This is a genomic window from Paenibacillus sp. Y301, assembly GCF_059445505.1.
In genome coordinates, this window is the sequence record NZ_JCAIUL010000011.1 from 57,672 (window position 1) to 115,342 (window position 57,671).

The 57,671-nt window shown below is 41.3% G+C and carries 50 protein-coding genes and 1 pseudogene (1 of these 51 only partly in view); 40 read left to right on the forward strand and 11 right to left on the reverse strand.

What is annotated here, in order from left to right:
- Nucleotides 1-59: 59 nt before the first annotated feature.
- Together AC1D69_RS18220 and AC1D69_RS18225 are read left to right on the forward strand one after the other, a co-directional pair.
- Entirely contained in the window at nt 60-884 is an 825-nt protein-coding gene (locus AC1D69_RS18220) for a Cof-type HAD-IIB family hydrolase (RefSeq protein WP_495457664.1), read from the forward strand.
- 107 nt (nt 885-991) lie between these two features.
- Nucleotides 992-1,321: pseudogene (locus tag AC1D69_RS18225) on the forward strand (GNAT family N-acetyltransferase); the annotation flags it as partial.
- 146 nt (nt 1,322-1,467) lie between these two features.
- Here the strand turns inward: AC1D69_RS18225 and AC1D69_RS18230 are convergent.
- Nucleotides 1,468-2,232: a class I SAM-dependent methyltransferase gene (locus tag AC1D69_RS18230; RefSeq protein ID WP_495457573.1), complete on the reverse strand. Its 765-nt coding sequence runs from the start codon at nt 2,230-2,232 to the stop codon at nt 1,468-1,470.
- Nucleotides 2,233-2,453: 221 nt separating this feature from the next.
- Complete coding sequence (locus tag AC1D69_RS18235; protein WP_495457574.1) at nt 2,454-2,984, reverse strand: dihydrofolate reductase family protein; 531 nt, start codon at nt 2,982-2,984, stop codon at nt 2,454-2,456.
- Between the two features lie 77 nt (nt 2,985-3,061).
- Between AC1D69_RS18235 and AC1D69_RS18240 the strand changes: the two genes are divergently transcribed.
- From AC1D69_RS18240 to AC1D69_RS18280, 9 genes are all read left to right on the forward strand, one after another.
- Nucleotides 3,062-4,012 carry a helix-turn-helix transcriptional regulator gene (locus AC1D69_RS18240; RefSeq protein WP_495457575.1) on the forward strand — a complete coding sequence of 317 codons (951 nt, stop codon included), beginning with the start codon at nt 3,062-3,064 and terminating at the stop codon, nt 4,010-4,012.
- Nucleotides 4,013-4,042: 30 nt separating this feature from the next.
- Complete coding sequence (locus AC1D69_RS18245) at nt 4,043-4,861, forward strand: amino acid ABC transporter substrate-binding protein (RefSeq protein ID WP_495457576.1); 819 nt, start codon at nt 4,043-4,045, stop codon at nt 4,859-4,861.
- A gap of 52 nt (nt 4,862-4,913) precedes the next feature.
- Nucleotides 4,914-5,582, forward strand: a complete 669-nt coding sequence (locus AC1D69_RS18250; protein ID WP_495457577.1) for an amino acid ABC transporter permease — start codon at nt 4,914-4,916, stop codon at nt 5,580-5,582.
- Between the two features lie 13 nt (nt 5,583-5,595).
- The gene (locus AC1D69_RS18255) at nt 5,596-6,348 is read left to right on the forward strand and encodes an amino acid ABC transporter ATP-binding protein (RefSeq protein WP_495457578.1); all 753 of its coding nucleotides are present in this window, start codon (nt 5,596-5,598) and stop codon (nt 6,346-6,348) included.
- A 273-nt stretch (nt 6,349-6,621) separates the two neighbouring features.
- Complete coding sequence (locus tag AC1D69_RS18260; protein WP_495457579.1) at nt 6,622-8,457, forward strand: glycosyltransferase; 1,836 nt, start codon at nt 6,622-6,624, stop codon at nt 8,455-8,457.
- Between the two features lie 25 nt (nt 8,458-8,482).
- Nucleotides 8,483-10,579, forward strand: a complete 2,097-nt coding sequence (locus AC1D69_RS18265) for an exosporium glycoprotein BclB-related protein (RefSeq protein ID WP_495457580.1) — start codon at nt 8,483-8,485, stop codon at nt 10,577-10,579.
- Between the two features lie 44 nt (nt 10,580-10,623).
- Entirely contained in the window at nt 10,624-12,213 is a 1,590-nt protein-coding gene (locus tag AC1D69_RS18270; protein WP_495457581.1) for an RCC1 domain-containing protein, read from the forward strand.
- 187 nt (nt 12,214-12,400) lie between these two features.
- On the forward strand, nt 12,401-12,793 hold the full coding sequence (locus AC1D69_RS18275) for a hypothetical protein (protein ID WP_495457582.1): 393 nt from the start codon (nt 12,401-12,403) through the stop codon (nt 12,791-12,793).
- 321 nt (nt 12,794-13,114) lie between these two features.
- A complete protein-coding gene (locus tag AC1D69_RS18280) occupies nt 13,115-13,741 on the forward strand; it encodes a hypothetical protein (protein ID WP_495457583.1) in 627 nt (208 codons plus the stop codon).
- Between the two features lie 54 nt (nt 13,742-13,795).
- Here AC1D69_RS18280 and AC1D69_RS18285 read toward each other — a convergent pair whose 3' ends face one another.
- Both AC1D69_RS18285 and AC1D69_RS18290 read right to left on the reverse strand, forming a co-directional pair.
- Entirely contained in the window at nt 13,796-14,461 is a 666-nt protein-coding gene (locus AC1D69_RS18285; RefSeq protein WP_495457584.1) for a hypothetical protein, read from the reverse strand.
- Between the two features lie 5 nt (nt 14,462-14,466).
- Nucleotides 14,467-15,849, reverse strand: a complete 1,383-nt coding sequence (locus AC1D69_RS18290; RefSeq protein ID WP_495457585.1) for a cryptochrome/photolyase family protein — start codon at nt 15,847-15,849, stop codon at nt 14,467-14,469.
- Nucleotides 15,850-16,088: 239 nt separating this feature from the next.
- Here AC1D69_RS18290 and AC1D69_RS18295 point away from each other — a divergent pair, with 239 nt between their 5' ends.
- The 6 genes from AC1D69_RS18295 to AC1D69_RS18320 all read left to right on the forward strand — a co-directional run bounded on the left by AC1D69_RS18295 (nt 16,089) and on the right by AC1D69_RS18320 (nt 22,548).
- Nucleotides 16,089-16,688 carry a TetR/AcrR family transcriptional regulator gene (locus AC1D69_RS18295; RefSeq protein WP_495457665.1) on the forward strand — a complete coding sequence of 200 codons (600 nt, stop codon included), beginning with the start codon at nt 16,089-16,091 and terminating at the stop codon, nt 16,686-16,688.
- A gap of 108 nt (nt 16,689-16,796) precedes the next feature.
- Entirely contained in the window at nt 16,797-17,993 is a 1,197-nt protein-coding gene (locus AC1D69_RS18300; RefSeq protein WP_495457586.1) for an MFS transporter, read from the forward strand.
- Nucleotides 17,994-18,039: 46 nt separating this feature from the next.
- The gene (locus AC1D69_RS18305; RefSeq protein ID WP_495457587.1) at nt 18,040-19,119 is read left to right on the forward strand and encodes an AI-2E family transporter; all 1,080 of its coding nucleotides are present in this window, start codon (nt 18,040-18,042) and stop codon (nt 19,117-19,119) included.
- A 295-nt stretch (nt 19,120-19,414) separates the two neighbouring features.
- Nucleotides 19,415-19,603, forward strand: coding sequence for a hypothetical protein (locus tag AC1D69_RS18310; protein WP_495457588.1), 189 nt, complete (start codon nt 19,415-19,417; stop codon nt 19,601-19,603).
- 430 nt (nt 19,604-20,033) lie between these two features.
- Complete coding sequence (locus AC1D69_RS18315; RefSeq protein WP_495457589.1) at nt 20,034-21,188, forward strand: winged helix-turn-helix domain-containing protein; 1,155 nt, start codon at nt 20,034-20,036, stop codon at nt 21,186-21,188.
- Between the two features lie 76 nt (nt 21,189-21,264).
- Nucleotides 21,265-22,548 (forward strand): MFS transporter, encoded by a 1,284-nt coding sequence (locus AC1D69_RS18320; protein WP_495457590.1) that lies wholly within the window; start codon nt 21,265-21,267, stop codon nt 22,546-22,548.
- A gap of 79 nt (nt 22,549-22,627) precedes the next feature.
- Here AC1D69_RS18320 and AC1D69_RS18325 read toward each other — a convergent pair whose 3' ends face one another.
- Nucleotides 22,628-23,743: a copper amine oxidase N-terminal domain-containing protein gene (locus AC1D69_RS18325; RefSeq protein ID WP_495457591.1), complete on the reverse strand. Its 1,116-nt coding sequence runs from the start codon at nt 23,741-23,743 to the stop codon at nt 22,628-22,630.
- 207 nt (nt 23,744-23,950) lie between these two features.
- On the opposite strand from AC1D69_RS18325, the gene AC1D69_RS18330 reads away from it, so the two are divergent.
- Nucleotides 23,951-24,142 (forward strand): hypothetical protein, encoded by a 192-nt coding sequence (locus AC1D69_RS18330; protein WP_495457592.1) that lies wholly within the window; start codon nt 23,951-23,953, stop codon nt 24,140-24,142.
- Between the two features lie 348 nt (nt 24,143-24,490).
- Here the strand turns inward: AC1D69_RS18330 and AC1D69_RS18335 are convergent, their stop codons facing one another.
- Nucleotides 24,491-25,453, reverse strand: a complete 963-nt coding sequence (locus tag AC1D69_RS18335) for an SDR family NAD(P)-dependent oxidoreductase (RefSeq protein ID WP_495457593.1) — start codon at nt 25,451-25,453, stop codon at nt 24,491-24,493.
- A 164-nt stretch (nt 25,454-25,617) separates the two neighbouring features.
- Here AC1D69_RS18335 and AC1D69_RS18340 point away from each other — a divergent pair, with 164 nt between their 5' ends.
- The 3 genes from AC1D69_RS18340 (at nt 25,618) to hemG (ending at nt 29,352) form a co-directional block, all read left to right on the forward strand.
- Nucleotides 25,618-26,187 carry a TetR/AcrR family transcriptional regulator gene (locus tag AC1D69_RS18340; RefSeq protein WP_495457594.1) on the forward strand — a complete coding sequence of 190 codons (570 nt, stop codon included), beginning with the start codon at nt 25,618-25,620 and terminating at the stop codon, nt 26,185-26,187.
- Nucleotides 26,188-26,548: 361 nt separating this feature from the next.
- Nucleotides 26,549-27,691, forward strand: coding sequence for a TIGR04053 family radical SAM/SPASM domain-containing protein (locus AC1D69_RS18345; RefSeq protein ID WP_495457595.1), 1,143 nt, complete (start codon nt 26,549-26,551; stop codon nt 27,689-27,691).
- Between the two features lie 221 nt (nt 27,692-27,912).
- Complete coding sequence (hemG, locus tag AC1D69_RS18350; RefSeq protein ID WP_495457596.1) at nt 27,913-29,352, forward strand: protoporphyrinogen oxidase; 1,440 nt, start codon at nt 27,913-27,915, stop codon at nt 29,350-29,352.
- A 791-nt stretch (nt 29,353-30,143) separates the two neighbouring features.
- On the opposite strand, the gene AC1D69_RS18355 is transcribed toward hemG, so the two are convergent.
- On the reverse strand, nt 30,144-30,557 hold the full coding sequence (locus AC1D69_RS18355; protein ID WP_495457597.1) for a VOC family protein: 414 nt from the start codon (nt 30,555-30,557) through the stop codon (nt 30,144-30,146).
- Nucleotides 30,558-31,044: 487 nt separating this feature from the next.
- The gene (locus AC1D69_RS18360) at nt 31,045-33,513 is read right to left on the reverse strand and encodes an S-layer homology domain-containing protein (RefSeq protein ID WP_495457598.1); all 2,469 of its coding nucleotides are present in this window, start codon (nt 33,511-33,513) and stop codon (nt 31,045-31,047) included.
- 997 nt (nt 33,514-34,510) lie between these two features.
- Between AC1D69_RS18360 and AC1D69_RS18365 the strand changes: the two genes are divergently transcribed.
- From AC1D69_RS18365 to AC1D69_RS18390, 6 genes are all read left to right on the forward strand, one after another.
- On the forward strand, nt 34,511-34,696 hold the full coding sequence (locus AC1D69_RS18365) for a hypothetical protein (protein WP_495457599.1): 186 nt from the start codon (nt 34,511-34,513) through the stop codon (nt 34,694-34,696).
- A gap of 365 nt (nt 34,697-35,061) precedes the next feature.
- Complete coding sequence (locus tag AC1D69_RS18370; RefSeq protein ID WP_495457600.1) at nt 35,062-35,745, forward strand: hypothetical protein; 684 nt, start codon at nt 35,062-35,064, stop codon at nt 35,743-35,745.
- A 1,007-nt stretch (nt 35,746-36,752) separates the two neighbouring features.
- Nucleotides 36,753-37,703 (forward strand): iron-hydroxamate ABC transporter substrate-binding protein, encoded by a 951-nt coding sequence (locus tag AC1D69_RS18375; protein WP_495457601.1) that lies wholly within the window; start codon nt 36,753-36,755, stop codon nt 37,701-37,703.
- A gap of 98 nt (nt 37,704-37,801) precedes the next feature.
- Nucleotides 37,802-38,830 (forward strand): FecCD family ABC transporter permease, encoded by a 1,029-nt coding sequence (locus tag AC1D69_RS18380; RefSeq protein ID WP_495457602.1) that lies wholly within the window; start codon nt 37,802-37,804, stop codon nt 38,828-38,830.
- Nucleotides 38,830-39,840 (forward strand): FecCD family ABC transporter permease, encoded by a 1,011-nt coding sequence (locus AC1D69_RS18385; RefSeq protein WP_495457666.1) that lies wholly within the window; start codon nt 38,830-38,832, stop codon nt 39,838-39,840. The genes AC1D69_RS18380 and AC1D69_RS18385 overlap by 1 nt, the downstream gene beginning before the upstream one ends.
- Before the next feature lie 167 nt (nt 39,841-40,007).
- Nucleotides 40,008-41,144: a serine hydrolase domain-containing protein gene (locus tag AC1D69_RS18390; protein ID WP_495457603.1), complete on the forward strand. Its 1,137-nt coding sequence runs from the start codon at nt 40,008-40,010 to the stop codon at nt 41,142-41,144.
- A gap of 668 nt (nt 41,145-41,812) precedes the next feature.
- On the opposite strand, the gene AC1D69_RS18395 is transcribed toward AC1D69_RS18390, so the two are convergent.
- Both AC1D69_RS18395 and AC1D69_RS18400 read right to left on the reverse strand, forming a co-directional pair.
- Nucleotides 41,813-42,568 carry a DUF975 family protein gene (locus AC1D69_RS18395; RefSeq protein WP_495457604.1) on the reverse strand — a complete coding sequence of 252 codons (756 nt, stop codon included), beginning with the start codon at nt 42,566-42,568 and terminating at the stop codon, nt 41,813-41,815.
- Nucleotides 42,569-43,256: 688 nt separating this feature from the next.
- Nucleotides 43,257-44,099, reverse strand: coding sequence for a sulfurtransferase (locus tag AC1D69_RS18400; RefSeq protein WP_495457605.1), 843 nt, complete (start codon nt 44,097-44,099; stop codon nt 43,257-43,259).
- 293 nt (nt 44,100-44,392) lie between these two features.
- Between AC1D69_RS18400 and pgoN the strand changes: the two genes are divergently transcribed.
- The 5 genes from pgoN to AC1D69_RS18425 all read left to right on the forward strand — a co-directional run bounded on the left by pgoN (nt 44,393) and on the right by AC1D69_RS18425 (nt 47,632).
- Nucleotides 44,393-45,235: a glyoxal/methylglyoxal reductase gene (gene pgoN, locus AC1D69_RS18405; protein WP_495457667.1), complete on the forward strand. Its 843-nt coding sequence runs from the start codon at nt 44,393-44,395 to the stop codon at nt 45,233-45,235.
- A gap of 471 nt (nt 45,236-45,706) precedes the next feature.
- Entirely contained in the window at nt 45,707-45,925 is a 219-nt protein-coding gene (locus tag AC1D69_RS18410) for a hypothetical protein (RefSeq protein WP_495457606.1), read from the forward strand.
- Between the two features lie 69 nt (nt 45,926-45,994).
- Nucleotides 45,995-46,156: a LuxR C-terminal-related transcriptional regulator gene (locus AC1D69_RS18415; RefSeq protein WP_495457607.1), complete on the forward strand. Its 162-nt coding sequence runs from the start codon at nt 45,995-45,997 to the stop codon at nt 46,154-46,156.
- Between the two features lie 154 nt (nt 46,157-46,310).
- Nucleotides 46,311-47,144 carry a DUF2785 domain-containing protein gene (locus AC1D69_RS18420; RefSeq protein WP_495457608.1) on the forward strand — a complete coding sequence of 278 codons (834 nt, stop codon included), beginning with the start codon at nt 46,311-46,313 and terminating at the stop codon, nt 47,142-47,144.
- A 14-nt stretch (nt 47,145-47,158) separates the two neighbouring features.
- Entirely contained in the window at nt 47,159-47,632 is a 474-nt protein-coding gene (locus tag AC1D69_RS18425; RefSeq protein WP_495457609.1) for a DinB family protein, read from the forward strand.
- Between the two features lie 2 nt (nt 47,633-47,634).
- Here AC1D69_RS18425 and AC1D69_RS18430 read toward each other — a convergent pair whose 3' ends face one another.
- On the reverse strand, nt 47,635-48,453 hold the full coding sequence (locus AC1D69_RS18430) for an AraC family transcriptional regulator (protein ID WP_495457610.1): 819 nt from the start codon (nt 48,451-48,453) through the stop codon (nt 47,635-47,637).
- Nucleotides 48,454-48,629: 176 nt separating this feature from the next.
- Here AC1D69_RS18430 and AC1D69_RS18435 point away from each other — a divergent pair, with 176 nt between their 5' ends.
- From AC1D69_RS18435 to AC1D69_RS18470, 8 genes are all read left to right on the forward strand, one after another.
- Complete coding sequence (locus tag AC1D69_RS18435) at nt 48,630-50,780, forward strand: alpha-galactosidase (protein ID WP_495457611.1); 2,151 nt, start codon at nt 48,630-48,632, stop codon at nt 50,778-50,780.
- A gap of 185 nt (nt 50,781-50,965) precedes the next feature.
- On the forward strand, nt 50,966-51,535 hold the full coding sequence (locus tag AC1D69_RS18440) for a TetR/AcrR family transcriptional regulator (RefSeq protein ID WP_495457612.1): 570 nt from the start codon (nt 50,966-50,968) through the stop codon (nt 51,533-51,535).
- A 39-nt stretch (nt 51,536-51,574) separates the two neighbouring features.
- Nucleotides 51,575-53,014, forward strand: coding sequence for a DHA2 family efflux MFS transporter permease subunit (locus AC1D69_RS18445; protein ID WP_495457668.1), 1,440 nt, complete (start codon nt 51,575-51,577; stop codon nt 53,012-53,014).
- A 160-nt stretch (nt 53,015-53,174) separates the two neighbouring features.
- Nucleotides 53,175-53,939: an aminoglycoside adenylyltransferase domain-containing protein gene (locus tag AC1D69_RS18450; RefSeq protein ID WP_495457613.1), complete on the forward strand. Its 765-nt coding sequence runs from the start codon at nt 53,175-53,177 to the stop codon at nt 53,937-53,939.
- A 166-nt stretch (nt 53,940-54,105) separates the two neighbouring features.
- Complete coding sequence (locus AC1D69_RS18455) at nt 54,106-54,432, forward strand: PadR family transcriptional regulator (RefSeq protein ID WP_495457614.1); 327 nt, start codon at nt 54,106-54,108, stop codon at nt 54,430-54,432.
- Nucleotides 54,433-54,438: 6 nt separating this feature from the next.
- Nucleotides 54,439-55,407 carry a permease prefix domain 1-containing protein gene (locus tag AC1D69_RS18460; RefSeq protein WP_495457615.1) on the forward strand — a complete coding sequence of 323 codons (969 nt, stop codon included), beginning with the start codon at nt 54,439-54,441 and terminating at the stop codon, nt 55,405-55,407.
- Nucleotides 55,408-55,797: 390 nt separating this feature from the next.
- On the forward strand, nt 55,798-56,466 hold the full coding sequence (fsa, locus tag AC1D69_RS18465) for a fructose-6-phosphate aldolase (protein ID WP_495457616.1): 669 nt from the start codon (nt 55,798-55,800) through the stop codon (nt 56,464-56,466).
- Between the two features lie 245 nt (nt 56,467-56,711).
- Nucleotides 56,712-57,671, forward strand: the 5' portion of a protein-coding gene (locus AC1D69_RS18470) for a rhamnogalacturonan acetylesterase (RefSeq protein WP_495457669.1). 177 nt of this gene lie beyond the right edge of the window; the window shows 960 of its 1,137 coding nt (coding positions 1-960); its start codon is at nt 56,712-56,714; its stop codon lies beyond the right edge, outside the window.

Consider the following 57,671-nt stretch of genomic DNA (forward strand, 5'->3'; position numbering starts at 1 on the left):
TTTATATAGCGATATACACCTTGCACTCATACTAGATTTATAGGAAGGGACGTAGAATGATGAACTATAAAATGATCGTACTTGATTTAGACGATACGTTACTATGCGATGATCATACAATATCACCACGCACGAAGAAAGCTTTGATGGACGCACAAGAGGCAGGAGTTAAAGTTGTTCTAGCATCAGGTCGCCCTACATTTGCAATGACGCATATTGCTGAAGAATTGGAGCTTGAGAAATTCGGAAGTTTTATTCTATCTTTTAACGGCGCCAAAATTATTAACTGCACCACCAACGAACAATTATTCAGTAGCACACTAACACCTGAAACGGTGCATGAGCTATACCATATAAGTAAAAAAGAAGAGGTTGGGATTCACACCTATATCGGGGATGATATCGTCACACCAGCAAACAATGAGTATACGGATATTGAAGGTCAAATTACAGGTATGCACATTATAGAAGCAGATGATTTCATCGATGCTATTCAAGAACCCGTTGTAAAGGTGTTAATGGTAGGGGCACCAGAAAGATTGGTTATCTTGGAAAAGAAAATGCAACAACAACTTGAAGGTAAGTTGAATGTCGTACGTTCAAAGCCCTATTTCTTAGAGTTCACAGAAGCGGGTGTTGATAAAGGGACGAGCTTACATCATCTGATTAAGAAGCTGGATATTCAACAAGCAGAGGTTATTGCTATGGGAGACAGTTACAATGACCAAGCGATGATTGAATTCGCTGGACTTGGTGTCGCCATGGGAAATGCACCTGACGATATTAAAGAAATTGCTAATTATATCACCGATACGAACATGGAAGATGGCGTTGCGAAAGTCGTTGAGAAGTTTATTCTGAACGAGATTGTACGCACGAAATAATTCTAATCTTGAAAGGTCTGATATTATTTGAGTTATGACATATATCTAAGACAACTTGAGATGAAAGATGCTAGCTCTCTTCTAGATTTGAAAATAAGAAATCGTGATTTCTTAAAGAGACCGATGAAGTTATCGGAAGAATTGCATTAACAGGTATTGCACGAGGTCCTTTTCAAAATGCATATTTGGGTTATTCCATCGATCAACAACATAACGGGAAAGGTTACGCGACAGCTGCAGTCTCATTATGTTTGAAAGAGGCCTTTGAAGTGATCGGCTTACATCGTGTTGAAGCGGGAGTCATGCCAAGGAATTTGCGTTCCATTCGAGTATTAGAAAAGGCAGGGTTTCGGCATGAGGGATTAGCCAAAACATATCTGAAAATTAACGGTGTATGGGAAGACCATGAACGATTTGCGATAACTTCAGATTCATGATGCGTCCTTAAAGTTGCTAACTTAACAAGTAAATGAATAGTATACTCCAACAATATGTTAAAAGAACCAGTCTTACACGTTACTTCCGTGTATTGACTGGTTCTTTTTAGTGAATATGGTATTCAGATGTTAAGCCGAATCGCAACTTACGATTTGATACCTTTGATGAGAAATCGATGATTATTACTCTGAACGAAACCATCGCGTTCCATTTTATCTTGTAGCAGACATAGTTGATTAAAACATCTTTCCACTGAGAAATCAGGAAATTCCCATTCGATGATCTTCGCGTAGTAGACTAATGCACCAATATCCTGGAATTGATGAGATAGGAAACATTCTCTTGCATCCAAAATTGTAAATCCAGCACTGATTAAATCATTCATCGTTCCTTCAAGATTGAATTCTGCATGAACAATGTTTGAATCATTTCCCAACAGGAACTTGGAGAGCTCTCGGTTATTGCGCCCGCCAACTTGTTGAGTAATAAACATTCCTCCAGGTTTCAATATTCGGAATACTTCCTTGGAAGAAAACGACTCATGTCTATTAATGACTAGATCAAAGAAAGAATCCTCAAAAGGTAATTCCTCATCCTGAAAAACCTGTCTAACTTCAATCCCATGACGTGGTAGTGTGTTCTGGCAAAGTTCAACATTAGGAGGATACCCCTCAGTGGCGAATGTTGAACCTGCTGGTGGAGCAAGAGAGACTAGAAACTCTCCACCACCTGTACCCATGTCTAACATCGTTGTGGATGGATTCATATAGGTGGTAACGATTTTTTTATAATCCCAAGGTGGATCTTGAGCTGTCGTTCGTTGTGAGATATAAGAGAAATCCCAGCCCTTGAAAGTCATTTGTTCTTCCGATTTCCAAAATTTATTTAAATCATTGATGTTCATACTCATACTGTCATCCCCATTTCACATTGTTGTGGTAAATTCCTGTGATGAGGTGCAGTTGACTGATAACTACTTCACTTAGCTCGGTACAATCTGTTATCAGATGTTATCAACTGCACCGAGCAGTTACCGAATTTGAATCTCATCCTCTGTTCACCATGCTTCCTCAACAATATTCTTACACAATATTTAATTCGTCCTAGAGGCTCATTTTCCTTTAGTGAAATCTATTTAAAATCATAATGGAGTTCTATGAACTGTCCATATCGAGTTGTGTTGACTAGATTTAATGATTGAAAATCTTTTATTCCCGTAAATAATGGGATACCACTTCCTAGGATGACAGGTGTAATATTTACAATAAGTTCAGTAACACAATTCATATTCATTAGCTCAGAAATCAATAGACCACCACCGACGATCCATATTTTTTTATAAGACATAGAGGAAAGAGAAAGTATCATATCTTGCACAGTGCCATCTATAAAGGTTACATTCGGATCACTACCATTGGGGCTATTGGTATATACATAACAATCCTTACCACTATAGGGAAAAGGTTCGTCAAAGCTTACGATACTCTCATACGTACTTCTGCCCATGATCACCGCATCGATTCCCGAATAATAGTGTCCGTAACCGTTATCTCCATCTCCTTCAATAGCGTATAACCACTCGACATTCCCCTCATTCGTTGCAATAAAACCATCTAAACTAGCTGCGACATACACACTTATTTGTTGTTCTTTCACCATCATGACCACTCCTTGTTATTGTATTAAAATCATTATAAAATCTAATCACGACAATAATTGACGTTTAATATGGAGGGCTTATGAATAAATTTCAGCAATTAAATGCGGTATGGCTATATATAAATCAAGCAAAAGTGTTTAATGCAAAGGATATCGCCGTGCAATTTAACATTTCAGAAAGAACGGTTCAACGGTACGTTGCGGAGTTATCTGAACTGGGTCTACCCATTAACTCAGAAGCAGGCAGAGGTGGTGGATACAGAGTAATGCCTAATAAATTATTACCTCCCATTTCCTTTACTCATGATGAAGTCTTCAGCATTTTTTTTGCTTACCAATCTATTGAAAATATAAAAGGACTACCTTTTCATGCCGATTATCATAATGTTTTGAATAAATTGATGAATCAGACAGAAGTTAAGTTCAGAAACGAAATGACTGATTTAAGCGAATACATTGTATTTCTTACACCAAATCGCCATTTTGAGAATCATTTTTTAAAAGAAATATTTATACATTCTCGAAAAAAGGACACTATAATCATAGGTTATCAATCAATGAACCAACATTCTGTGAAAAAGCTAATTCCCATTGGTTTGTATACATCAAAAGGATTGTGGTATGCCCTAGCATATGATGTTAATAAAGGTACAATCATTACTTTACGTGTAGATCGAATTAGTGACATGAAATTTGACCATTCGAACTTGGAGAGTCTACATCTACCGACGTTAAAAGAGTGGTTAAAGAATCAAGGGAATGAATGTTATGATTCTACAATTCAGTTTCATGTTGAATTAACGCGACAAGGTGTAATGAAATGCCGGGATAATGAATTTCTAGAAAAACATATACATGTGTACGATAACGGAATTGGCTACGTAGAATTTGTTGTTCCTGAGACTGACCTTAACCATTTAACGGAATATTTTTTCACATTACATCAAGATGCCAAGATCATAAGACCAAAGGAAGCTGTCAACAGAATGTGTGAGATGGCATCAGGAATTTTGGCTCAATACAAAGGCTAAGCAGCTTATTAAGGAGAGAACATAATAACAATGAAGAAATGGACGATGATGCTTCTACTTTCACTGACCATGATCCTAGTCGTAGCATGTGGAAACAATACCAATAAAAATAACGGTACCCCAAACACGGAGGAACCAACTGAACATAACAGTCTGGATGCCGTTAAAGCAAGTGGAAAGCTTAGTATCGGTACTGAAGGTACTTATGCGCCGTTCACTTATCATGATGCAAATGGAGATCTCACGGGATTCGATGTAGAAGTTGCAAGGGAAATAACGAAACGTATGGGCGTTACACCTGAATTTATTGAAACACAATGGGACGGGCTTATTGCAGGTATGGACGCTCAGCGGTTTCATGTGATTTTTAACGAGGTGTCCATTACAGATGATCGCAAAGTCAAATATGATTTCTCCGATCCTTATATTGTTTCGAGGGCATCATTAATTGTAAGTTCAAATAATACGGACATTAAGTCGTTTGCTGATTTGAAAGGGAAAAAGTCGGGTCAATCACTGACTAGTAACCTCTCCGAGATTGCCCGTGAGAATGGTGCAGAAATTGTGGCTGTAGATGGGTTTAATCAAGCCGTTGATTTATTGAGCTCAGGACGTATTGATGCGACGATTAATGACAGCTTATCATTTCTAGATTTAAAAAAACAAAAACCGAACGTGAAAATCAAGCAGGTCGATGAAGTAGCCGATGGATCTCAAAGCGCCGCATTATTTCTAAAAGGGAATGATGAACTTGTCCAAGCGGTCAATCAAGCGCTAACGGACATGAAAAATGACGGGACGTATTTAAACATTTCTGAGAAGTATTTTGGAGCGGACGTTTCTAAATAATAGAGGGACTAAGGCTATCTTATGCCAAAAGATCCAAGAAGGATGTCTGACAATGGATGAACGTCAAATACAAATCATCATGGATTCACTGCTACCTCTGCTTAAAGCGGGGGTGGCTTTTACCATTCCCTTAACATTGATTTCATTTGTCATTGGGTTATTACTGGCTGTTCTAACCGCGCTTGTTCGTATTTCCACATGGACGATCCCTAAGTTAATCTTTCGGTTCTATGTATGGGTCATCCGAGGGACTCCGCTACTTGTACAGTTATTTATTATTTTTTACGGATTACCTGCCATTGGGATTACATTGGAACCATTAACAGCAGCTATCATTGGATTCTCGCTTAGTGTTGGTGCCTATTCCTCAGAGATTGTGCGTGCTGCTATTCAATCCATACCCAAAGGGCAATGGGAAGCTGCATTCTCTGTCGGTATGACAAGGGGTCAGGCACTGCGGAGAGTTATATTACCACAAGCTACGAGAGTATCCGTCCCACCTCTAGCTAACACGTTCATTGGGTTGGTTAAAGACACATCACTTGCAGCAAGTATCACGTATATGGAATTGTTCAGAACGTCACAGCAGATCGTAGCTACAACGTACGAGCCACTTCTACTGTATTGTGAAGTTGGTGTCATCTATCTACTATTCTGCACGGTTCTGTCTACACTACAGAACTACCTTGAGAGACGGTTGTCTAGATACTCTGCGAGTTAAAGGAGGAGAACCCATGATTGAGATCCTTGATTTACATAAATCTTTTGGCACGATTGCCGTATTAAAGGGGATTGATGTAAAGCTAGAAGAGGGTAAAGTACTTGTCATTATAGGTCCCTCAGGTTCAGGAAAAACCACACTATTACGTTGCTTTAACTTGCTAGAGATTCCCGATCGTGGGAGTATATCGCTTGGGGATACAAAGTTGAATTTTGTAGATTCGAGGAAAATTTCACAAAACAACATTGTAGCTTTCCGCAGAAAAACAGGCATGGTCTTCCAATCATATAACCTATTTCCACACATGACCGCGTTAGGTAACGTGATGGAAGGACAGATCACGGTACAGAAACGATCGAAAGAAGAAGCACGCAAACGTGCGTTGGTTCTTCTAGATAAGGTGGGGCTTGCTGATAGGTCGGACTACTATCCGCATCAGTTGTCCGGTGGGCAACAGCAACGCGTAGGGATTGCTCGAGCGATGGCAGTTGAACCAGAGGTACTGCTGTTCGATGAACCCACATCGGCACTTGACCCTGAATTAGTAGGAGAAGTGTTGAAGGTGATTAAACAATTGGCAGCGGAAGGGATGACGATGGTTATTGTTACCCATGAAATGAAGTTTGCGGCAGATGTCGCAGATCAGATTATATTATTGGAAGATGGTCATGTCGTAGAAGAAGGACCACCGCAGGACGTCCTTGTGCATCCGAAAAGCCAACGTGCAATGCAATTTCTCAACCGGCTGAGTGGTGAAGCGGATTAACTGCTAACATGAAATATCGAACTCCGATAACCACGATGAACTGTGGTTTTTGGAGTTTTTTGAGTTGCAAGTTTATGAGGTGTACAGTTAAATTCGTCAAAAAATAGAATTATAGTTATAAACAATAGAAATGTTCAGTCAAAAAACGTGTAAAAGGAACAATAATTACCAAAATAATACTCCAAAAATGACAAATAATGTGTTAGAGTATGATAAATATCATAGATACATATAGGACATGTGTGAGATTCGATGTCGTAATGGAGGGGAGACATGAAGGTAAGTATTGTTGTGTTAGCTCAACATATTGAGTTCTTAAAAGAATGCCTCAACCGCATTGAACGTTTTACTGACTGTTCTTATGAATTGATAGTCGTCAATGATGGTGGTGGAACTTTTATGGGAGAGTGGCTAGAACAGCAATGTACAATTCGAACGATAACAGCTCATAATCCTATCGGTGTAGCATCAGGATATAACGCTGGAGCAAGGGCGACAACTGGTGATATTATTGTCTTTCTTCGTGATTATGTTAGTGTGTCAGAACGCTGGTTAACCTGCTTGTTGTCCTGTTTGGCTAAGCATAGTGATGCAGGTATGGTTGGACCGATGTCCAATGATGTTAGTGGCAGTCAAAGAGTTCCCTATACCTGTGAATCGTTACAACAATTTGATAGGGTAGCTCATGCTATGACTCTTACTAGAGCAGGAGAAACAAGAAAAGTGACGAGGATACTTAGTCAGCTCTTTGTAATACGTAAAGAAACGTTCACAGAACTGAGAGGATTCGATGAACGATTTGGTCTGGAGACCTATGAGGATGACGATATTTGTTATCGTGCACTTCAACAAGGTTATAGTCTCTATATTTCTGAAGATTGTTTCGTTCATACGGCTACACAACTAGAGGTACATAATGATCCACAAGGGTATGTTAAGCAGTTGCATACGAATAAAAAGAGAGCATTCGAGAAATGGGGAATGGATCTTACAGACGCGTTGGATCAATGGGAATATCCAATAACGGTAAGCCTCTGTATGATCGTCAAGAACGAGGAACAAACGTTAGATCGTTGTCTCTTAAGCATATGTGATGTCGTTCATGAGATCATCATTATCGATACTGGCTCGGATGATCGTACGAAGGAAATTGCTACTCGTTATACCGATCAAGTATACGATTTCGAATGGGTCAATGATTTCGGCAAAGCACGCAATTATGCTTTTAGTCTGGCAACTAAGGAGTTCATTTTGTGGATGGATGCAGATGATATTATGCTGCCTGAGGATGCTACGAATTTCTACAAACTTGTTAACGCTTTAAAGTGGGATATAGACGCAGTATCTATGCATTACAATCTAGGTTTAGATACAGATAATAATGTAACTTCGAGTCTTCGGAGAAATCGCCTTGTGAAACGGGACAAAGGATTCCAGTGGATTGGAGCTGTTCACGAATATCTAGAGGTTCATGGTCAAATCCTTCATTCTGATATTTCGATAACACATAAGCGTGAACATACGAATGTTCAACGAAATCTATCCATTTATGAGCAACGAGAGAACGAGGGGGTCCGGTTCACTGCACGGGATCTGTATTACTATGGCAACGAATTGTCAGATCATAAACTATGGGAACGGGCAGTTAAAGTGTACGAGTTATTTCTAGAGAGTTCTACGGGCTGGGTCGAAGACAAGATTGTGGCTTGTGGGCGTGCGGCGGATGCTTTGCATGCTCTTGGACGCACAAGTGAAGCTAAGGATAAGATTCTATTATCTTTCGCATATTCTTATCCGAGGGCAGAGAATTGTTGTAGAATCGGCAGCTACTTTATATACGAAGAGGACTATGAGGGGGCAATTCCGTGGTACAGACAGGCAACAGAAATAGGTCGGCCTATTGATCAAGGGACGCTTCAGATGCATGACTATTGGACTTGGATACCTCATCTGCAATTATGTCTATGTTACGATCGGTTGGCTCAATATGAAGAGGCTAGTCGTCATAACGAAATTGCAGCAGGATATGTTCCGACAAATAATATTGTTTTGGCGAATCGACACTATTTTACAAGTATGAATGTTTATCGTGAAGAGATGAGTAACTAATATAAATTCATTGGAGGTTTCTATTTTGAACCATAAGAATGTAAAAAAACAAGAACGAGCTTTGAAGAAATATAGGAATTACATACATGCGAATGATAAGAAGCAACCTATTGCTAAAACCATGTTGGCATTTCTATTAGTAACTCAATTATCAGGTAGTCTTACGGGTCTACAGTCTTTTGGAGTGGGCGTTGCCAGCGCAGCAACCTCGAAGTTCTCAGATGTTAATCCGAGTTCATGGGCTTATAAAAATATAACAAAAGCGGCTGCTTTGGGAATTGTTGAAGGGGACAAAATGGGTCTTTTCAATCCCAACAGTCCCGTAAGTCAACAAGAAGCTGTAGTTATGATGATCCGTCTACTTGGTATAGAGGGCCCACCTACAAATACGGCCAAGTTAAGTCTACAAGTGGATGATTGGGCTCAAGATTGGCTCTCACTGGCGATCGATAAGAAACTAGTAGTTATTGGTGAAGAGATCGGGACACCGGTTGCTTCATGGGGCAAGACAGCAGCAAGCCGCGAGTGGATTACAAAGATTCTTATTCGTACATTAGGTAAAGAGAACGAAGCTCTAACATTGAGCAATAGCAGTTCATCCTTCAGTGATAATGTGTTCATCTCACAATCCAATGTGGGGTATGTTAATGCTGCTGTTAAATTAGGCATCATTAGTGGGTATCCAGACAACAACTTTAAACCAAAAGATTCAATGACTCGGTCTCAGATGGCAAGTATACTGGGAAATGCAGAACAATATGCTAGTAATCTAAAAGACCGGGTGGTACGCGGAACGGTCTTAAAGATTACCTCTGATAGTATTACCGTATCAAACAACGGTGGAGAGACTAAACAACTTCAACTAAATTCTGATTCTTTTGTTTACGGTCAGAATGGGATTGGTACAGCTATAGAAATAGGACAAGCAGTCACTTTGGTATATTCTGGGGGCATTGCTTATTTCGTTGAAGTAACAGCAACTCCAATAGGTGAAATCGTAATTCCAGGTGTTAAAGGAGACAAAGGTGATTCAGGTTCAACAGGTGCTACAGGATCAACAGGTGCTTCTGGAGCCACAGGTGCCACAGGAGCAACGGGAGCAACTGGGCCAGCAGGTCCTGCTGGAGCAGGTTTAAATGGGATACTTACATTTGATCTTGTGGCCTCATCAGGCTATTTGGTGAATCAAGTTGTAACTTACAATAACAGCACATATGTAGTGAACAAAACATCGCCATCCGGTACGCCAGGTAGTTCCTCCGATTATACAGTTCTAGCAGCGGCTGGAGCGAATGGTGTTGATGGTGCAGTTGGAGCAACAGGAGCGCAAGGGATCCAAGGACTTCAAGGAGTCACGGGAGCTATAGGTCCTACAGGAGCAACAGGAGCACAGGGTATTCAGGGGAACTCGGGAGCTACGGGTGCAGTAGGACCACAAGGAACGCAAGGGATTCAAGGAATTCAAGGGGTCACAGGACCTTCTGGTGCTACAGGAGCGATAGGTGCAACAGGAGCAACAGGTGTTACAGGACCGCAAGGAATCCAAGGAATTCAAGGAGCTACAGGTCCAGTAGGCCCAGCAGGCCCAGCTGGAACTGGTGGAGGGGCAGGCAGTATTCTTCCGTTTTCTTCTGGGTCACCTATCACTATGACTACTATAATGGGAGGGTTACCTGGTAGTGTAGGTGTACTTGGTAATGGAAGCTCGAACAGTTCACTTACTGCTGTTGGTGGAAGCATTGATATTACAGGGTCACCTTCAGCGGTTATTAATTATGCGTTTGTAGTTCCACGTAATGGGAGTATTACGGGTATTTCGGGCTTTTTTAGCAATACCACTGCTATGGCGATGATAGGGACAACTTTAACCATCCATGCGCAATTATATAAATCAACATCTAATTCCAATATATTTAATCCTATCTCAGGTGCATCTGTAGACTTGCCACCACTAACAGGGGTTCTATCAATTGGTTCTGTTACATCAGGGACATCGCCAATCTTAAACATACCTGTAGCAGCTGGTGACCGCCTAATGTTAGTTTTCTCATCAACGGCTACGGGTTTAACTCTGTTAAATACAGTAAGTGGCTACGCCAGTGCAGGCGTTACAATTGAGTGAAGTCATAAATTAAGATCTCAAATTTACGGAGGACTGTAACTATTATGAAGAAAAAATGGCTACTTGTTATATGTTTCACAACAATTCAATTATTCTCTCCCCTCCTGACAACTACTCAAGCACAAGGGAGTTCAGCTTTATTAGACACACTTATCGAATTAAACGATGAAGCATTGATCAATAGTGCGGACCAAGACAACCTAGAATTATCTGATCTGGAATCACCCAGCGCACCCACATTGTCATGGACTCGGAATATGACAGACAGTATACGCCTTGAATGGACACCAGCAACAGATAATATCGGAGTAAGCCGTTACCAAGTGTATGAGGAGATTCCGGTGATCACGAGTGTTACATCAGCAACGTACTCAAATTTAGTAACAACGGTATCCTCCGCGACGTATTCGGTGAACATGACGGAATTAACGGCTGGAAGATCTTATACTTTTTCTGTGAAAGCCGTAGATGCTGTAGGAAATGAATCAGAAGCGAGTAATTCGGTTACTGTATTCTTAAAGGAAGAGGATCTTCAGATTGGAACAACAATCTCGATGGGAAGCTTTCATTCGATGCATACTTTAGCGATCAAGAGAGATGGTACGCTTTGGGCGTGGGGTAATAATACGGAAGGGAATTTAGGAGATGGGAGTTCCGATTATAGCTTCGTTCCTGTACAAACGCTCCAAATGAGTTCGGTTATAGCTACTTCTGTGGGACAGAATCATTCTCTAGCCCTTAAAGAGGATGGCACAGTGTGGGCTTGGGGTGCAAATACGGAAGGGGAATTAGGTGACGGTACCGTTAAGAATTCGCTTGTTCCTACTCAAGTTGTAGAGTTAACCGATATTATAGCAATACAAGCAGGCAGACAACATTCCTTAGCTTTAAAAAGGGATGGAACCGTATGGGCATGGGGTTCAAATATCTATGGTCAACTTGGCGATGGAACGACTATCAATCGCTTAACTCCTGTACAAGTAGTGGGTCTGGACTCCATAACGTCTATTTCTGGTGGAGACTTTCACAGTATGGCAGTTAAAAGTGATGGATCGGCGTATGCGTGGGGATCTAATGGATATGCTCAATTAGGTGATGGCACGACAGAGAACCATGTGACACCATTACAGATTCTAGGATTAAATGACGTTAAGGCTCTATCAGGTGGAATCTTCCACAGTATTGCGCTAAAAAAGGATGGTACGGTATGGACATGGGGAGATAATAGTTATGGGGAACTTGGGAGTGGAACCTTGACGAATCATTCATCTCCTATACAGGTTCCCACGCTAAATGATATCACTCAGATCTCTGCTGGAGGTGTTCATAGTATGGCTCTTCAAAGTGATGGTACGGTATGGGCATGGGGGTTCAATGGGTATGGTCAAATCGGTGACGGTTCAACTACTACAAGATTACTCCCAACGAAGTCAGTTATACATGATTCAATCAGCTCCATCTCAGCTGGGTATATGAGCAATAGTGTGGTAAGTAGTAATGATACAATCTTTACTTGGGGATGGAATGGATTTGGGCTATTGGGAAATGGTACTGAACATGATTCTATCAATCCACAAGAAGTGAAGGTTGTACCTCAAGTCGGAGACTTGTCCTTAAAAAAAAAGACTGAATAATTTTAAAAGGACAGCGAGTAATCGCTGTCCTTTTTTTGATTTTTTAAATAACGAGGGATGATAACGATAATTCATGGTTTCATCAAACTAAATACACTGGCAAGCGTTTTTAATATAGATCGCTTCTTAATCAAGGTGTCATGTCGTACATATTGGAGAAAACAGATGTCCGGAGGTATCACATTAAATGAGATTCTACACAGATCCCAAAGGGGAAGCCTACAAACTTCTCATAGATTTTGTGGTTGAACGTACAGATAAATTCGTCCTTTCAGAGATGGATCCCGCCACAGAAAATAGAAAACGATACGTTGAGTTGATGCGTAAATTAGAGCCTTTTTTAATAGAACAATGTACGATGGAGGAAATGCAGAGAAAGAGTGGGTCCAACTATTTCGAAGGTACTTACTATAAATATCGGTGCTGTAAGGATGCTGGAAGTGTGTTGAAGGAAGCAGTTAATGGCTTATACGACTGGTTACAACCGAATATGCTGGAGGATCTATGTTTTTGGGATTCAAATGGAGCGGACTATCTTTACACCATTGCTCATGAGGAAGTATGCGGTATGTATACCTAAAAGTACGATTTATTATTAAATCGCATTCCCCCTGAAATAGGTAGGTTGAAGCAATTAGAGTGTTTAAACATTAGTTACACGGGGATTGAAGAATTACCACTCGAGTTGGAACGGTTAACTAGGCTTCGATTTTTGAATGTAAGCAATAGCTTGATTAAGACTAAGCCAACATTTATATCCGTATGTCAAATTTAGAGTATGTTAATTTATCGGATCATCTAACCGGAGTGAATGAAATTAAACGTCATTAAAGATCAATTTTTGCGTGTTAGACATGGTTCTATTCTTGTTCATAAATATTAATGAAGTGAGGTTAATACGATGAAAATATCTATTCGCGTGAGTATCACAATAGTTATATTCTTAATGTGCTTCATGATGACAGGTTGTACCTCACAAAATGCATCTGATAATACTCAACCAGCAGAACCTGTAAATACCATAGCAATGGAGTCGCCTAAGGTAACAGAATCGAAAGAAGAGAGAGTATATTCTATCGTTAAAGAAATCAATATTGAAGAGAAAATGAAGGAAATACTACCACTAATCGCTAACATCAACTGGCATACATACAATGAGACGAGTGGTGAACAAACCATGGAACTAATAGAATTCCTTTACTTGAACCAAAAGTATATCGATGCTGCCAATTTCCCGAATCTTATTCTGGCTACGAAGGGATTGGATGGTGCATGGAGCGAATCTTTTGCAGCAATTGTTGGAGGGTTATTTACTAGAGACAGAGATGAGTTTATTAAAGCGTTAGCAGATACGGTTGATTTAAGTCAAAGGAAAAAGGTTATTGAATATATTGCCTACAATCTTCGTTATCAGGATGTGAAACCAATCATAGAGGAATTGAAACAGTTGAGTACTAATGATGAGGTTAGTTCTGGTGAAAGAGAAGTTATTAAGGCCTTAATACTGAATTTAGAAAGACCTTATTAAAAGAAAAGGGCAAAAGCGCGAAAAACGTGCTTCTGTCCTTATAGCTATCAAAGATTATTCTTTTAACCTTTTTATTTCCTTGATTAAAGCTTTGACTGTATGACCATTCATCCGCATAGCTAGACTATCAATATTAGCCATATCCTCCTGATATGCTGATAAAACATAGTTGTCATTAACAATGTAATAGGTTCCATATCTCGTAAAGAAATAATTTCCTTCAGGATGTTTAGATGGCTTTTTTATCGCGGTAATTATTTTCATTCCAGGTTGTAAGTTGGGTTCCATATCTTTGAAATCAGCATTGTATATAAGATTAATATGATCAGGGACGGGTTCACCAAGAATAATTGTATCGACGATAACTTCATATGGTGTAAAAGAAGGTTGGTAAGTAGGTATACCCAAGTTTTGATCTTTCTCTCTTAATTGAGCTTCAGGTGTTCCAGAGTCAATGATATCTAACTTATAGTTTGGTAAAGCATCCACAATATCAGCTATAATAACGGTTTCTGTATTATTTAGGACTTCTTCAAAACTAAGAGGACGGGCATTAATATACTCTGGATATTCATTCGTGACAGGATATTGAGTACGTAATTCATTTATTCGTTCTTGTGTAAGAGAATTGGAGCGACCATTTATTAGCACTGTAGTGATAATAACGATGAATAAAAGACAAGGTGCTATTAAGAATAACCCTTTCTTCCATTGTTTCATTATTATTAATTCTCTCCTTTTTTGTTGGAATTAAGAATTCGTTTGTAAGTCTCAATTGCAAGGGCACGGGAGCCTTTGAGGTCAACTAGAGCTTCAGGTTGAGGAAGATGAATATCTTTATTGGATAGGTGTGCTAGTTCAGGCATCCATCTTCGAATATAGGTTCCTTCTGGATCATGGGTTTGAGACTGAGTTACGGGATTCATGACTCGGAAGTATGGGGATGCATCAAATCCTAACGATGAACTCCAGAGCCATCCCCCACGGTTCAACACATTATCATAGTCACTTAATTTCAGACGGAAAAAACGTTCACCGTAAATAAATGGGCATCCTAGATTCTTCGTTAAGAACATCGCAGTGATCATTCGCAGCCGGTTAGGCATCCATCCGGTTTCATTCAGTTGTCTCATCGCAGCATCAATGATTGGGATTCCTGTCTGTCCTTCAGCCCAAGCGGGGAAATGAACTGTACTAAGATCGGAGAAATCGAATATCTTCTCATATCTAAAGTAGTCTGGATTCAATTGAGCTTGGTATAAGTAGAAATCACGCCACGCCAGTTGTCGCAGCCATGCCTCGGCATGTGCATCTTCATCCACGCCTGTAAGGTTATAATAGATATCGCGTACTGATAAAGCCCCGATATTTAAATGACGGCTTATTTGACTAGTCCCATCCTTGGCATATTGGTCGCGGTTATTCGAATAGTCGTATATCCCTACATTGAAGAACTGTTCAAGCGTTTGAAACGGATGATCACGATCTGTTTCTATCGTTGATTGATTTTCTCCGCGCAAAAGATTTGCTATCTCTTCTGGTATAGGAAATGTGCTCTTCGTCTCGTCGGCCAGATCAGTAGTTTCAAGATCATTAAGCGTTGCGGAATAAGGGGGTCTTGACTGTTCACTGATAAAGACACGCCAGCGCCGATAGAATGGAGTGAACACTTTATAAGGTTCAGTTCGCCCGCTCCACTGTGTGAAGTCTTGTAGATCAGCCAGTGTCCCATCCTCATAGGAAGTTAACTTGACTCCTTGTGAAGATGCGGTCTCCCGAAGATCAAGGTCACGCTTCAGCGCATAGGGCGTATGATCAGCATGAATGATGATCTCATCTATGGGGTGGTTCTGTAAGAGTTGCCGAACGACCACAGAGGGCTCTCCGTATAAAATATGAAGGTGTTTGCCTAAGATAGCATATTGTTGTTGCAGTAATTTAACATGATGAAGGAAATTAACACCACTATGTTCAAGTCCCCTGTGATTCCGCAATAGAAAAGAGTCAAGAATGAGTACATGCAGACTTGGACGCTGGGCATATCGTATAGCATCAAAAGCTGGAAGGTCGTTGATGCGCAGATCTTTACGATGGATGAAAAGGATCATGAATGCTATCTCCTTAGCGAAAGTATATTGAACAAGTATATGCGTAACATAAAGTATGTATTAAATAAGCGAAAATATCAAAGTGTTATGCCAGTGTTAACCCAATATAAGTGAATTGTAAATGTTGTTATTAGTTGAACTATTGATATAAATTTATTATTTGTGTTAACATACTGAATGAACGTTCAGTATAATTGATGGCGATCTATTCGTTAAGTAGCGGAATGGAGTGGAACTATGTGAATAAAAAGCAGTTGCAAAGTGAAGATACGAAGAGAAGAGTTGCGGATGCTGCAAGAAGCCTATTTGTACAAAAGGGTTATAAGGCAACTTCGATTGAAGATATCGTAGGAGCAACAGGAAGTAGTAAAGGAAATATCTATTATCATTTTAAAAGTAAGGAAGGGTTGTTTCTCTATTTAATCGATGAGTGGGATCAGGAATGGGAGCAACAATGGAAAGAAAAAGAATCACTCTATGAAACAACGACAGACAAGATGTATGGGGTTGCTGAACAAATGGTACTTCAAGATTTAAACCATCCCTTAACCAAAGCAGCAGATGAATTTTTCAATAGTGAAGAGAAGGCAAGTGATGTTGAAGAAAGAATAATGGAAATGGTGAATGGGCATCTTAACTTCTATCAAAAATTGATACAACAAGGAATAGATCGCGGTGAATTCAAGGCGAACAATGTTGAGAGTCTTTCGGTTATTTTTGAAAGTTTAACAATGGGGCTTAGTCAAATGTCTCGTAAGTTAAACCAAAAGGATGCACTCTCCCTATATCATTTAGCAGTTAAAGTCTTTCTATATGGGATTGCAAAAGAAACAGACTAGTTTTTAATTAGAATGATAGAATGTGTTCCTATTGTAGAACGAACATTCAGTATAAAAGGTTAAAGTATATCACATCAAGAGAAAACGATATTTCGGGGGATTATTTATATGACATTATTATTAAGAAATAGGGGCGCACTATTGCTCCTGATGGTTAACATTTTTCTAGTTTTTACAGGTATCGGTTTAGTTGTACCCATCATGCCTACTTATATGACGGAACTACATATTAGTGGAAGTATTATTGGAATGCTTGTTGCAGCATTTTCGTTAACACAATTATTGTTCTCGCCAATGGCTGGTAGAATATCAGATACATGGGGACGGAAAAAAATTATTGTGTTAGGGATGATTATCTTTGCATTATCCGAATGGTTATTTGGATCGGTTAGTTCGACTTATTTACTTTTTTTAGCTAGATTTCTTGGGGGAATCGGGGCAGCGTGCATTATGCCAGCAGTCATGGCGTATACCGCCGATGTTACTTCAGATGAAGAACGGGCTAAAGGGATGGGCTTCATTACGGCAGCTATTACAACGGGGTTCATCATCGGTCCAGGGATCGGAGGAATTTTAGCCGAGTATGGTATACGAGTTCCTTTCTATGCAGCAGCTATAGCAGGTGCTGTAGCAGCATTAGTTACTGCACTTATTTTACCTGAATCCTTACCAGCAGACAAACGTAAGAAAGTCATAAAGACAGATAAAAGAGAAAGCCTTTCTGTTCAGTTGTTACATTCCTATAAAGAACCTTACTTTTTAAGTTTAATCATTGTATTTGTTGCATCTTTCGGGTTAGCGAACTATGAGACTGTTTTTGGTCTGTTTGTTGATCACAAGTTCGGTTTCACACCCAAAGATATCGCCTATATTATTACGTTTGGGTCCATATCTGGTGCTGTTGTACAAGCGACCGTATTCGGATGGATATTGAATCGATTTGGAGAGAAGAATGTAATCTCCTTTAGCTTGATTATGTCAAGCATATTCGTACTCTTAACTCTTTTTGTACACAAGTATTGGTTGATTGTTGTAGTTACGTTTATTGTCTTCTTAGCAATGGATGTATTACGTCCAGCTATAAGCACACAAATGTCTAAAGTTGCCCCTGAACAACAAGGGTATGTAGCGGGTCTGAACTCGGCTTATACAAGTCTTGGGAATATTGCTGGACCTATCGTTGCAGGATTTTTATTCGACTTAGATATTAATTTTCCTTATGTATCAGCCGCGATTGTCTTAATGTTATGTTTCGTATTATCGTTGAAAGGAAGAAGAGGTAGAGTATCTGAATCCACTAGTTAACTTTCGTAATCTTTAGTGGTCAACGTTATGAAATGGAGGAGAATAATTGAGATCATTGAATAAATTCATCAAATTATGCATTGCGGTTGTCTTGATATTCATCATTATATATCTGGGATCGCTTGTGGATTTCATCTTTACACCTTTGCTCTCGTTGATGAGTATTATTATGATTCCATTAATGTTAGCCACCTTTTGTTATTACCTATTACGCCCGCTAGTGAATAAGTTGGAACGTCCAAAACTAAATAGGTCATTGGTTATTCTAATTATTTATTTAGTGTTTGCTATCCTAATCACCATATTTATTATTGTAGTGTTTCCATTATTACGTACTCAATTTTACAATTTAGTAAATAATGCTCCGAATTTGCTAATTTCTTTTGGTAATAAGTTAGAAGAATTAGAACAGAATGGATTTCTAGCATCGATACTTCCAAAGGATACAAGTCCTTTAACTCAGTTGACTGAATATCTGAACAAAGGATTCTCGCTATTGTCTAATTACGTGGCAGGCATGTTTTCTTTCGTTTCCAATTTCGCAGTCATTATATTGACCTTTCCGATTCTTCTGTTCTACATGTTGAAAGAGGGAGACAAGTTCGGACGGAAAATAGTAAGTTTTATGCCCAAGCGTTTTCGTGATGAAGGTCGTAAAGTTATGAAAGATATTGATCATGCCCTTAGTGGATTCATCGTGGGTAGGGTTGTCGTCAATGTAGCGCTTGGTGTTCTAATGTATATTGGATTCCTTATTATTGGTCTACCGTATGCGCTTCTGTTGACAGTGATATCTGTTATTATGAACTTCATACCATTCATTGGAGCAATTCTCTCTGCGATCCCGATTGTCATTATTGGCTTGATTGAATCACCTTCAGTTGCGATCTGGTCGTTAGTGGTGATCTTAGTTGCACAACAAGTTCAGGATAATTTAATATCACCGTATATTTTTGGTAAACAGTTAGATATTCATCCTCTGACGACGATTATCCTAGTCATGGTTGCTAGTGATGCTTTCGGTATTATTGGTATGATCGTCATTATTCCCGTATATATGATTGTCAAAATCATCGTTGTGAAGTTGTATGAGCTTTTCGTTAAACAGAAGTGGGAAGATGCTTAAACCAGTTGATAGGATATTTAGGTTGTTCGAGTAATAACTTTAATATTAGAGAGGGGAAGTCGCATAAGCGGCTTCTCTTCTTTGGTGTTGGGATAATTAACGGCTAAAATGTGAAATGAACAAGATCATAAGTCTTCTATAGGCTACATATAAATAGATAGAAAACATAAGTTGTGTGACGGACACGACGGACTGTTCGATCGATAAAGTGATAGCAATAGACTAATGCATCATTCTATATCGTTCGTTGTTCTATCATTTAGAAATTGAAATTACTGAAATGGGGAATTTATTCATGGCAAAGACAAAACGTGGACATGCACTTTGGACTCTACCATCACGAGGACGTGGCACATGCCCAATCTGCCATAGTACGCGAATTAAGCTGCTTTATCCAAGAGTAACAACAGCGGGAACATCGATTAAGGTGTGTAAGCGTTGCGACAAGGTGTCACAAGCGAAAGTAGATGCATCAACAAAGTGAAATCCTGCTGTAGATACTCGTTGTGCTAAATGGTTCATGCATTTAGTGCAACGAGGTATCTTTTTTTTTGAGTATTTTCGTAAAAAATTGAGATTAATAATCCATTAACCACGTTAATCAGATATACTAAACATAAGCTTGGTGCAGCAACGATTGCTTCCACAGGTATAACAAGACGTTTTTATAAAGACTCCACGCACATACACATGAGGGTCCATTGAGGGTTCCCATCCGATAATTAATACATCTTCTGACCCAAGGCATCGCTCATGTGATGTCTTATTGTGCCCCGTACACGACCACGTTTCCCAATAACCTTACTACTATCTACTGGTCACATCGCTGTTCCTAGCAAATTTAGTTCCTTTCATAGATATGGTTGGCTGTTATAATGTGTGTAGGATGAAACGGTTAGGAAGAAGGTTACTACATGTATCTGGAATTTCACGAAAATGAATATAAGTTGATTGCAGAGAGCCTAGAGATAGAATTGTTACCTAAGGAATTTGCTCTCCTTCAGTTTCTACATCGAAATAGGGGACTTGTGTTTAGCCGAGACCAACTTTTAGAGAAAGTGTGGCCACTAGAATATCCCGTAGAGCGAACGGTCGATGATCATGTTTATCGTCTGCGCAAAAAGCTAGGAGCTCTGAAAAGATTGGAACTTAAGACAGTTCGAGGCATCGGGTATAGTCTGTGCGTACAAGATTATACCGCAATGAAGTTAGCCAATCCAACAATAAAGGATACAGAACTGCACGAGACAATGATGGAAGTGTTAGGGAAATACCATCGATATGGTCAAGGGTATTCGATGCTGACTCTTGCCCGCCAGCAGGACATACTGGGCTATGAGATGGACCCATTCTATTCAATATGTATTCATTTTGTACAAGGTGATTTGGAGTGGCTGTTGAATACGGATGAGGTGGGATTTGATGAAAGATTGTACTGGTTACTGCTGTTTTATATGTACAGCGGTGATCCCAAGACAAAGCTATCTTTCTGTGAACATATACTTAAGAGCAATCTATTATCTGCTTCCCAGCACAAGGAGTTGGAGATTCTTAATATACTAGATTTATATACGCTTACAGGAGAAACGAACAAGGCCTTGGAACGTTTAAAGTTGACACATGAAGTTATCGTCGAACCAGGATATGAGTATTTCATCCCAGTAACAGCCATCACAGAGATGTTTGTTCATATCGTGGATGGAGCTCCGAACGAAGAATTAGAACAGATAGCAAAGCGAATTGATGCGCTGTTGCTGCTTAATCCCTTTTTACGAGAAATCGGTAGTTACAATGTGGTGAAGGGATTGTGGAATTTGCGGAGCAAGGCATGGAAAGAAGCAGAGAGCCTGTTAGACGAGGGTCTTCAGGTACTGGTTATGTCTGGGTTCGTACCTATGCTTCTGTGTGCGTTGCACCGTATTGTATACTATTGCAATAGGATCCCTTGCAAGGAATCCTTAAACCGTAAGTACATAAGGATGTTGGAAGAAGAACAAGAGAGATTAGGGTTGAATCGACTGGCACAACCCTTGGAAAGGACACTGCAAAAGGTTCTGACTACCCTCTGACAATCCTCTGACAATCCTCCGTTATAGTACAAATATGAGCTGTATACGCTTATAATTCGTAACTTTGGAGGAATGAATGATGAATGCTTCAAGAGAGGTAGGAACAAGCCTGCTTCATAACAAAATGTACATGCGCATATATAGCGCATTCGCCACAGCTACCTTTGGAGATTGGTTCGACGTGTTGGCCATTCAAGTGCTTGTTGGGTATCGCTGGCAAGTTAGTCCGCTAATGCTGGCACTGATTCCGGTATCCATGGCGCTACCTGGCATTTTACTTGGTTCTGTTGCAGGCGTGGCTGCTGACAGACTAAATAAGTTGAATCTCATGCGCATTTACGATCTACTCACCGCGATCCTGACCTTATTGGTATTGTTTGCTCCCAATATGCAATGGCTGCTTCCGTTGCTAATGCTACGAGCGGCTATTTCGACCTTAAATATACCGGCTCAGCAATCATTAACCCGTAGCATTGTTCATGAAGATCAATTACTTCAAGCAACCTCGCTGAACGGACTCGTTAATCAAGGATCTAAGATCGCTGGACCATTACTGGGTGGCTTCGCACTATCTATGCTTACGCCGCAGTGGTGTATTCTGCTAAATAGTGGCTTGCGCGTATGTTCTTTTTTGTTGTTACTTACCGTTAAGAATATGCAGTCTGGGAACGAGGCTCATGCAGCCGGAGCACAAGAGGAGCGGGTTCCACTGGGCACAATGTGGAGAGAGGGCTGGAGTTTTATATTTCGTAGTAAGCTATTACTGAACATGATGCTCTATGGACTCATTAGCATACTTGCTATTCAGATGATTGATTTTCAATTCACCAGTCTTTTTCGGCTAATTGCTCCGAATAATGAATCCCTACTGGGCTGGATGGTGGCAGCATCCGGTATTGGAGCTGTGATCACGATTATGGCTATGAATAAGACGAATCGAGAAACGGGTTATGGTCGGCGTATGGGTAGTGCGGATATACTAATCGGCATAGCTGTTGGAGGACTAGGGCTACTTCAGTTGGGAGTTACGGTGATCCCTGTACTTCTGTTGGGATTTATATTGGGTGCAGGCAACGGGATCTCTATCATTACTTTTAATTATTGTCTACAAAAAGAAACACCTCCACATATGACGGGACGCGTGTTTGGGATTCAGAGTACGATGATGAGTGCTGTGATGATAGGAGCGCCACTAGTGGGAGGCCTGTTCGTTCAGCATTCCGGTCCTGCCCGTATCTTTTTGATTCTTGGCTTGGTGATTACCCTGATCGGCGTGGGAGGGATCCTGTTTCGTCGAGCGTTATGGCCTGAGTCCAAGAAACTTAGTGTAACTAGTACGGAACTGCCAGCAGTAGAGTAAGTAGTGGAGGAAATTGGAGCAAAACAAAGGGGCGCACATCATGTATACGTGATGTGCGCCCCTTTTATCTGTTTATTCGTTATTTCTCTGTCGCCGTTAACTTGATATCGTCGTAATATAACGTTGTAAGACCTTCAAATCCAGAATCGGTTCCTATAAGTAGGAATAACTCACCATTGGCATTGGTCGTGACCGTAGCGGTGTGACTGAAATTCTTGCGTTGGTAACCTTCTTTATCGGAGTCTGGCTTTGTGATGTTTCCCAATACTTTTGCATCTGCGCCACCCATGGATTGATTGCCTTTGTCGATGTTCATACGGTAGTATAGCCCACTGCCATCATCCAATTGAACTGCCATAGGCTCCTTGTTGAGCACTGCTGCCTTCACATACACGGACTCGCTTGGGGCACCCCCGATACCAAATGAACCACCAGCTACGCTAGTATACATACTGAAATCAAGCTTGACATGATACTCGGTATTCGGAGTAAGGTTCTCGACCTTTTTAATGAGGAACATGAATAGATCATCACTTCGATTAGATCCTTTGAGTTTAAGACCATAATTCGTTTTATTGTCGCCATCAATGGGCAGAAGCTCTCTGGTGTGTTGTAATTCGTAAATATCTTTGTTGTAATCGACCGGAAGGTCCGCAAAATCTCCTTCCCAGCCTTCTGTTTCAGTATTGAAGTCATAGTTGAAATGAAGGCTATCGCTGTTTTCGATATTTTTAGAAATGGTAATGGTGTTTGGCGAGGGGATCCACTCCACCGTTGCTCCCATAAGAGAGGCAATACTTTTGGCGGGAACCAACAGATTTCCTTGTACCAACCTAATGCTTGCTGGAAGTTCAACCTGTTCACCATTTTCATTCACCGCAAACGTCGTGTTAACTCTCATTTTCAACTGCCCGAAAGGTTGTCCTGTTAATGTTACCGTTTGGTTAGCTTGATCCCAGTTGACGGCTGCACCAAGTGATTGGGCCAAAGCTCGAAGAGGAACCATGGAGTTGCCTTGAAGAATATAGGGAGTAATAGGCAAGGAATGTTGTCCCGATCCATTCGTATATGCATGTTGGTTAATTTGAAACTGTACGGTGTCTAACGCGGGCGCCGCTTGTGTTTGTGGAACATGTACGGTAGAAGATAATACGACAACCATTAAACTGACTATTCCTATTTTCTTGTTGAACACAGATTTGCACCACCTTTAGTTAATATACATTTAAGACGGTAATGGTTACAAAAAGGTTGCAAACGCTTTCCTGATGGAAGTCAGAGTCAGACCTGATTCTTACCCTTGGAAAGATTTATTTAACATATTCTCTACCTTGAATGGTATGGATTATTTATCCATAATTGAAATAAGAAACAAGTTCATAGTTTAGGGAGGAACATATTTATGGCGAAAACAAAACGTGGACATGCGCTATGGAACTTACCATCTCGTGGTCGCGGTACATGCCCAGTCTGTAAGAGCACACGAATTAAGCTACTCTATCCAAGAACCACAAGTGATGGGACGGGTGTAAAGGTATGTAAACGCTGCGACAAGGCGCCGCAAGCAAAAGTGGATGCTATTATTCATTCGTAGTAAATAGACTGTCCGAGTATATCATTCTACAATAAACCACTTAATCAGCAGAATATTCTGTTGGTTAAGTGGTTTTTTACATTTACTATTATCGTTAATCAATACAAATTACGCGCGTCTGACGATAACTTCTAACTGAAATTCGGCAGCCCCATTCCTCGAGCCCTGGGAAGAAGCCGTAATGGCCTTGCATCGAAGGGTGAAATTACAAGAGCTACGCGGGCTCTTTGTATTTTCTGTTCTCCAGTGGCGATAGGATTTCCTCATAACGAATCCCATCACTCCATCTTCTTACATAGCGCACCTTTTACCAACCGACCTTTTCCAGATTCATCAACTCTTATATTATCAGACTTTCAGAATGGTCTCAGCCTGTGTTAATTTAGACATTTCTACACTAGCCTTCCATAGAGAACTACAATTATCATTGTTATACGAAAGATTGGAAGATTTAATTTGTTTCTTGCCTTCGCAATATTTTGCTGTAGTCTGGTCAAGTTGACTATCGGTTACCAAATTGGCTAATGCATTTCCTGACTTGCGTACGGTATTCACATTCGGATAAAACAAAGTTAAAACAGGCAAAACATAGTTCCAAACCAACTTCATAATAGGAGTATAACTTTGAGCGAGGCCCGTTCCTGGCATCATTCCCGGATCGAAAGCATTGACGGTGATTTTTTTATCCGTGTCGTGTTTTATTCTGCGGGATAGCTCGTAGGTGAAATATAAGTTACATAGCTTGGAAGTTGTGTAGCGTCGTCGGCCAATAAGAGTGATTACTTCGTTTGCATTAGTTGGGTTAGGAAAGGCCAATGTTTGAGGATTTAAGAATATAGGTTCTGGCATACCTGTTTTTTTCAATGGATCATGGGTTCCGCTGCTGACAATCACGATTCGGCCTTCAGGTATCATTTGTTCAAGTAATAAATTAGCCAGGAGAAAATGTCCAAGGTGATTTACGCCAAAGGTGCTTTCAAACCCGTCCTTCGTGTAATGTGTATCATCAATAAATTGTACACCTGCATTGTATACAAGTGCATATAAGGGCGGGAGATCCATTTTGGACAAATTTCCAATGAAATTTCTAACGGATTCCAAAGATGAAAGATCCAATTCCATGGAGGTTATGTTGTTGTTTTGGGTTTCTTGTATAAGGGAATTTACAGCTTGTTTGGCTTTAGCCGCATTGCGGCAAGGTAGAACAACATAATAGTTGTTGTCAGATTTAGCAATCTGTTTAGCACATTCATAGCCTAATCCCGTATTTCCGCCTGTTATAATAACCGTTTGATGTTGTTCTGAACTCAATTCATACACTCTCCTTAGGATCTTGGTTATGGTTAGTAAAAGGATGTTTAGTTTGTTGACACTGTCAACATGAATTGAGTATAACCTCATTACGTTGACTTTGTCAACATAGTGGGGTAGAATTTTTATGTAAGGAAAATGAATCTATTTCACAAGAGGGATATATGAAAAATAATAACGATACCAAACAAAAGCTGATTCAGGTCACAAGGGAAATCATTGACCAGCAAGGAATCGATGCCATCAATATGCGTGATCTCGGCCAAAAAATAAACTTGTCCCGAAGTGCATTGTACAGACATTTCAAAAATAAGGATGACTTGCTGGCGGCCATTGTAGCCGAAAATTTCGAATTACTGAATAGTAGTATTCGCCAATTAAGCGACAACACGAACGAACCACGATCGTTTTTGAATGCAATTTTGCTTACTTATTATGATTTTGGCATTAACAATCCAGAGCATTATCAATTGATGTTCCGTAAGCAATGGGATAAAGAAATGTATCCGGAAATTGCTCAATCCGCTTTTGTTATATTTACGGTAGTAGAGAAGTGTCTGGAAAAGGCAGGGAATATCCGAAAATCCTCAAATCAGTCCACTGCAATCATGTACGCGTTTATTCATGGTCTGGTGGAACTGAATATATCAGAGCACTCTGAATCTGAGAAAGGATTGGATAGTTCCACCCAGCTGATCGATTCTTTTCTAGATCTGATATTTATGAATGAATGATAAAGGCCGCAAGCATATTTCACATATGCTTGCGGCCTTTTGATTGTGTCAGCTGCTTAGTTATCGGATTAGATGGGTGGAAGATGGAGGTGAAAGTGTAGATTAGTTTTTCAACATATGAAAATTTCACAATAGATTACAGAATTTATCTATCTAGTCACAACAATATTAGCAACATAACCGCTGTGTCTATATTAATAAAGATCAAATCATATCTGTATTTCGTATACGTATGTTGGGGAACTTCTTTTTTTGACGTTATTTGGTTTGCAAACGGAATGTGACATTGTGACGAGAAACACAATTGGGTTGAGAGGGCTATGGTATTTTTGGTACATGAAAAAAGAAAGGGATGGGGAGAATGCTCGTTCGGCAAGATCGAGATTATAATCAGTCACCGTTCATTGTGATCTGGGAAGTAACGCGGGCGTGTGCCCTGAAATGTTTACACTGCCGAGCAGAAGCTCAATATAGAGCAGACCCGCACCAGCTTTCTTTGACGGAAGGCAAACGCCTGATCGACGATATAGCAAATTTGGATAGTCCGCTGTTGGTTTTTACTGGTGGGGATCCGCTCATGAGACCGGATCTGTTTGAATTGATCCAATATGCAACGGAAGAGAAAAAGCTTACAGTATCCATGACACCTAGCGCCACGCCACGGGTAACGGAAGTTGCGATCCGCAAGGCGAAAGAAGCGGGCTTGTCCCGGTGGGCTTTTAGTTTAGACGGCTCAACGGCGGAAATTCACGATCATTTCCGGGGAACAAAAGGTTCCTACGAAATGACGATGAGAGGGATCGAATATCTAAAGGATTTGCAGCTGCCAATGCAAATCAATACGACTGTTTCCAAGTACAATATCGACGATTTGGCAAATATCGCGGAAAAGGCGAGGGAAATGAACGCGGTGCTGTGGAGCGTTTTCTTTCTGGTGCCTACAGGCCGAGGGATGGAGAAAGATATGATTTCGCCTGCAGAGCATGAGCAGGTGATGAAATGGATGGCGGAGTTGCAAGGCCAGATGCCGTACGGCGTAAAAGCAACGGAAGCTCCACACTACCGAAGAGTCTTTCTCCAGCAGAAGAAAGCTATGATGGGAGCAAGTAGAAACGCGGGAATGCCTATAGCGGGAGCGGGAGAAAAACCCCTGAAACGGGAGGATCTGCTGGGACGGGCGCCCAAAGGGGTTAATGATGGAGACGGCTTTGTGTTTATCAGTCACATTGGCGAAGTTTATCCTAGCGGCTTTTTGCCTATTGTCTGCGGTAATGTACGGGAGCAATCCTTGGTGGATATTTACCGTAATTCGCTGGTTATGCGGGAATTGCGCAACAAATCTCTGCTTAAGGGCAAATGTGGCGTGTGCGATTTCAAAGAACTTTGCGGAGGTTCACGGTCGCGAGCTTATGCCCTTACGGGGGACTATCTGGAAAGTGATTCGTATTGCGAATACATCCCGCAGGCGATGGCTAGTGATTTGACAGGTGCCGAGTCCCAATAGAAGCATGAATAACCGAAAAACAAGCTGTCGAATGACATTCCGGAGTGATTCTGGGCCATGTTCATTACGCAGCTTGTTCCTGTTATTCGATATTTCGAGCTTTCTCATTCGGCGGCATAGGGTCTGGGAGAGCATCCTCAATTGTATGAATCATGACGAGGTTCGCATCTTCTTCCATGTTTAATGATATTTAACGTACAAGAAAACGGGGGTTGTTCGTTTTGGAAAAACGAATTGTGATAGCCGGCGGCGGTATTAGTGGTTTGAGCGCTGCGTATTATGTGAATAAATGGTGTCAATCAATGGATATTCATGCCAACATTATTTTGGTGGAAAAAAGCAATGCCTTGGGCGGAAAAATTCGCACATCACGTAAAGATGGCTATGTCATTGAACAGGGACCGGATTCATTCTTAGGTAGGAAACTTCCGATTATTCGGCTTATCCATGAACTGGGGATGGAAAGCGAATTAGTGGGAACCGACCCGGCGGCAAAAAGTAATTACATTCTGCATGACGGGAAACTGGCGAAAATGCCAAAGGGACTCTCTTACGGCATTCCGACTGAAGTCGGGCCGTTTATCAAAACCGGACTGATTTCCATGAAAGGGAAGATCAGGGCGGCAGGGGATCTGTTCCTTCCCCGCAAGCGGGAAGCCGGAGACGAAGCGTTGGGTTCTTTTATTAGCAGAAGATTGGGCAGCGAGGTGCTGGACCGGTTGGTGGAGCCTCTTTTGGCCGGAATATACGCAGGAGATACCGAGTCTTTAAGCTTGCTGTCAACGTTTCCGCAGTTTTCCGAAATGGAGCAAAAGTACCGCAGCCTGATACTCGGGATGCTCGCCCAGAAAAAGGCACCCCGGAAAACGCATGCTGCTCCACTCCCCTTTGAACTTCCGCCCATCGTACAAAAAAGTTTCTTCCTTTCTTTTCGCAACGGGCTTTCTTCCTTAGTAGAACGTTTGGAGCAGGAGCTGGTAGTATCCAGTGTGCAAATTCAGAAAGGGTGTGGGGTACGAAAAATTTTGCGAGAAGCGGATGAATACCGCATCACGCTAGAGGACGGCCAATCCTTAGTGGCAAACGGCGTTATTCTTGCGTTGCCTGCTTATGAAAGTTACAAACTACTTGGGGGATTGCCCGAGGCCGACGGGCTGGAGAAGACCCCCTATGTGACGGTAGCCAATGTCGTATTCGGATATCAGAAAGATGCGCTTGATATAGATTTGAAAGGCTCTGGTTTCGTTGTTCCGCGAAGCGAAGGTCGTTTCATTACCGCATCCACCTGGGTATCCTCCAAATGGCCCCATACCGCACCGCAGGACAAGGTGCTTCTAAGGGGATATATTGGACGTTTAGGTGCTGAAGCTCCGGTGGATTGGAGCGATAGCCAATTGGCGGACGGCGTTCAACAGGAGTTGAAAGCCATCATGGGCATTGAAGCCCAACCTGAATTTGCACTTACGACTCGATGGAATAGTGCCATGCCGCAATATACGGTTGGGCATTTGGAACGGGTCCACAATCTGCGGGTGGCGCTAGAAAAGCAGTATCCGCAACTTTTGGTTTGTGGATCGGGGTATGACGGCGTTGGCATTCCCGATTGTATCGGCCAGGGGGAAAAAGTTGCTCGGCAATTGGCGACAAGCTTTCACCATTAAGGGTAAAAGGAACTGAAACACACCAAACCTTGTATTCCTCCTTTGAAGGATCATGAACACGAATTCAGGTGAAATGTAATTCTCAACTATATTTAAACATCACAAGACTCGTTAAACTTTTTGTTGATTCAAATTAGTAGGAGATTCAGAGTGTTGATATTTGAATGAACAAGTTAATTGAGTCAACTACTATAATCCAATTGAATATTTGTTGCTATTCCTTGGACACAACAAAAAAAGGGCCGGATTCCTCAATCTAGAGGAATTCCGGCCTTTTGATTGTGTCAGTTACTTAGTAGAGGAGGGGCATTGAATCGATTATTTCGAAATTACTTGTATATTTAATTGCTTCGTGATAATAATCAACGCCAATTTTAGTGGTTCAAAATAATAGTTATTCTGACATGAGTGTTATAATAGAGGATTACATAACATGAGGGCTTTCTAAACAAACATGATAGGATGAGATGAAGATAGAGTTGCGAAATAATATTTCAACATATGAAAAATTCACAATAGAAAATAAAATGAATCTAGCCACACACAAAATTAGCATCATAATGCTGTACTTATACAGAAAAAGGATCAAAACATAAACCATATTCAAGAGAAATACAACATAAAAAAGAGTAGACCTACCCAAAAGCAAAGGGCGTCTACTCTGATGTTTTGCTAACGTATATCTCAAATGATTCTGAGAGAAATCGAGTATTTAAGGATTACTTCGGCGGGTGATGCAATGATATTTTTGAAAGTACACTTAGGTTTTAGAGAGGTGGTATAACCTGTTCCTATGCTAGCTCTTCAACAATAGAGTTAATCGCAAAAAGGGAATGAATGTTGCCGTCAGGATCTGCAAAGAATCCCGTGGTTTGCCCCCAATCCATTGACTTCGGCTCTGTAATCGATGTGGCTCCCTTTGAGATAATTTCCTGGTATATTCTATAGACATCATCTGGCGTTTCACATTGAAAATTAAGTTCAAAGGCTTGACCGTTACTTTGTTCAATAAAGGAATAATGACTGTTCGTATTATCTGCCATTAATGGCTTGGAGCAAATCGCAAAACGAACCCCGTTATTTTCAAATTCAACATAATGTCCTTCATCAGTAATGATATTAAAACCCAGAACGTCACGATAAAAACTAGCCAACCGCGAGACATCATTCGACAATATGGTGATACCCTCTAATTGAACTCTCATCTTTACAACTCTCCTTTACTATCGTTAGAATTGCCGTTTTAAAAGTATTGCTTATAACATCACGATCTTCCAATCCTCATCCGCTAAAGTGGTTAAAATGAACCCTGTTAGCAGCACCACCTAATTTCGAGAATAACACGAATGGATGCCACTTTATAGTACCTTTCCAGGCTACAAATAAATAATGAATGGGGGATATATGAATAGGTGAGTATTTGTGCAAAAAAAGAGATTCAACATTCGAGATTTGACAGATGAATTTTAAATCTCTAAAAAAGAACCGTACTAAGTGATTTGCTCGGCTCGCCCGTGATAACCTGCCATAGCCATTAAACCTGCTTGCACTTGTGATCGAAGTTGTATCTACGATATTCATTCATAACACTGTGCAAGAGGAAATCATATGTGCGACTCGGGCGTTCACGACGCCAGCCATTAAACCTACTTGGGATTGTGATCGAAGTTGTAGTGATCGTCAAATTAGGAATTACACCGTTTGGTTTGGATTTGGATTTGGGTTAGGATTTGGGTTAGGATTTGGGTTAGGATTCGGTTCCAGGACTGGGCCTGATTCCGGATCCGGATCTGGATTTGGTGTTGGGTTTGGACTTGGTGTTGGGTTTGGATTTGGTGTTGGGTTTGGTGTTGGGTTTGGTGTTGGATTTGGTGTTGGATTTGGTGTTGGATTTGGTGTTGGATTTGGTGTTGGATTTGGTGTTGGATTTGGTGTTGGACTTGGTGTTGGACTTGGTGTTGGATTTGGGGTCGTTGATTGCCCGTTGACAGCCTTCACTTTAGAAAAGTCATTGCCATTCACGAAAAACGATGCAGGGGTTACTCCCGATGGAACGATCAGATTAGCGATAGAAGTGGAGGCCCCCAGAACAAGCTGAGAATTGACTCCAGTTGTCTGAAGAGTTCCGAGCAAACCCTGTACATTCAGGTTAACTACTCCGGTATTATCGTTTACAATCGTTCGCCCTATGTTCACTAAGCCGGAGAAGGATGTGTTGTTTAGGTTAATTAGCGAAGGGGCAAGGGTATCTTTATTATCGATGATCAGCGTACCGATTGGCGTTTGACTTGAATATTCCACGGCAACGCCACGTTGAATGGTGAGTGTATCAAGCGTAGTGGACGTATCGGCGCTGAGTTCGGTATTCACCGCCGCCGTAACTGTGCCAGTTATGTTTTCAACAGTAAGTTGCAAAGGGCTCGAATCTGTAGCTGAATTGCCAACGGTTGTGGAGTTTGTACCAGTGCCTGCGGCGGCAATCGATGCTGTCCAAAATGCAAGACCTGCCGAATCTGGTTGTCTTCCAAATAGATTCTGGTACATGGTGTCAACGATTTGGGCGGTACTATCTTCGAATTGAGCTTCATATTCCAGACTAGCTGGGAAAGCCTGAAAGCTGTTTAAAACCGCAATATCGACAGGATGATCAATAGTGAGACCTTTCCAAAATTCAAGGCCTTCGATATCGGCGGGACGACCAAAGTATGCAATATAAAGTTGTTGGGCGACGGATATGTAATCTGTCGCTGCTACGGTGCTGACTGCTACCATTGATTTGAAGTTCGATTGGGACGTTATGTCTGCACTGATATCAACCGTTTTCAAGGATGTGTTATCAGCCACAGTGCTGACTGCTACCATTGACTTGAAGCCTGATTGGGACATCTTGTTCGTACTGGTAGTAATTTTTTTATAGGATGTGTTATCTGCCACGGTGCGAACTTCTCCCGTTGACTTGGAGTTTGATTGGGACGTTATGTCCGCACTGATATCAACTTTTTTCACTAGAGCACTGTTAAATAAATTTAGTTGGCCGAGATTGCTATGCTCGAACCATATATTTGTAACCTGTGATTTGGGACGATCGTTATCTTTTAGGAAAACTGTTTTGCCTTGAACGAGCACATTGAAGGCAAAGAAATCCGACTGAACGGCCGGGGTCAAATTTAAATCCTCTTTAACTTCCAAGTGGGCCAACGCAACCTGATTGGAGCTCACGATTACGGTTCCGTTGACGGTGTTGCCTTTGGCATCAAATATGATAGGTGCATTCATTCCAGTTAATGCGTCTTTGTATCCGATAATCAGCCCTTCAACAGACGTTATCGTATCTCCAACATAGGTGAACTGGATCGCCGCATTGTGCAAAGCAACTTTATTCGATGCTTGAAAAATACCTTGAACCGATGCGCCCGCGCGATAGGTCTGCCCGTCAATTTTAATTGTGCCGTCAGTGCCAATGTCTTGAATGATGGACGGACTGAAGAAGGAGCGATAAAGCAGAGTTATCCCTTCGGCCAGCACAATGTTTGCGTTTGGAGCGAAATTATCCTTCGATTTCCCAGACGCAATACCCGCTTTTGTCAAGGCGCCTACTGCGCCAGCATACCAGATTTTCTGCGGTACATCACGAAATTGGCTGCTGACTTGCGGCTCTGGCTTCAGCTTCTTGGCCGTAGCAATCAAGCTCGCCACTTCAGCTCTTGTAATTTTAGAGTTCGGACGGAACGTACCGTCTTTGTAACCCTTTGTTAGCCCAGCATCATAGAGGGCGGTAACATACCCGGTTAATGTGGCTCCAGCAGGCATATCCTTAAAATTTGAGGCGCTTTTGGAGGGGGACATATCTAGTGAGATCGCAAGATACTTAGCGAAATCACCGCGTGTCATAACAAGCTGGGGACTCAGCTTATCTCCTTGCTTTGGATTGAGGATTCCCAGCATAACCCAAGTGTTAACCGCCTCTGCGTACCATGCTGTAGCTGGAACATCTGAATAGCGTTGTTGGTTCAAAGATTGGGTAGAAGTAGCAGATCCCGTTTGGTTTACCTGCGGTTGCGGAGATTCGGCCGCCACGCTAAATGGAGAGCAGGTGGTCAACAATAGCAACGCAACGAGTGCAATATACAGCCATTTTGTACGTTTAATAGTAAATAACATGAGTAATCTCCTTTTTGGTCGTCCAATTAATGAAAATACAATTATCTGTTTGCAAGAACATTGATAGCTCCTCATCTGATCACGGTATTATATAAATGAAGGAGACTATTGCGATAGACCTGATAAGCTAAGCTAATTCTTGTTCATGATCGTTAATCAACCTACCTTTTAGTTATTTTTTGTGTTACTTACCAAGTATCCTTTATCATCCTATCATTATTTAAATCCTCATATCTTAATGAAATCTTAATAAAATTCTTATGGAATTTATATGGATATCCATAATTCACAGCAACACATGGATGGATCTAACAATGGTGTGGTTTCCCTTTAAATGTTCATACGGATATATAGGCGGGTGTTGACTTTTGGACATAAAAAAACATCGCACCGAGGTTTGCCAGAAGTAACAGCATCCTCCGATTAAAATGGACATTGCACAAATCGCTGATGTCTTACTCCAACCAAAACTCTGGCAATATGCGGTGCCTTTAGGCCGATAAACGCACGCGATGCTTCGGATTTTGCCGTGGATTTTACTAAGGTTGATATGGGATCATGTTTTTCAATGGCATTGAGGTAGGGATTTCCTCATTAATTTTTACCGTTGTCATGTTTGTGGTATCTTATTTCCTATCGGTGTATGTGCATAAGAATAAGGGATTTTAATACTCTAAGCGCTGGGCGAAAATTTAAACAGGAAGTCACTCTTGATCTTTTTTAGGAGAAGTAAGAGAATTAGTTAGATTCCAGAGGTGGCATCACTTTATTTGGATATACGGGGAATGTTGAGGAGTAGCGCGTTGTTGTCTGCAGAAAGGGAGATTCTCCCGGAGTGGTGTGGTGCTTGAGTAATGTCTATTTTGATCGCAATAAATGAAAATCAGCTTGGCTTGAATAGAATCGTAAGTGGTAACCTGTGTGTAGACAAAAAAAGAAGCTCCTGAAGCTCTAATGAACCTTTTGGAAATATACGTTAACAAGAAAGAGGTTAGAAATGACTTATTCTCAGATCTGGAACAATTCAGGAACTGAAGCTGATATTCACTATTTGGAACAACAGATTCAGACTGTCAAAAAAGAAATGAAACGAGCAGAAGCCGCTGGGCTTCAAGAAGTATTGGATCAAGAGAATCGTAAGTTGGCTGAACTGGAAGCAAAACTTGATGAGCTTGAGGATTAGGGTTAGCCACCCCTTCGTAATCAATTACAAGCTCACTGGGTATTATAGAATTTGTTCTCTATGTGTAACGGATGGAGATATTATGTTGATTGGCAGAAAGTATAACGAGGCTGAGAATCAATACGTAATATGATTGTAATCGACAGCGAGATTCCGCTATCGATTAGGTATCAATTTCGTATTGTTTTTGCCAATGAAAATATGGCACAATATGTATAGACATAGGCAAATGCGGCAAAAAATGTGGCACACTATATAGACATAAGTAAGCGTGGCAAAGAATGCCCCGTCTTCTTCCCCCTAGGGGAGGAGACGGGGTTTTGTGCGATTTTTAACATATTTCGTTGTAGAGCGAGGGGAAGGAAATGGGGTTTAAGAGTGAACATGAGCGATGGTTGAGCAGTCATATTAAACGTAGGAAGGGGGAACGGCTCGATGCATTAAAACGCGGTCATGGTTACGGAAATCGCTTATTTGTAGAGCAGGTATGGTGGCCGCTTACTGGGCATTTTCACGGACTACATCCGGAATACGAAGTTAAGGATTGGCGTGGAAGATCCTATTTTGTGGATATTCTTTGGGAAGTCGGAGCCTCGCGTATTGCATTTGAAATTATGGACTTTGGCTCGCATGGCACAGACCGGAGCAAGTACAGGATGGATCTGAACCGCGGGCTTTTTTTACAGTCACAGGACTGCACAGTGCTCTATATTTCATTGGATGAACTGAAAGAAAATCCGTCTTTCATCCTCTCTGCGCTGCGGAACATCCTGTTTCCTTATTTGTCCGCGGGAAAGTCTGCGAAAAACACAGCAGAGAGAGCCTATTCCAAAATCGAGCGTGATTTGATGCGAGCATCCATTCGTCACCAACGTGTTCTCCGCCCGGCTGATGCCGCGAGAGAGCTGGAGTTGCATACGATGACAGTCATCAAATACTGCCGCATGTTGGTGGATAAAGGTAAATTTCGTCCGGTGGCTAGAGGGGCATCTCAGCGGATAATTTACTATGAGTATATAGGTACACTCCAAAGTCCAGATTTGGTTTAATGGTGAATGCTGACACACGAATGAATGAATGTATACGAAGAATCGAACACATGATGGGGGCTGGAAGGTAAATGTACTCAATGTATGCGAAATATCGAATACATGGTGGGGGTGGTGGGGAAAACGGGCCCAATGTGTGTGAAAAATCGAATACATGGTGGGGGCAGGAAGGTAAATGTGCTCAATGTATGCGAAAAGTCGAGTACATGGTGGGGGTGGGAAGGTAAATGTGCTCAATGTATGCGAAATATCGAATACATGGTGGGGACTGGGGTGTAATCGGACCCAATGTGTGTGAAAAATCGAATACATGGTGGGGGCAGGAAGGTAAATTAGCCCAATGTGTGTGAAAAATCGAGTACATGGTGGGGGCTGGGGCGTAATCGGACCAAATGTATGCGAAAAATCATATACATGGTGGGAGCAGGAAGGTAAATGTGCTCAATGTATGCGGAAAATCGAATACATGGTGGGGTTGGGAAGGTAAATGTGCTCAATGTATGCGAAAAATCGTATACAAAATGATACTGCGAAGGTAAATCAAACCCCAGATTTGCCAGGAAAGTACAAGGACCCGCGTCCAACGCGGGTCCTTGTACTTTCTTCCAAGCTCCTTCGTTGCAATTGGGCCTAACCTGTTGACGAAAGGGTGGCTACAATTATGGGTTCACAGCCAGAACGAGTCAACACAAAATAGATAGTGCAAGGTACAGGGAACACGAGACAGAAGACAGGGGAAAAATATGATAAAAAGATACGATTGACATATAAACGGCAAGAAGTTAGAATTTGATATTAGTACAATGATAATGATTATCATTATTAATTTAATCATAATCATCAGTATCATCAGTATCATCAGTATCATCAGTATCATCAGTATCATCAGTATCATCAGTATCATCAGTATCATCATTCTTTATCTTTATTTCTTTATCTCTTTATCTTTATTTCTTTATCTTTAAATCTTTATCAAGCTGAATTCATTCAAAAGGAGATTGCAATTAATGAAGAGATGGTTTATGCCCCTTATCTTATTGGTAGTTCTAGTAGTTAGTGGTTGCGGTAGCAATGCGAACAATAACGCCAATGCCGACAACTCAACAAGTCCAAATGCAAGCAAATCTGTGGAGGACAATGGTTCCGACACTATTACTTATCAATCGGAGAACGGTCCGATCGATGTTCCAGCGAACCCGCAGCGTGTCGTCATCCTGTCTGGATATGCGGGCAATCTATTGGCATTAGACGTTCCTATCGTTGGAGTAGATTCCTGGACTAAAGCAAACCCTAAATTTCAGGATCAATTGAAAGACGTCGCCGAAGTATCCGATGAGAATGAGGAAAGTATTCTGAACGTTAAGCCGGACTTGATCATCGCTATGTCGGATGTTAAGAATGCGGATAAACTAAAGCAAATTGCTCCACTCATTACATACACCTACAACAAGGTTGATTATCTAACGCAGATTCTGGAGATCGGCAAAGCTGTTAACCAGGAACAGAAGGCGGCTGAATGGATCGCCGATTTCAAGGAACGAACTCAGAAGGCCGGTGAGGAAATCAAAGCCAAGATCGGCGCCGACAGTACCGTCACCATCATCGAAGGGGATTCGAAATCGCTGTACACCTTCGGAAATGGCTGGGGACGCGGCACGGAAATCGTCTATCAGGCCATGGGATTGAAGATGCCAGACAAGGTCAAAGAAATGACGGCCAAAGAAGGCTATTATGATTTGTCTCTGGAGATTCTGCCGCAATTCATGGGGGATTACGTTATCTATAGTAAAGACTCAGCAGGTGATGCTTCCTTCCAGCAGACTTCGACTTACAAGAATATCCCAGCCGTTGCGAATAATCATGTCTATGAAGTAGACGCAACTACGTTCTATTTCAACGACGCTCTGTCGCTCGACTATCAGCTTAATTTCATCACCAAGTCGTTGTTGGGGAACTAACCGTCAGCTTAAAAATTAAATGAATAATTAAACCATGTGCCAGAGATAAGAAGGAGCGCTCTATGCGTTCCTTTTTTCTGCAGGCGAAGAAGGAATAGATGATAGAGATGATAATGAAGCCTCCACTCAAGCTATCAAGCTCTGTTGCGTTCAAGATGCTCCTTAGCTTAGTTATACTTGTTGTTATGTTCGCCCTGGCCGTCATGCTTGGGGCGAAGAATGTTTCGCTCGCCGACATCTGGAGCGCCATAAGCAATCCGCAAGCGACGGGTGAAGATATCTCCATCATTCGCGAGCTTCGGCTTCCCCGCGAAGTCGGCGGCGTACTGGTCGGAGCGGCTCTGGCCGTTGCCGGTGCGATCATGCAGGGCTTGACCCGCAACCCGCTCGCCGACCCTGGATTGCTTGGCCTGACATCTGGCGCCAATGCTGCGTTGGCCGTTACATTTGCATTTTTACCCGGTGTTGGTTATTTCGGAACGATGGTGGCTTGTTTTATCGGTGCCGCATTCAGCGTGATGCTGGTGTTCGGCATTACCTCCCTGCGGAAACGGAATTTGTCCCCGCTCCGAATGGTGTTGGCTGGTTCGGCCGTCTCGGCGCTACTCGCGGCGGTGGCAGACAGTATTAGCCTCCGCTATAAAATTTCCAAGAGCGTGGCCATGTGGACTTCCGGCGGACTGATCGGCACGACTTGGGAACAGATCCAGACGATCGCTCCCGTTATCGTGATTTGTATCGTAGTTGCTATTCTGTTATCAAAGCAATTGACAATTCTTAGCATGAATGAAGGGACCGCGATTGGACTTGGCCTGAAAACGACGCAAGTCAGGATTGCGCTTTACGTTCTGATTACGTTATTGGCAGGTGCCGCTGTCTCACTCGTCGGCAATCTAGCGTTTATAGGTCTGATGATTCCGCATCTTGTACGTGTCTTCGTTCGTACCCAATACCGTATTGTTCTACCTTTATCCGCGATTGTCGGTAGTGCCTTTATGGTATTCGCCGATACATTAGGCCGGATGATCAATGTCCCATTCGAGACGCCTGTTGCTTCTATTGTGGCTATTCTAGGATTGCCGTTCTTTCTGTTCATTGTTCGGAAAGGAGTGCGCTCGTTCTCATGATTAATTCAAGGTTTCTTCGTAAACAAAAGGTCATCATTACGTTCATAGCTTTTCTTATTCTGGCAACTATTTTGATAGGCTTGGGCATCGGGTCCTCCCCTGTATCGTATGATAGGCTTATCCCGACGATTATGGGTCATGGAACCTTCGAAGACCATTTCGTGCTGTTCTCAATCCGTCTACCCCGGATGTTGATTACGTTGCTCGCGGGCATGGCACTTGCGTTATCCGGCGTCATCTTACAGGGGATTACCCGTAATGAGCTGGCCGATCCTGGAATTATCGGTATTAATGCGGGTGCAGGAGTCGGCGTTACAGTCTTCTTTTTGTTTGCCCCGATTAACGTCGATTCGTTCATATACGCGATTCCACTTATGGCCTTTATCGGAGGTCTAAGCACCGCGATTCTTATTTATGCTTTCTCTTACGTCCGGGGCCAAGGTATTCAACCGATTCGAATGGTCATAACCGGAGTCGGGTTCTCCTTGGCTCTCTCCGGAATAATGGTCGTTCTCATGTCTTCGGTTGATCGACTCAAAGTGGATTTCATCTCCAAGTGGCTAGCGGGCAACGTTTGGGGAACAGACTGGCCGTTTGTGGTGGCCTTGCTGCCTTGGCTGATCATTCTGATTCCCTACGCATTGTACAAATCAAGAGCGCTGGATCTGCTTTCGTTAAACGATTTAACGGCAGTCGGGGTCGGTGTAGCGATCCGCAGAGACCGAATCCTCCTGATGCTGACAGCGGTCGCGCTGGCGGCTTCAGCCGTCTCGGTTACCGGAGGTATCTCGTTTATTGGCTTGATGGCGCCGCATATTGCTAGAGCGCTGGTCGGACCAAGACATCAGCGGTTAATACCTGTGTCACTACTGATCGGAGGTTGGCTACTGCTGTTAGCGGATACGATAGGCCGGAATCTATGGGAGCCGAACGGAATCGCAGCCGGAATCGTCGTTGCGTTTATCGGCGCTCCATATTTCCTTTATCTTTTATTATTTAAGGAAGGGTAGTACCTTGCTTGAGGGTCAAATAATATGAACTATTTGCCCCTCACGAATTATCCAATTGATGCAGGCATACCAATCGTTCTAGTTGTAAATATGTATAGTCAGTAGTTTGCAAGAATGGCAGTCCTGTAAAATAATGAAATGAAGACTTTCAGTAGAGGAGGGGTATTATGGACTTCACATCGTTGTCCCGGTTTATTGATCACATCACTGCCTGGCGTATTCCATGGGCGGAGGTACTTGTTATGCATCGAAATGAAATAGTATTCCGTTACCGCGCCGGCTATTCTGATCTGGAAGCGAAGACGCCGATCGATGAGGACCGGATCATCTATTTGTATTCACTTACGAAAATATTGACGTGTACGGCCGCGCTTCAGCTGGTTGAAAGGGGAACGATGCTACTTAGCGATCCGATCTCCTCCTATCTGCCGGAGTTCGCCGAAATGCAAGTGCGGAGTACGCAGACGGACGAAGGAACTGAAACGAAGTTGGCGGAGAAGCAGATCACAGTACACGACCTGTTCACAATGACGGCCGGCTTCTCTTACGACTTCAATGGGCCAGTCATCCGGGAAGCTGCGGAACGCACAAATGGTCGGTTGCCGACCCGAGAATATGCGGCTGCCCTCGCAAAGCAACCGTTGCTATTCGAGCCGGGAACCCGGTGGAACTATAGCTTGTGCCATGACGTTCTTGCGGCGCTTGTTGAAGAGGTGGACGGCAGACGCTTCGGCACGTATGTGCGCGAAGAAATTACCGGGCCGCTCGGTATGCGCGACACCGGCTTCTTCCTGTCCGAAGCGCAGAAGAGCCGCCTTGTACCGCAATACGAATACAATGATGCACTCGGCAAGGCCGTACTTATGGATGGAGATTGGTATCGTAGCGGCACGGAATTCGAGAGCGGTGGGGCCGGCCTGCTATCGACCGTAAGCGACTATACGCTTTTCTTGAACACGCTGACCAATCGCGGTACAAGCCCAGGCGGCGTGCGCCTCTTGTCAGCTGCCAGTGTCGATCTGATGCGGACGGACCACCTAACCGATCTTACGCGGGGCGATTACAACTGGGATTATCAAGCAGGTTACGGCTATGGGCTTGGTGTCAGAACCCATATTTCCAAAGTGGGCAGCGGATGCCTGTCCCCACTCGGGGAATTCGGCTGGAGCGGCGCGGCTGGCTGCCTCGCGGTCATCGATCCCGAGTCTCAGCTGACCGTCATGTATGCGCAACATTTGGTGAACAGTCAAGAGCCTTACATACATCCGCGATTAAAAAATATCATATATGCCTGCCTGAAATAGGGTATCCGGATAGAAAAAACGGCGGTTCGGGACAATGCCATGTGTCCTTACCGCCGTTCTTTTTGATAACATAGCGCAATGAAGCAGCTAAGTTTACTTTCGTCTGTTTCATGGTTGCAAGGTATTGCAGAGAAATGCCAAAAGGGATGTGACAGGTTACGTACTCACAACCTGTTACATCCCACAAACCCCCGTCCCACAAGACTTATCCGTCTTTAGACTCCCCCCGGTCACAATCTCATTTCCCTCATAACTGATCCAATCACTCCAAATGGTAGGTCTGGATCCTGAGGAGTTTACTATTTTGCCAGCGATTGAGGGTAACCAGACTCTTTCTATCCCAGGGGATCTACTCAAGAATATGATCAAACAAACGTAGGGTTGCAAGAGGGCAATGAGCATGAGAGCTGTAATATCTGTACTTTGTATTGAGCAAGATCTGTTCTTTCTTTTATTGCCTAATATTCAGTAGCGTACTGGGTAAACAACCAACTGGTTAAGCCGGTTGCGGATTACAATGCTGATTTAAGTTAACTGTTGCGCATGTAATCATACATCCATTTATCGGTAGGTCATAACTACATGTAAAGACAGTGGAGCTACTGCAACACTTGATGCCTACCGCTCTCAGCGACACCATCATGGTATTAATGAATAGCAATACGATTCTAAAATGGTGTCTGTGCTAGCCGGAGTTCATGTTCTGTTGTCAAATTATACTCAAGCGCATTCTGGCGTAATTCCAAGTAAAGCTCGGCCTTCGTGGCATTGATATAGGGTTGAACAAATAAGACGCCGATGCCGAGTGCCAGCAGTCCAAGCAGAATCCAGCCAAGAAAACTCAAATCAAGCACAAACATATGGCCCTTATTGCCGTGTGTCATTTGCTTGCTTAATTCTACTGCACGTTTATACCCGATGTTCGGATTGTCCGCAAGGATGTAGGGTACCTGACTGTACGCATAGGATTTTACTATTCCTGGAATGATCAGTAGCAGGAACCATAAGAAATTCAAAAAACCTCTCCAGAGCATGGTTAGAACTATAGCCCAATACCGGTCCTTGTTAAACGCATAGCCGATATTGCCCATACGGATTTCACCCTCGGCAGATTGCTTGAAGTAACGCAATGAACCTACGGTAAGTGGAGAACCGATAAGGATATGAAATGCAATTCCAATTACTACGATGATGATACCTATGATTAATGCGATTAAAAGATAAGGACCTAACACTTCCCAATCGAAATACAGACCCGAGCTAGACATTTCTGAACGGGCTGATGATCCCGTGTTATTATTTAAGCTTGGGATACCAGAGCCTTCTCCGATAAAGACTAGAATTAAACTCACCACAAAAGCCTTCCAATACGATGTGCGGAGTACAGCCTTAGCCCTTTGCTTTATTTCTTTACGATCCCACATAAAGACCTCTCTTCTTATTTTCGTTTTATTCTTTAAATTACAATATACACCATAGTTTATGTCATAAGACAAACAATTAGTTACTATAACTTGTGGTCGTATACTGAAGATTGCAGAGATGATGATGGATCCTACGTTTATGGCAGGTTGAGTATGTCTATATACCCGCCTTTTGCTCTCACACATGTACTTGTTGTGGGATCGAAAGGTATTGAAGTTACTGTCATTCCTCATACAAGCCATGGACTTCCTTTAGAGAAACCGAGAATAGTCAACACATTTAATGCTTAAATAATGCTTGAATTTCTGAAGCGTAATCATAATTTATCTATATAAACCGCACTTAAGAATACAATTAAACAAGCAACCGCTCAATCGCTGGTGGGGTAGAAGGTTTTTCCAAGAGCAAGAATTTCCTTGCCTCCTCGACTATTAGAGAAACTGAAATTTTAGGCAATCATTTGCCTTCTAAAGAAAACATGTTATCCGTTTGCAAGGACATAGAGACTTATTTAAGGTGAAAAATAATTTTAGCCGTTTACTAATGATCCGGATACAGACAATGCTACGAATCTCATGTGGTTACATACGAAATGTGCTCAAATTAACTTCAGATGGGGTTGCATGCAAAATGCGCCCAAAATAACTTCAGCAAAAAGAGCCCGCATCTAACGGGAGCTCTTCACCTTTACTCTTCCCCAATAGCCACCGGATTTCCCTCGTAACTAATCCAATCACTCCAGCTTCCTGCATACAACTTCACATTTGTATATCCAGCTTCATGGAGGCCGAGGATGTTGGGGCAGGCGGTAACGCCTGAGCCACAGTAGACGATAACATCTTGGTCTTTCGGGATATCATTGAAATGCTCATGAATATCTTCCGTTGACTTCCAAGTACCATTCTCCATCTTTAGTTCTTTCCAGAATCTATTAATAGCTCCCGGTATATGACCAGCGATAGCATCAATAGGTTCTTCTAAACCTAAATAGCGGTTAGGTTCTCTGGAATCGATAAGGAAAGAGGTGTGATTGTTACTAGATTTTCTGACATCTTCCATAGAAACCACCATGTCATGTTGCAAATGTGCGGTAAAGGACTGGGGAATTCGTACAGGTTGTTTATTCGTCAAAGGATATCCTGCTTGCTTCCAATTCGTAAATCCTTCATTCATGACGTATGTATTGGTGTGACCTATATATTGTAAGAGCCACCAGAAACGAGATGCCATAGCACCACCTTGATCATCATAGGCTACAATACGTGAGTCATTATTAATTCCTGCGCGCTCAAGAGTTCTGATGAACTTATCCATATCAGGCAAGGGATGTCTACCTCCATGTTGTGATACGGGGCTGGAGAGATCCATCTCTAGATCAAAGTATACTGCTCCAGGAATGTGTTCTTCTTCATACGCAATACGTCCCGCCTGAGCGTCAGCCATACCCATAATAAATCGGCAATCTATAATCACGAGATCTGTTTCATATAGTCGAGCGAGTAACCATTGTTTTGATATGATTGTAGTCATGATTTGACACCACCTTTTAATATTATTAATATAAATATTAGTAAAGCTTGGGTCTATTCCTCTTTTTAAGTGTAATATAAAGAGGAGTACAAATACTAGTTAATGCTTTCGAATTAGCGTTGACTCGTATATTAATTGAAGTATCACTACATAAGTGAGTTAATGCTTTCGAAGTAGTTTTTTCGAGGTATTAGCTGGAGTAACGCTCAAAACTTAGTTAATGCTTTCGATTCACTTTTTTCGAAGTGTTTCTAAGTAGTAAGAATCAAAAACTTTTAGGAGGTTCACACATGATGCCAAACAATTTACAAGATACAACAACGCTTCACAACGGAGTGAAAATGCCATGGTTCGGTCTAGGTGTGTTTAAAGCTCAAGATGGACAAGAAGTGATTCAAGCAGTAAAAACGGCGATTAAACATGGCTATCGTAGTATTGATACAGCCGCTGCATACAAGAATGAAGAAGGTGTAGGTCAAGCGGTGCGTGAAGGGTTGGAAGAATCAGGTCTAACACGTGATGATCTATTTATTACTTCTAAAGTTTGGAATGCGGACCAAGGATATGAATCAACATTAAGAGCTTTTGAGGATACGATGACTAAGTTAGGATTAGAAACATTAGATCTATACCTGGTGCATTGGCCGGTAAAAGAGAAATATAAAGACACTTGGAGAGCTCTGGAGAAACTATATAAAGATGGACGTGTACGTGCCATTGGTGTAAGTAACTTCCAAGTTCATCATCTACAAGATTTACTACAAGATGCTGAGATCAAACCGATGATCAATCAAGTGGAATACCATCCTCGTCTAGCTCAGCTCGAATTACGTGCATTCTGTGAGGAACAGGGTATTCAATTAGAAGCATGGTCACCACTGATGCAAGGTAAACTATTGGACAACGCTACGCTACAAGAGATTGCAGATCAACACGGTAAAACGGTTGCTCAAGTGATCCTGCGTTGGGATCTACAGAATGGTTTTGTTACGATTCCTAAATCGACTACGGAACACCGGATTATCGAGAATGCAGATGTGTTCAACTTTGAACTTTCTTCGGAAGATATGGACAAAATCAACGGACTTAACCAGAATATCCGTGTAGGTTCAGACCCTGACAACTTCAATTTCTAATCCATTCTCATACAAAATCATAGTTATACACAAATGTATTCCTAATCTTATGTTATGAGTTTAGTACAAGAATGGAGGGGCTGTCCCAAGAATAGATTAATCTATTCTTGGGGTAGCTGACTTTCTTAAAAATACAGATGCACAAAATATAGCAGATCAAGGTTAATAAACACCTTGATCTGCTATTTGGCGTTTTTGGTCCATTGAAGCGTTCAGATTTCCCTATGTGTTAACCGATAAATATAGAAAGATATTCAACTTTTTCCCATAATATACAGATGCGGTAAGGTGGAACAACTGTAATGCCTGGATCGATAAGTACTGTGCGCAAATATAGAAAGGGAGGACGTTCAGCTCGAGACGTGTTCTTCGCAGGTTTATTTTTAACTGAGTAACAATTTGAAAAGGTATGTAGGGAGAATGACCATCTAATTAAGGTCTTCCAACGTTGTATCGCCCATCCGTTTAGGAATGTCTTTCACAGAAGAGAGCTGTGGTGTCAATGCAATCTCAGAAGCAATTAGGCAAGACGAAGCGATTTATTTACCACCGGAAGAGCATGAGAGTCCCTTTTTCAAGGATTGGCACTGCTACTCCACGCCATTAACTATGGGCATCGAAAATATAGGATATCTTGATGTGTCTACGATTCATGCCAATATGAAAAGCGAACTAGTCGCCATTGCGTAGCTTATTCCAGCACACATGCTAAGTATTTATCATGATCAGCTCACGGCGCAAGAAACATGACAGTTACAGGTGAAATTTACAGAACGCCAACTCAAAGTTTTAAAATTGATATCACAAGGATTAACGGTGAAGGCAATTGCATTAAAGCTTAATATACAAGCATGTACAGTTAATCACCACAAGAAAATTATTTTTGATATCAAAAAGACCCGAGAGAGGTCATTTTATTAAAATGTCCATCTTTCGGGTCACAGTTCAGGGTCTTATTTTGTAGGCTTTTTTTTCGCTGTTCAGTAGAAGGGTGTTTATAGTACTCTGTTAGAAGAAACATATTATTGAAGTATTGGATATTGCGTTCTGGAGCATTATTTATAGGGGGATAAAGATGGAGAACAAGGGTACTCAGTTAAAAGAAAGATTGATTCGCATCGAGAAAGATGAATATAAAGTATCAGGGTCCATGAATGCATTCGAGATAGCACATGAAATGATGAAATATATGGGTGATATCGATTCTGAATTACGCGATAATCTAATCTATTCTACATTCGCAGAGTGGATAGATCATGGTGAATTTACCGAAAAGCAACTAAGTGAGCTGTTACATATTTCTTTGGATAAACAACATCTATTCTACGGAATAGGCGAGAAAGATACCGATTCTGTATTCACGCGAACGTTCTCCGTACTAATTATTCCGTTGATTATGGGGAAGGACAGAGAACAACCTTTTTTATCAAAAGAAGAGGTTATGTTAATCAAGAACAAGTTGATAGAATACATAGGTCTTGAGCAAGACCTCAGAGGATATGTGGAAGAGAAGGGTTGGGCACATTCAACCGCGCATGCATCCGATGCATTTGAAGCTATTGCGCAATCTCAGTATATGGAAAGTGTAGACCTAATGGACATGCTAGGTGCCATTCGACCGAAAATTTGTGTGAATAACTATGTATATTTTAATAAAGAAGATGAAAGAATCGTTAGCGCAATTATAAGTATTGTTAATCGAGGATTACTTGAAGATCATGATATTCATTGTTGGATTCAAAGTCTGGGTGAAAAGAACACAATTAGACAACTTCCAGAAGATGATATTCTATACATGAATAAGAAGTATTTGTTGAGAAGTTTGTATTTTAGATTAGTAGATCAACCTCAATTGGTAAGATTCACCGAAACCGTTGTTGAAACACTTCAGAGACTAGACAAGAGATAAGGAGAATAACAATCATGAATGAAGAGAAAATCTTGAACCCCATATTTAATCAACTCAATATTGCGATACAATCTCTCATTACCATGAGTGAACAATTTACGGAAGAAGACCTAGCAATCAGCCCGATTACGAATAAAAGATCTATCATTGAATTATTTCGTCATATTGCAGTTATCTGCAGAGCAGATCACGTGATATCTTGTGAGGCTACGGAAGATGAGATGTGTGAATTTTACAATCGTAACGAACCTAACACATTACCGGAAATTCGTGTACACCTAAGAGAGAACTATCTTTATTTATATCAGGTGTACGCTGAATATACGAAGGAAGAATTGTTTGAGAGTAAGACCTCTTATTGGGGAGTATCCTATACGAGATATGAATGGTTATTAGAGATTGTATCCCATGTGTATCATCATAGAGGTCAATTACATAGTCTGTTATCACAAAACATAAGAGATCCATTAGTATCCTTATTCGAGTAGAGTCACATCGTATTCCGATACGATTTCGGCGATGATCCTTTTAATTTCTTGAACATTTTGGAGAATAATAAAGGATCATCATACCCTACTGAACGCGATATATCTCCGATAGATAATTGTGTATTATTCATGAGTTCACATGCTATGTTCATGCGATAATGAATGAGATATTCCTGGATGCTTGAATGAATATACTCTTTAAAAATAGAACAAAGATAACTACGATCAAGTCCAATGAAATCAGCTATTTGCGTGATCGTGAATTTACTAGAGTAGTTCATCTCGATGAAATCGATCACTTTACGAACGTAGACCTCTTTGCGGTTCTCCTTATTGTCTATTCTGGATTCCACTTGTGCACATTCAACAAGAAGAGAAAGGATGAGGTAGAGTAGACCCGTCAACTTCATATCCCGCGCGGTATTTAGTTCTTTTGTATTCGTCATTAATTCTAAGTATTCAACTAATACTTGATCTCGATCATATCGAAATGTTGGATGTATCGCATTTAGTCCTGCCTGTGTTAAATAGAATTCAGCTTGAAGCCCATGAAATCCCACCCAACTATATTCCCAAGGGTCCTCTTTATCTGCCTGATAGTACGTAACGACGCCAGGACATATTAGGAAACCCTCCCCTTTATGAAGATGATACGTTTGATCGCCAACCACGAATCTTCCTGAACCCTTTAGTATGTAATGAACTAAATAATGATCTCGGACTGCTGGCCCATGCGCATGTTCTGGAAAACATTGCTCCATGCCATATTGGTTTAAATGTAAATCAGTATGTTGCAAGTTTCTAGAAAGGTATTCTATCATGCGATTAGGTCTCCCTTTTTCGTTATTAAATGCCTATTCTATAGTAACATATGGATCTAGCATAATGCCATAATGATATAGTGTGATTCCATTTACGGAAGTGGTGGACAGAGGTATGATGAACCCATTGGTTTCGCTTACAACTATTCAGTGATCTAGGAAAGGGTGTTCCTTACATGACAATTACAGAACAAGACCGAATTTTCCATCTACAATCCAAAGATATGAGTTACATCATTCAATTAAATAACGACGGTTATCCACTTCACGTGTACTGGGGAAAGAAGCTTCGAAATGAAGGGAACTTAAACCGCTTACTTCATTACCCTGACAATGCTTCGATAGATCGTCTCCCACAAGAGTATCCGCAATATGGAACTGGTGATTTCAGAAATCCAGCCTATCAAGTGAAACTTGAAGATGGTAGTCGAATTACAGAATTGGTATATCAATCGCATAAAATTACCGATGGTAAGCCGAAGTTAGCTGGATTACCCGCTGTATATGTAGAGTCGGATCAGGAATCGCAGACACTGGAGATCGAATTGGTGGATAAATACTCTGGGATGACTGTCTACTTAAGCTACACGGTGTTTGAAGATCATAATGCCATAAGTCGTTCTGTACAATTTGTGAATAATGGAAGTCAATCTGTTTCTCTAGAGAGAGCCTTAAGTGCAAGTGTTGATTTTGTCGATAGCGACTATGACATGGTATATTTGTCAGGTGGTTGGTCGAGAGAGACACATGTAAAGAGAAGAAAACTAGAAGCAGGCGTAACAACGATTGAAAGTCGCAGAGGTGCGAGTAGTCCACAGTTCAATCCATTTATGGCGTTAACTTCTCCACATGCCGATGAAGATCAGGGAGATGTTTTTGGATTTAGCTTGGTTTACAGTGGTAATTTTGTAGCGGAAGCAGAAGTCGATTATTTATTTTCTACCCGCGTATCTATTGGGATTAACCCCTTTGACTTCGGATGGTTACTTGAACCTGGAGAGTCCTTTCAGACCCCAGAAGCGATCATGGTATATTCCTCAGAAGGGTTAGGTGGCATGTCAAGAACCTTCCATCGGTTGTATCGGAAACGTCTCTGTCGAGGGATTCATCGAGATCAGGAAAGACCTATTCTAGTGAACAATTGGGAAGCCACTTATTTCGATTTCAATGCGGAGAAGATTGTATCGATTGCTAAATCAGGAGCAGAGCTTGGTATAGAGCTATTCGTTCTAGATGATGGATGGTTTGGCAAAAGAAACGCGGACACGACTTCTCTTGGAGATTGGGTAGAAGATCGTAATAAACTACCAGAAGGCCTTACTAATTTAGCGGAAAGAGTGAAGTCATTAGGCCTATTGTTCGGATTGTGGTTCGAACCAGAGATGGTATCTCCAGATAGTGATCTTTACCGTAAACATCCGGATTGGTGCCTTCATGTAGAAGGTAGACGCCGGACAGAAGCTCGGACACAATTGATCTTAGATCTATCTAGACAAGAGGTATGTGATTATCTGTTTGAATCTTTGAGCAAAATATTCTCAACCGTTCCGATCTCCTATGTGAAATGGGATATGAATCGTAACATGACGGAGATTGGATCGGCAACGAGAATCGCTCTTAGACAAAAGGAAACAGCTCATCGTTATATGTTGGGGCTTTACGGTCTATTAGAGAAATTGCATCAACAATTCCCACATATTTTGTTTGAGAGTTGTGCGAGTGGCGGAGGACGATTTGATCCAGGAATGCTATATTACATGCCACAGACGTGGACGAGTGATAATACGGATGCCATTGAACGTTTAAAAATCCAATACGGCACAAGCTTCGTATATCCCGTGAGTACCATGGGTGCCCATGTATCTGATGTACCTAATCATCAAGTGGGACGGATTACTTCTCTTGTGACACGTGGTGATGTAGCGATGTCTGGGAACTTCGGATATGAGATGGATCTAACCTCCTTCTCAGATGAAGAGAAAGTGATCGTGAAGCAGCAAGTTGCGCAATATAAGAAGATACGTTCTTTGGTTCAACAAGGAGACTTATATCGCTTGAAGAGTCCTTTTGAAGGAAATAACACGTCTTGGATGTTCGTGTCTGAGGATAAGAGCGAAGCGCTAGTCTATTACTTCCAAGTGTTGGCTGAACCGAATGGACCATTGAAGAAAGTCAGATTAAAAGGACTTGACCCTGAATTTGAATACACCATCGGTGAGGAAGAAGTATCGTTCGGGGGAGATCGATTGATGCAAAGTGGGCTACATATCCCATCTTTGCATGGAGATTTCGTGAGCACATGGTTTCATTTGAAAGCTAACGTGTGATCATAGAATCTTACTAGCATTTTGAAAAAATAGAGCATTACAAATAACACCCCACCTTTGGAACCATCCATGAGGTGGGGTGTTTATATCTAAAATTTTAATTAAAAAAGGATTGACTCCAATTATCTTATCCTGTATAAATTATATAGACCGATTGTTATATACAAAAAAAGGGGGGCAGGTATGTGTTAGAGAAGTCCAATTCACGCGATGCGATTGTTAACATTGCTACAAGACTTTTTTCCACACAAGGTTATCATGCCACTGGCTTAAATCAGATTGTTAAGGAGAGTCATTCTCCCAAGGGATCACTATATTATTATTTCCCCAACGGGAAAGAAGAGCTAGCTTCGGAATGTATTGCACGTACACGTGTAGTGGTGTTACAAAAGTTGAATCAGTGCTTTATAGATACGAGTAGTGCTGAAGAGGCATTACAATTATTCATTCGTAATGTCGGTGAGGAAGCGGTTGAATCGCAGTTCGAGGGGTGTATTCCTTTTTCCTTTTGGACAGCTGTTGAGACTTCATGTGTTAGTGAGCAACTAAGAGTAGACTCTCAGGCTGTTTTTAAAGATTGGCAAGATCTTATTGCTATGAAACTTGAACAAGAGGGAATGGAAACAGTGAAATCCACGGAGGTAGCGTCTATCGTGTTATCTCTGCTTGAAGGAGCCCTTATACTTACCCTTACTAACCGAGATGAGAAACCACTCATAACCGCATCAAAGTATGTTTCATATTTACTTAAATAGAGAGAGATTACTAGGAGGATGGACAGATTGGAAGGAACCATGCAAGGTACACCACAGATTGACGCTAAAAAAATTAGGGCACTACCGATCCTGATTGCATTACTATTAAGTGGATTTATCGGTATGTTTAGTGAAACGGCTTTAAATGTTGCGCTAAGTGATTTAATGACAATGCTTAGCATTACACCGGCAACAGCACAATGGTTAACAACAGGATATTTGCTAACGTTAGGAATTCTAGTTCCAGTATCAGGTATGTTACTTCAATGGTTTACAACAAGACAATTATTTATAACATCACTATGTTTCTCTATTCTAGGTACATTATTGGCAGCACTAGCTCCATCGTTTGAAGTCTTGCTTACAGCAAGAGTTGTCCAAGCTGTTGGAACTGGATTGTTATTGCCACTTATGTTTAATACGATATTAATTATCTTTCCAGCAGAGAAACGTGGCGCTGCCATGGGGATGATTGGTCTAGTGATTATGGTTGCACCCGCTATAGGACCAACGATTGCAGGACTTCTTATTGAGAATCTAAGCTGGCACTGGATATTCTGGTTGGCTTTACCAGTTCTTATTATTGCTCTAATATGTGGAATTCTATATATGCAGAATGTAACCAAGATTACGAAGCCTAAAATTGACGCATTATCCATTATCCTATCATCGATTGGTTTTGGAGGCATCGTATTCGGTTTCAGTAGTGCAGGTGAGAGTGAAGGATGGGGTAGTCCTAAAGTTATTATTGCTATCATTATAGGTGTAATTTCTCTTGTACTCTTTGGAATTCGTCAAATGTCTATGAAGCAACCAATGATTAACTTACGAGCATTTAAATTTCCAATGTTCTCTATGGGAGTTCTTATGGTATTCCTATGTATGATGGTTATCTTATCTAGTATGTTGGTTCTTCCAATGTATTTGATCATGGGTCAAGGTTATACGGCTTTCAAAGCCGGGTTATTACTTCTCCCTGGTGGTATTATTAACGGAATTATGTCACCCATTATGGGTCGGTTGTTCGATAAATATGGTCCGAAGTGGTTGGTTATTCCGGGACTTGTAATTATTAGTGTCTCGCTGTGGTTCTTCTCAAGTATCTCAGCTACGTCTACAATCGTCTTCGTTATCGTGCTTCATAGCACATTAATGATTGGGATTTCCATGATTATGATGCCTGCTCAGACGAATGGAATTAATCAGCTTCCTCGTGATTTGTATCCAGATGGTACGGCTATCATGAATACGTTGCAACAGGTAGCGGGTGCCATTGGTACAGCTCTTGCCGTAAGTATCATGGCTGCTGGTCAAAAGAGTTATTTGAGTGGTGTATCCAATCCTGAAGATCCATCCAATATACTCCCTGCATTTACGCAAGGCGTACAAAGTGCTTTCATATTTGCCATGGTGATCGCGATCGTGGGTCTGATTGTTTCATTCTTTATCAAACGTGTAATCGTTGCACATCAGAAATAAATATTATAGGTATCCATAGGGTTCGCGTGTAAATCACGCGAGCTTTTTTTGTATGAGCTTATGAATATGGTACTGCTATAATTATTCTTTATCTACCAAAAATGGATGATTAGCCCTATAATAAATATTTAAATTAGAGAGATAGGTAGGAGGATGAAGGGTGATCACAGCACAAACTCAAGTACATTTATCGCGATTGGTAGATTTGTTTACTGATGATTTAAGTGACAATTTATTAGGCGTTTACTTACATGGTTCATTGGCCATGGGATGTTTCAATCCATTAAAGAGTGACATCGACTTATTAGTGGTAATCAAAGAAAATTGCTCAGATGAGCATAAGAAGAGGCTTGCACGTAAAGTTGTCGTATTTCATGATACCATCGGACATGGTCTTGAGTTAAGTGTAGTTCTAGAATCTTCACTACAATCAATCGTGTACCCAACACCCTGTGTGTTCCACTATTCGGATTATCATCGTGAACATTATCGGAGAGAAGAAGACTATCTGTGTAGTGATTATGAAGATGCAGATCTAGCTTCTCAAATTGCTGTTGCTTATCACAGAGGAATAACATTATACGGGAAACCGCTTAAAGAACTTTACCCTCCAGTTCCAAGACAATACTATCTAGCTTCCATACATTACGATGTGAAGAACGCCGACGAGGAAATTGTGAATAATCCAATGTATACCACATTAAACTTGTGTAGAGTACTTCTTTACATAAGAGAGGGACGTATCTCTTCCAAAAGAGAAGGAGGAGAATGGGGTGTACATAACTTACCTAGCGAATATCAAGAATTGGTTCAGATGTATTTGAATGAATATAACGGAGTGAAGGATGAGAATCAGCATGATCAGGTGCTGTTAGCAGACTTTGCTGATTTCATGTTACTTGAAATTAATAAACAATTGATTTAACGTCGACCCATACTACTCCAACTACATACAGGTGAACAAAAAAATCCGAACCAAGTGGGGTTTGGGATTTTTTTTGCCTATTTATGGAATTACTACTTCACCTGTCGTAGTAATTATGATATACTTCAACTACTACGACAGATGAAGTAATCAGGGGGGTATCATTTTGATCAGCAGTGATGTTATTCGTGGCTACAATGATACGCTGATTCTCTACATGCTGCTTGATGGGGAATCCTACGGTTACGAGATTTCAAAGAATATCAGGCAGCTGACGCAGGAGAAGTATGTCATGAAGGAAACAACGTTATATTCTGCCTTCACCCGGCTAGAGAAGAACGGGTATATTGAATCCTTTTATCAGGATGAGAGTCTCGGTAAGCGGCGCACATATTACCGAATTTCCCCTCTGGGTCTAGCCTATTACAAGGAGAAATGCGAAGAATGGAAGGTTACACAGGAGGTAGTAAACCAATTTATCAGAGAGTGGTGATAGCGTATGGAGACGATCACAGTATATCTGGATAATATGTTCGCAGGGCTGCCAAAGACGTCAGAACTAAAGCATTTGAAGCAGGAGTTATTGTTAGGGATGGAAGAGAAGTATTTCGAGCTTAAGCGGGAAGGTAAATCGGAGAATGAGGCGATTGGCATCGTCATTTCGGAATTCGGTAATATTGAGGAGCTGACTGCTGAGCTTGGCATCCAAACATCAGGACCTGATCAGGTCCTGCCTGTGCTGACAGAAGAAGAAGTTCACGCCTATGTGTCTACTAGACGTAGCTACGGTTTATGGACCGGAATCGGCGTTGTTCTCTGCGCATGGGGAGTAGCGCTACTGATTACGCTTAGTACAATCTTTGAAAATAATGCGGATATGGCTGATAAAGGTTCAATGTTAGGGCTGATCGGAATGTTCGTGATGGTCGCTGTAGCGGTTGGGATGTTCATTTATAGCGGAATGAAACTTGAACGTTTTAAAGGTCTGGAGCAAGGATTTCAGCTACCTTATTCTCTCAAAATGGAACTTCAGCGTAACCAAATCCTTTACGCTCCAACTTACCGCCTTTCTTTGATTACGGGGGTATGCTTGTGCATATTATCCCCGGTATCTATCTTTGCGACTTCCTATATCAACGATGATTTATCTTCTTATGGAGTTGCTGCCTTTCTATTCATTGCAGCAGTAGCGGTGTTCCTGTTCGTCTATTATGGAACTATCCAGGGAACTTATAGGAAGCTGCTAGAAGATCCGCACATCGCTGCAGAGAAGAAGGAGGAAGAACGGATTGTTGGAGCTGTAAACGCTGTGGTATGGTCTTTGGCGACGGCAGTGTTCCTATTTACAGGATTTGTCTATCAGCGCTGGGACGTTAACTGGGCGATATTCCCGATTACAGGTATCCTGTCCGGCATGTTCGGCAATATCTATCATATGATGAAGAAGAAAAATGTCTCCCGAATGTGATGTGACTACGATCGTAATCACAAGAAAAAGACCCTTTAGACCCATAGGAGTCTTCACAAACCTCCCACTGATGAGTCTAAAGGGTTATTTGTGTAAAAAGAGTACATGGAAATATTATACTTAATAACTATCTACCAACAAACAAAATATTCCATTTTACGAGCATGCATATAGATTGAAGTGAAGTCATGTTAAATTGATAAAAGCATTGGGAGAGTAAGGGAAGGGAAAAATTTATCGTGAACTAAGCAAGATTTATACGTCAAAATTATGAATAAAATTACAGGGAAATGAGAAAGCTTTAGTGAGTTGAATTGTCGTACAAAGTAGAAATTAAAGATAATTAATATTATAATATAATAGTTATTAAAAACTAGGAGGTAATTGTTCATGAAGTTCTTTATCGATACTGCAAATGTTGAGGATATTAAAAAGGCATATAAAATCGGTGTACTTTCAGGCGTTACAACCAACCCGTCTTTAGTTGCTAAAGAAGGCGTGAAGTTTGAAGATCGTATTGAAGAAATATTGAAATTAGTTCCTGATGTTGAATCTGTATCTGCGGAAGTAACCCCAGATGCACTTACGGCTGAAGATATGATTGCGGAAGCAAATGAACTTATTAAGATTAATGGTGGGGACAAGAATATTACAATCAAAGTTCCTATGAATATAGCAGGTCTTGAAACTTGTCGTTATTTAAATAAAAAAGGTGTTAAAACGAACGTTACTTTAGTGTTCACTGTGAACCAAGCGCTTCTAGCTGCTCGTGCTGGTGCAACTTATGTATCTCCATTCTTAGGTCGTTTGGATGATATTTCAGAAGATGGCGTATTGTTAGTATCCAAAATTGCTGAATTATTCCGTATTCACAACTTGGATGCACAAATTATCGCTGCATCTGTTCGTCATCCAGATCATGTGACTCGCGTCGCTATGGCAGGAGCTCATATTGCAACAGTTCCATATAGTGTTATTGAGCAACTAACAAAACATCCGTTGACAGATCAAGGTTTAGAGAAATTTGCTGCTGACTGGGTTAAAGCTCCGAAAAACTAAGTTTAGGTTACGAAGAAGCCTTCGTTAAAAACCGATATACAAATCTAGCCGTTAAACATAGGACCTGACGGTCATCGAATCGTCAGGTCCTTTTTAATTCAAGTTAAATTTTTGTATTCTGTTATATTGTGGTATTCTTAAGAAATTGAAATCATTCTATATTTTGATATTAAGTGAGCGGGAATGACAAGAATCGTCATTCATGAGGAGGACTACTAGTGGAAAAAGGCAGAATACTGAAGTTAATGTGTGCGATCTTATTATCTACGACAGCAGTAGTAGGAACGATGCCTGATGAACATGTTAGTGCAGAAGCAAGCTCGTCGTATAAGTTTGACTTCGGTGGAGGTAGTGTAACATCGGGGTACATAGGCGTTAAAGCAACGGATCGATATACGAGAATCAAAGGATATGGATTTAATGCAACAAGAAACTTGAAAAATGTGTTGTCATCTGCGAAAGGTCTTCACAGCGATGCTGTTCAAATTATGACAGAGGGAACGAAGAGTACAGACACTTTTAACATGGACCTACCCAATGGACTTTATGAGGTGACGGTTACCTTAGGAGATACCGTGAAATCAAATGTCGTAGCCGAAGAAGTATATCAAATCATGGATATGACGGGCACAAATCCGAAAGATAAATTTCAAATTCCAATTACGGATGGACAATTAAACTTAGTTGTTACTGCAAGTGCAAAAGGTACAGCCTCTACAATAAGTTCTCTAGAGATTGTTCAATTGTCAGAAGATCTGGTTACGAATAGAACGATCTATGTAGGTGGAGATTCAACTGTATCTAACTACTATCCATTAATGACCAGTGAACGTGGTGGATGGGGACAAATGTTATTTCGCTATCTTGAAAAAGATAAATTTCAAATTAGAAATATGGCATCTGGAGGACAAGCCTCAAGAGGCTTTCGAAATGATGGTCAGTTAGAAGCTATTGTAAAATATATAAAACCAGATGATTATTTCATACTGCAATTAGGGATTAATGATAATCATCGCAAGAGTACGATTACAGAAGAAGAATTCAAGCAAAATATGCAAGATATGATTCAACAAATAAAAGCAACGGGTGCAACAGTTATTTTATCCACTCCGCAAGGGTTGGCTACTGATTTCAATGAATACGGCGTTCATTCAGCTGAGAACAAGTGGTATAGGAATACGATTCTAGCTTTAGCGGCTGAAGAA

Bases quoted from the DNA above. Each gene is read 5' to 3' on its own strand.
- AC1D69_RS18220 (WP_495457664.1), top strand. From the start codon at position 60: ATGAACTATAAAATGATCGTACTTGATTTAGACGATACGTTACTATGC.
- AC1D69_RS18230 (WP_495457573.1), bottom strand. From the start codon at position 2,232: ATGAGTATGAACATCAATGATTTAAATAAATTTTGGAAATCGGAAGAA.
- AC1D69_RS18235 (WP_495457574.1), bottom strand. From the start codon at position 2,984: ATGATGGTGAAAGAACAACAAATAAGTGTGTATGTCGCAGCTAGTTTA.
- AC1D69_RS18240 (WP_495457575.1), top strand. From the start codon at position 3,062: ATGAATAAATTTCAGCAATTAAATGCGGTATGGCTATATATAAATCAA.
- AC1D69_RS18245 (WP_495457576.1), top strand. From the start codon at position 4,043: ATGAAGAAATGGACGATGATGCTTCTACTTTCACTGACCATGATCCTA.
- AC1D69_RS18250 (WP_495457577.1), top strand. From the start codon at position 4,914: ATGGATGAACGTCAAATACAAATCATCATGGATTCACTGCTACCTCTG.
- AC1D69_RS18255 (WP_495457578.1), top strand. From the start codon at position 5,596: ATGATTGAGATCCTTGATTTACATAAATCTTTTGGCACGATTGCCGTA.
- AC1D69_RS18260 (WP_495457579.1), top strand. From the start codon at position 6,622: ATGAAGGTAAGTATTGTTGTGTTAGCTCAACATATTGAGTTCTTAAAA.
- AC1D69_RS18270 (WP_495457581.1), top strand. From the start codon at position 10,624: ATGAAGAAAAAATGGCTACTTGTTATATGTTTCACAACAATTCAATTA.
- AC1D69_RS18275 (WP_495457582.1), top strand. From the start codon at position 12,401: ATGAGATTCTACACAGATCCCAAAGGGGAAGCCTACAAACTTCTCATA.
- AC1D69_RS18280 (WP_495457583.1), top strand. From the start codon at position 13,115: ATGAAAATATCTATTCGCGTGAGTATCACAATAGTTATATTCTTAATG.
- AC1D69_RS18285 (WP_495457584.1), bottom strand. From the start codon at position 14,461: ATGAAACAATGGAAGAAAGGGTTATTCTTAATAGCACCTTGTCTTTTA.
- AC1D69_RS18290 (WP_495457585.1), bottom strand. From the start codon at position 15,849: ATGATCCTTTTCATCCATCGTAAAGATCTGCGCATCAACGACCTTCCA.
- AC1D69_RS18300 (WP_495457586.1), top strand. From the start codon at position 16,797: ATGACATTATTATTAAGAAATAGGGGCGCACTATTGCTCCTGATGGTT.
- AC1D69_RS18310 (WP_495457588.1), top strand. From the start codon at position 19,415: ATGGCAAAGACAAAACGTGGACATGCACTTTGGACTCTACCATCACGA.
- AC1D69_RS18315 (WP_495457589.1), top strand. From the start codon at position 20,034: ATGTATCTGGAATTTCACGAAAATGAATATAAGTTGATTGCAGAGAGC.
- AC1D69_RS18320 (WP_495457590.1), top strand. From the start codon at position 21,265: ATGATGAATGCTTCAAGAGAGGTAGGAACAAGCCTGCTTCATAACAAA.
- AC1D69_RS18330 (WP_495457592.1), top strand. From the start codon at position 23,951: ATGGCGAAAACAAAACGTGGACATGCGCTATGGAACTTACCATCTCGT.
- AC1D69_RS18340 (WP_495457594.1), top strand. From the start codon at position 25,618: ATGAAAAATAATAACGATACCAAACAAAAGCTGATTCAGGTCACAAGG.
- AC1D69_RS18345 (WP_495457595.1), top strand. From the start codon at position 26,549: ATGCTCGTTCGGCAAGATCGAGATTATAATCAGTCACCGTTCATTGTG.
- AC1D69_RS18355 (WP_495457597.1), bottom strand. From the start codon at position 30,557: ATGAGAGTTCAATTAGAGGGTATCACCATATTGTCGAATGATGTCTCG.
- AC1D69_RS18360 (WP_495457598.1), bottom strand. From the start codon at position 33,513: ATGTTATTTACTATTAAACGTACAAAATGGCTGTATATTGCACTCGTT.
- AC1D69_RS18365 (WP_495457599.1), top strand. From the start codon at position 34,511: ATGACTTATTCTCAGATCTGGAACAATTCAGGAACTGAAGCTGATATT.
- AC1D69_RS18370 (WP_495457600.1), top strand. From the start codon at position 35,062: ATGGGGTTTAAGAGTGAACATGAGCGATGGTTGAGCAGTCATATTAAA.
- AC1D69_RS18375 (WP_495457601.1), top strand. From the start codon at position 36,753: ATGAAGAGATGGTTTATGCCCCTTATCTTATTGGTAGTTCTAGTAGTT.
- AC1D69_RS18380 (WP_495457602.1), top strand. From the start codon at position 37,802: ATGATAGAGATGATAATGAAGCCTCCACTCAAGCTATCAAGCTCTGTT.
- AC1D69_RS18390 (WP_495457603.1), top strand. From the start codon at position 40,008: ATGGACTTCACATCGTTGTCCCGGTTTATTGATCACATCACTGCCTGG.
- AC1D69_RS18395 (WP_495457604.1), bottom strand. From the start codon at position 42,568: ATGTGGGATCGTAAAGAAATAAAGCAAAGGGCTAAGGCTGTACTCCGC.
- AC1D69_RS18400 (WP_495457605.1), bottom strand. From the start codon at position 44,099: ATGACTACAATCATATCAAAACAATGGTTACTCGCTCGACTATATGAA.
- pgoN (WP_495457667.1), top strand. From the start codon at position 44,393: ATGCCAAACAATTTACAAGATACAACAACGCTTCACAACGGAGTGAAA.
- AC1D69_RS18410 (WP_495457606.1), top strand. From the start codon at position 45,707: ATGTCTTTCACAGAAGAGAGCTGTGGTGTCAATGCAATCTCAGAAGCA.
- AC1D69_RS18420 (WP_495457608.1), top strand. From the start codon at position 46,311: ATGGAGAACAAGGGTACTCAGTTAAAAGAAAGATTGATTCGCATCGAG.
- AC1D69_RS18425 (WP_495457609.1), top strand. From the start codon at position 47,159: ATGAATGAAGAGAAAATCTTGAACCCCATATTTAATCAACTCAATATT.
- AC1D69_RS18430 (WP_495457610.1), bottom strand. From the start codon at position 48,453: ATGATAGAATACCTTTCTAGAAACTTGCAACATACTGATTTACATTTA.
- AC1D69_RS18435 (WP_495457611.1), top strand. From the start codon at position 48,630: ATGACAATTACAGAACAAGACCGAATTTTCCATCTACAATCCAAAGAT.
- AC1D69_RS18445 (WP_495457668.1), top strand. From the start codon at position 51,575: ATGCAAGGTACACCACAGATTGACGCTAAAAAAATTAGGGCACTACCG.
- AC1D69_RS18460 (WP_495457615.1), top strand. From the start codon at position 54,439: ATGGAGACGATCACAGTATATCTGGATAATATGTTCGCAGGGCTGCCA.
- fsa (WP_495457616.1), top strand. From the start codon at position 55,798: ATGAAGTTCTTTATCGATACTGCAAATGTTGAGGATATTAAAAAGGCA.